Annotated in this window: 46 protein-coding genes and 1 tRNA gene (1 of these 47 running past the window's edge); 23 read left to right on the forward strand and 24 right to left on the reverse strand. The window is 43.4% G+C overall.

Annotated features, from left to right (window positions below; all coding sequences use genetic code 11):
* Positions 1-169: 169 nt before the first annotated feature.
* Together IQ457_RS05025 and IQ457_RS05030 are read left to right on the forward strand one after the other, a co-directional pair.
* Entirely contained in the window at positions 170-484 is a 315-nt protein-coding gene (locus IQ457_RS05025) for a helix-turn-helix transcriptional regulator (protein ID WP_200662339.1), read from the forward strand.
* Positions 453-1,412, forward strand: a complete 960-nt coding sequence (locus IQ457_RS05030; protein WP_200662340.1) for a reverse transcriptase family protein — start codon at positions 453-455, stop codon at positions 1,410-1,412. The genes IQ457_RS05025 and IQ457_RS05030 overlap by 32 nt, the downstream gene beginning before the upstream one ends.
* Before the next feature lie 185 nt (positions 1,413-1,597).
* Here the strand turns inward: IQ457_RS05030 and metH are convergent, their stop codons facing one another.
* Positions 1,598-5,422, reverse strand: coding sequence for a methionine synthase (gene metH / locus IQ457_RS05035; RefSeq protein ID WP_200662341.1), 3,825 nt, complete (start codon positions 5,420-5,422; stop codon positions 1,598-1,600).
* Between the two features lie 760 nt (positions 5,423-6,182).
* Here metH and IQ457_RS05040 point away from each other — a divergent pair.
* Together IQ457_RS05040 and IQ457_RS05045 are read left to right on the forward strand one after the other, a co-directional pair.
* Entirely contained in the window at positions 6,183-6,737 is a 555-nt protein-coding gene (locus tag IQ457_RS05040) for a fasciclin domain-containing protein (protein ID WP_200662342.1), read from the forward strand.
* A gap of 380 nt (positions 6,738-7,117) precedes the next feature.
* The gene (locus IQ457_RS05045; RefSeq protein WP_191691664.1) at positions 7,118-7,738 is read left to right on the forward strand and encodes a fasciclin domain-containing protein; all 621 of its coding nucleotides are present in this window, start codon (positions 7,118-7,120) and stop codon (positions 7,736-7,738) included.
* 364 nt (positions 7,739-8,102) lie between these two features.
* On the opposite strand, the gene IQ457_RS05050 is transcribed toward IQ457_RS05045, so the two are convergent.
* The gene (locus IQ457_RS05050; RefSeq protein WP_068408544.1) at positions 8,103-9,653 is read right to left on the reverse strand and encodes an alanine/glycine:cation symporter family protein; all 1,551 of its coding nucleotides are present in this window, start codon (positions 9,651-9,653) and stop codon (positions 8,103-8,105) included.
* Positions 9,654-10,627: 974 nt separating this feature from the next.
* On the opposite strand from IQ457_RS05050, the gene IQ457_RS05055 reads away from it, so the two are divergent.
* The 4 genes from IQ457_RS05055 to IQ457_RS05070 all read left to right on the forward strand — a co-directional run bounded on the left by IQ457_RS05055 (position 10,628) and on the right by IQ457_RS05070 (position 14,370).
* Entirely contained in the window at positions 10,628-11,260 is a 633-nt protein-coding gene (locus IQ457_RS05055) for a LemA family protein (protein ID WP_068408542.1), read from the forward strand.
* Positions 11,261-11,469: 209 nt separating this feature from the next.
* Positions 11,470-12,648 carry a TPM domain-containing protein gene (locus tag IQ457_RS05060; protein ID WP_200662343.1) on the forward strand — a complete coding sequence of 393 codons (1,179 nt, stop codon included), beginning with the start codon at positions 11,470-11,472 and terminating at the stop codon, positions 12,646-12,648.
* Between the two features lie 86 nt (positions 12,649-12,734).
* A complete protein-coding gene (locus tag IQ457_RS05065; protein WP_068408537.1) occupies positions 12,735-13,259 on the forward strand; it encodes a TPM domain-containing protein in 525 nt (174 codons plus the stop codon).
* Positions 13,260-13,371: 112 nt separating this feature from the next.
* Positions 13,372-14,370 (forward strand): adenosine deaminase, encoded by a 999-nt coding sequence (locus tag IQ457_RS05070; RefSeq protein WP_200662344.1) that lies wholly within the window; start codon positions 13,372-13,374, stop codon positions 14,368-14,370.
* A gap of 93 nt (positions 14,371-14,463) precedes the next feature.
* Here IQ457_RS05070 and IQ457_RS05075 read toward each other — a convergent pair whose 3' ends face one another.
* Complete coding sequence (locus IQ457_RS05075) at positions 14,464-15,264, reverse strand: SIR2 family NAD-dependent protein deacylase (RefSeq protein WP_200662345.1); 801 nt, start codon at positions 15,262-15,264, stop codon at positions 14,464-14,466.
* A 35-nt stretch (positions 15,265-15,299) separates the two neighbouring features.
* Here IQ457_RS05075 and IQ457_RS05080 point away from each other — a divergent pair, with 35 nt between their 5' ends.
* From IQ457_RS05080 to IQ457_RS05100, 5 genes are all read left to right on the forward strand, one after another.
* On the forward strand, positions 15,300-15,665 hold the full coding sequence (locus IQ457_RS05080; RefSeq protein ID WP_200662346.1) for a hypothetical protein: 366 nt from the start codon (positions 15,300-15,302) through the stop codon (positions 15,663-15,665).
* 676 nt (positions 15,666-16,341) lie between these two features.
* Entirely contained in the window at positions 16,342-17,196 is an 855-nt protein-coding gene (locus IQ457_RS05085; RefSeq protein ID WP_200662406.1) for a thermonuclease family protein, read from the forward strand.
* The gene (locus IQ457_RS05090) at positions 17,181-17,561 is read left to right on the forward strand and encodes a hypothetical protein (protein ID WP_242465362.1); all 381 of its coding nucleotides are present in this window, start codon (positions 17,181-17,183) and stop codon (positions 17,559-17,561) included. Before IQ457_RS05085 ends, IQ457_RS05090 begins: the two co-directional genes overlap by 16 nt.
* A 50-nt stretch (positions 17,562-17,611) precedes the next feature.
* Positions 17,612-18,595: a hypothetical protein gene (locus tag IQ457_RS05095; protein ID WP_200662348.1), complete on the forward strand. Its 984-nt coding sequence runs from the start codon at positions 17,612-17,614 to the stop codon at positions 18,593-18,595.
* Complete coding sequence (locus IQ457_RS05100) at positions 18,588-19,115, forward strand: hypothetical protein (protein WP_200662349.1); 528 nt, start codon at positions 18,588-18,590, stop codon at positions 19,113-19,115. The genes IQ457_RS05095 and IQ457_RS05100 overlap by 8 nt, the downstream gene beginning before the upstream one ends.
* A gap of 57 nt (positions 19,116-19,172) precedes the next feature.
* Here IQ457_RS05100 and IQ457_RS05105 read toward each other — a convergent pair whose 3' ends face one another.
* Both IQ457_RS05105 and IQ457_RS05110 read right to left on the reverse strand, forming a co-directional pair.
* The gene (locus IQ457_RS05105; RefSeq protein WP_200662350.1) at positions 19,173-19,349 is read right to left on the reverse strand and encodes a hypothetical protein; all 177 of its coding nucleotides are present in this window, start codon (positions 19,347-19,349) and stop codon (positions 19,173-19,175) included.
* 1,499 nt (positions 19,350-20,848) lie between these two features.
* A complete protein-coding gene (locus tag IQ457_RS05110) occupies positions 20,849-21,052 on the reverse strand; it encodes a hypothetical protein (protein ID WP_200662351.1) in 204 nt (67 codons plus the stop codon).
* A 630-nt stretch (positions 21,053-21,682) separates the two neighbouring features.
* On the opposite strand from IQ457_RS05110, the gene IQ457_RS05115 reads away from it, so the two are divergent.
* The gene (locus IQ457_RS05115; RefSeq protein ID WP_200662352.1) at positions 21,683-21,997 is read left to right on the forward strand and encodes a helix-turn-helix domain-containing protein; all 315 of its coding nucleotides are present in this window, start codon (positions 21,683-21,685) and stop codon (positions 21,995-21,997) included.
* A 557-nt stretch (positions 21,998-22,554) separates the two neighbouring features.
* On the opposite strand, the gene IQ457_RS05120 is transcribed toward IQ457_RS05115, so the two are convergent.
* The 3 genes from IQ457_RS05120 to IQ457_RS05130 form a co-directional block, all read right to left on the reverse strand.
* Positions 22,555-32,109, reverse strand: a complete 9,555-nt coding sequence (locus IQ457_RS05120; RefSeq protein ID WP_200662353.1) for a PLxRFG domain-containing protein — start codon at positions 32,107-32,109, stop codon at positions 22,555-22,557.
* Positions 32,110-32,114: 5 nt separating this feature from the next.
* Positions 32,115-33,611, reverse strand: a complete 1,497-nt coding sequence (locus tag IQ457_RS05125) for a hypothetical protein (RefSeq protein WP_200662354.1) — start codon at positions 33,609-33,611, stop codon at positions 32,115-32,117.
* A gap of 121 nt (positions 33,612-33,732) precedes the next feature.
* Entirely contained in the window at positions 33,733-34,437 is a 705-nt protein-coding gene (locus IQ457_RS05130; protein ID WP_200662355.1) for a hypothetical protein, read from the reverse strand.
* Between the two features lie 578 nt (positions 34,438-35,015).
* Here IQ457_RS05130 and IQ457_RS05135 point away from each other — a divergent pair.
* Positions 35,016-36,101, forward strand: coding sequence for a hypothetical protein (locus tag IQ457_RS05135; RefSeq protein ID WP_200662356.1), 1,086 nt, complete (start codon positions 35,016-35,018; stop codon positions 36,099-36,101).
* A gap of 197 nt (positions 36,102-36,298) precedes the next feature.
* On the opposite strand, the gene IQ457_RS05140 is transcribed toward IQ457_RS05135, so the two are convergent.
* The 14 genes from IQ457_RS05140 to IQ457_RS05205 all read right to left on the reverse strand — a co-directional run bounded on the left by IQ457_RS05140 (position 36,299) and on the right by IQ457_RS05205 (position 46,368).
* The gene (locus IQ457_RS05140; RefSeq protein ID WP_200662357.1) at positions 36,299-36,769 is read right to left on the reverse strand and encodes a hypothetical protein; all 471 of its coding nucleotides are present in this window, start codon (positions 36,767-36,769) and stop codon (positions 36,299-36,301) included.
* 180 nt (positions 36,770-36,949) lie between these two features.
* A complete protein-coding gene (locus IQ457_RS05145) occupies positions 36,950-38,317 on the reverse strand; it encodes a replicative DNA helicase (RefSeq protein WP_200662358.1) in 1,368 nt (455 codons plus the stop codon).
* The gene (locus tag IQ457_RS05150) at positions 38,314-39,162 is read right to left on the reverse strand and encodes an ATP-binding protein (RefSeq protein ID WP_200662359.1); all 849 of its coding nucleotides are present in this window, start codon (positions 39,160-39,162) and stop codon (positions 38,314-38,316) included. The genes IQ457_RS05145 and IQ457_RS05150 overlap by 4 nt, the downstream gene beginning before the upstream one ends.
* Positions 39,149-39,991 (reverse strand): YdaU family protein, encoded by an 843-nt coding sequence (locus IQ457_RS05155; protein WP_342343302.1) that lies wholly within the window; start codon positions 39,989-39,991, stop codon positions 39,149-39,151. The genes IQ457_RS05150 and IQ457_RS05155 overlap by 14 nt, the downstream gene beginning before the upstream one ends.
* A complete protein-coding gene (locus IQ457_RS05160; protein ID WP_200662361.1) occupies positions 39,955-40,206 on the reverse strand; it encodes a hypothetical protein in 252 nt (83 codons plus the stop codon). Before IQ457_RS05160 ends, IQ457_RS05155 begins: the two co-directional genes overlap by 37 nt.
* Positions 40,207-40,332: 126 nt before the next feature.
* Positions 40,333-40,563 carry a hypothetical protein gene (locus IQ457_RS05165; RefSeq protein ID WP_200662362.1) on the reverse strand — a complete coding sequence of 77 codons (231 nt, stop codon included), beginning with the start codon at positions 40,561-40,563 and terminating at the stop codon, positions 40,333-40,335.
* The gene (locus tag IQ457_RS05170) at positions 40,560-41,177 is read right to left on the reverse strand and encodes a hypothetical protein (protein WP_200662363.1); all 618 of its coding nucleotides are present in this window, start codon (positions 41,175-41,177) and stop codon (positions 40,560-40,562) included. Before IQ457_RS05170 ends, IQ457_RS05165 begins: the two co-directional genes overlap by 4 nt.
* A gap of 24 nt (positions 41,178-41,201) precedes the next feature.
* Entirely contained in the window at positions 41,202-41,747 is a 546-nt protein-coding gene (locus IQ457_RS05175; protein WP_200662364.1) for a hypothetical protein, read from the reverse strand.
* Positions 41,740-42,327, reverse strand: coding sequence for a hypothetical protein (locus IQ457_RS05180; protein ID WP_200662365.1), 588 nt, complete (start codon positions 42,325-42,327; stop codon positions 41,740-41,742). The genes IQ457_RS05175 and IQ457_RS05180 overlap by 8 nt, the downstream gene beginning before the upstream one ends.
* Entirely contained in the window at positions 42,320-42,553 is a 234-nt protein-coding gene (locus IQ457_RS05185; RefSeq protein WP_200662366.1) for a helix-turn-helix domain-containing protein, read from the reverse strand. The genes IQ457_RS05180 and IQ457_RS05185 overlap by 8 nt, the downstream gene beginning before the upstream one ends.
* A gap of 2 nt (positions 42,554-42,555) precedes the next feature.
* The gene (locus tag IQ457_RS05190) at positions 42,556-42,834 is read right to left on the reverse strand and encodes a helix-turn-helix transcriptional regulator (RefSeq protein WP_200662367.1); all 279 of its coding nucleotides are present in this window, start codon (positions 42,832-42,834) and stop codon (positions 42,556-42,558) included.
* A gap of 214 nt (positions 42,835-43,048) precedes the next feature.
* Positions 43,049-44,506 carry a hypothetical protein gene (locus IQ457_RS05195; protein ID WP_200662368.1) on the reverse strand — a complete coding sequence of 486 codons (1,458 nt, stop codon included), beginning with the start codon at positions 44,504-44,506 and terminating at the stop codon, positions 43,049-43,051.
* Positions 44,507-44,664: 158 nt separating this feature from the next.
* Positions 44,665-46,131, reverse strand: coding sequence for a tyrosine-type recombinase/integrase (locus IQ457_RS05200; protein ID WP_200662369.1), 1,467 nt, complete (start codon positions 46,129-46,131; stop codon positions 44,665-44,667).
* A gap of 160 nt (positions 46,132-46,291) precedes the next feature.
* Positions 46,292-46,368 (reverse strand) — tRNA-Arg (locus IQ457_RS05205).
* A gap of 371 nt (positions 46,369-46,739) precedes the next feature.
* On the opposite strand from IQ457_RS05205, the gene IQ457_RS05210 reads away from it, so the two are divergent.
* The 4 genes from IQ457_RS05210 to queF all read left to right on the forward strand — a co-directional run bounded on the left by IQ457_RS05210 (position 46,740) and on the right by queF (position 50,608).
* The gene (locus IQ457_RS05210; protein ID WP_200662370.1) at positions 46,740-47,420 is read left to right on the forward strand and encodes a c-type cytochrome; all 681 of its coding nucleotides are present in this window, start codon (positions 46,740-46,742) and stop codon (positions 47,418-47,420) included.
* A gap of 387 nt (positions 47,421-47,807) precedes the next feature.
* Positions 47,808-48,755 carry an ABC transporter ATP-binding protein gene (locus IQ457_RS05215; RefSeq protein WP_068408527.1) on the forward strand — a complete coding sequence of 316 codons (948 nt, stop codon included), beginning with the start codon at positions 47,808-47,810 and terminating at the stop codon, positions 48,753-48,755.
* Between the two features lie 131 nt (positions 48,756-48,886).
* Positions 48,887-49,660, forward strand: a complete 774-nt coding sequence (locus IQ457_RS05220) for an ABC transporter permease (protein ID WP_068408525.1) — start codon at positions 48,887-48,889, stop codon at positions 49,658-49,660.
* Between the two features lie 66 nt (positions 49,661-49,726).
* Entirely contained in the window at positions 49,727-50,608 is an 882-nt protein-coding gene (gene queF / locus IQ457_RS05225; RefSeq protein WP_200662371.1) for an NADPH-dependent 7-cyano-7-deazaguanine reductase QueF, read from the forward strand.
* 101 nt (positions 50,609-50,709) lie between these two features.
* Here the strand turns inward: queF and IQ457_RS05230 are convergent, their stop codons facing one another.
* Positions 50,710-52,428 (reverse strand): proline--tRNA ligase, encoded by a 1,719-nt coding sequence (locus tag IQ457_RS05230; RefSeq protein WP_200662372.1) that lies wholly within the window; start codon positions 52,426-52,428, stop codon positions 50,710-50,712.
* A gap of 661 nt (positions 52,429-53,089) precedes the next feature.
* Here IQ457_RS05230 and IQ457_RS05235 point away from each other — a divergent pair.
* Both IQ457_RS05235 and IQ457_RS05240 read left to right on the forward strand, forming a co-directional pair.
* Positions 53,090-53,830 (forward strand): DUF4230 domain-containing protein, encoded by a 741-nt coding sequence (locus IQ457_RS05235; RefSeq protein WP_198328660.1) that lies wholly within the window; start codon positions 53,090-53,092, stop codon positions 53,828-53,830.
* A gap of 163 nt (positions 53,831-53,993) precedes the next feature.
* Positions 53,994-54,242, forward strand: a complete 249-nt coding sequence (locus tag IQ457_RS05240) for a hypothetical protein (protein WP_200662373.1) — start codon at positions 53,994-53,996, stop codon at positions 54,240-54,242.
* 18 nt (positions 54,243-54,260) lie between these two features.
* On the opposite strand, the gene IQ457_RS05245 is transcribed toward IQ457_RS05240, so the two are convergent.
* The gene (locus tag IQ457_RS05245) at positions 54,261-55,928 is read right to left on the reverse strand and encodes a cryptochrome/photolyase family protein (protein ID WP_200662374.1); all 1,668 of its coding nucleotides are present in this window, start codon (positions 55,926-55,928) and stop codon (positions 54,261-54,263) included.
* A 225-nt stretch (positions 55,929-56,153) separates the two neighbouring features.
* Between IQ457_RS05245 and IQ457_RS05250 the strand changes: the two genes are divergently transcribed.
* Both IQ457_RS05250 and trpB read left to right on the forward strand, forming a co-directional pair.
* Positions 56,154-56,837: a phosphoribosylanthranilate isomerase gene (locus tag IQ457_RS05250; protein WP_200662375.1), complete on the forward strand. Its 684-nt coding sequence runs from the start codon at positions 56,154-56,156 to the stop codon at positions 56,835-56,837.
* A 99-nt stretch (positions 56,838-56,936) separates the two neighbouring features.
* A protein-coding gene (trpB, locus tag IQ457_RS05255) for a tryptophan synthase subunit beta (protein WP_207161699.1) crosses the window boundary here: on the forward strand, positions 56,937-57,671 show its 5' portion. The gene runs 540 nt beyond the window's last position; only the first 735 of its 1,275 coding nucleotides appear in the window; it begins with the start codon at positions 56,937-56,939; the stop codon falls past the right edge of the window.

Raw genomic sequence — 57,671 nt, forward strand, 5'->3', positions numbered from 1 at the left:
GTTTGATTTGGTGTTCTTTTACATCAATTATGGTTACGTCTGATGCCAGCATACTTTTTAGAACACCACCAAATTATTTATAGTTTGCTTAAGGTTTTTGACTTAATTAAGCAGTACTTTGATGATAGCCCTTAAGCGTTGTCCTCAACAGATTCTTATGGAGTCTTATATGATTAACAATGCCTTGAAAAAAATGCGCTTGTTTCATAACTTGAAGCAAAATGAGCTCTCACAAGAGCTACACATATCTAATTCTTATCTTTGTGAAATTGAGAACGGTAAAAAATCTCCAAGTCTCGAGCTTTTACAGAGTTATTCAAAATATTTCGATGTACCTCTCTCTTCTCTACTGTACTTTTCAGAACAGCTCGAAAATGAAGGAAAAATATCTAAGAGTTTTCGGATAAAATCTGCAAGTTTTATTCTTAAGATTCTAGATTGGAGTATCGAAAATGAGCAAAAAAAAATTAAAGATAAAATCTAGTAAAAAATATTCTATAAATCAGTGTAGATTATACAAAGTTACTAGCTTAAAAAAACTCTGTGAGATTCTTGGTATAAACAATAGAGAACTTAAGCTAATAATTGATAAATCTAAAAATCGCGAATTCTATAATTGCTATATCAATCAAAAAGGACGATTAATCCAAGAACCTATCAATCTAATGTATCGTGTTCATAATCGAATTGCTAATTTATTAGCTAGAGTTGAAACCCCCTCATATATACATTATTCGAAAAGAGGCTATTCCCATATTAGTAATGCAAAAGCTCATTTAGATTCAAAACAGCTAATCACTTTTGATATTAAATCGTACTATCAAAGCATAGACTATGAAACACTGCGTAGATTTTTTCGAGAAAAATTAAAATGTGAACAAGATGTAGCTTATATTTTATCAATGATATGCTCCTTTGAAGGCTCATTACCTACTGGTAGTCAAATCAGCGTATATCTTTGTAACTTAACTAATTTGGATATGTTTGATGAAATGTATCTACAATCTAATAGAGTTGATCAGAAGTTTACGGTTTATGCAGATGATATAACTATATCTGGTCGAACTGTTAATAATAGTCATTATAATGTTATGAAAAAGATTATAGAACGGTATGGATATATTATTAAGGAGCAAAAAACTAAGAGATACACTTCAAATCAGATACCAATTGTTACAGGTGTAGCTCTTAGAAATACGGTAGATGTCAAGAATGAATATTATAAGGGTTTAAGAAAGCTGTGTGAAGGTGTGAATTTTAATATAGATAATGAGCCATACGCTCAACTTAAAGATAGGTATCTATCTTTAAAGGGTAAAACTCAATATATCAAGCAATTAAATAAAGAAGTTCCTTATTTTATTCTACAAACACAAATGTTGTTAGAGAAGAAACTAGAAGGACAGCTTTAAAGTATTTAAAGAGTTTCATCTTAAATACTTTAAATGTAAGTTTTAATCTTGAAAGAAAATGGTAAGACCGTAGTTTTATCGTTAGCTTTGTTCTAATTAATATATGAATAAATAGCAGGATCAGCTGCCTAACTAACCAATCCCACATAAAGTATTTCTCCAAAAAGTTCTAACCAAAATAAATCCTACAAATTAGGATTTAACCACTTCTCAGCCGTTTTCATATCCCAACCTTTACGCTCCGCATAGCTCTCTAACTGATCGGTACTGATTTTACCGACGTTAAAGTACTCACTGTTAGGATGCGAGTAGTAGAAACCACTGACCGATGACGCAGGCCACATCGCATAGCTTTCGGTGAGCTTAGTACCGATAGCTTCGCTCGTACCAATCCACTCAAACAATTTGCCTTTTTCGGTATGCTCAGGGCAGGCAGGGTAGCCAGGCGCAGGGCGGATACCGACATATTTTTCTTTAATCATCTCATCATTGGTTAGATTTTCGTCAGCTTGATAACCCCAGTACTCTTTACGTATGAGCTCATGCAAATGCTCGGCAAAGGCTTCCGCTAAGCGGTCAGATAAGGCTTGAGTCATGATAGCGTTATAGTCATCACCAGCCGCTTTATACTTTTCAGCGAGCGCTTCTGTACCGACGATGGAAACCGTAAAGCCGCCAAGATAATCCGTATGCGCATCTGATGGCGAGATAAAGTCTGCCAAGCTAAAGTTTGGCTTACCACTGGCTTTGTCGCTTTGTTGACGCAGATGCTCAAACTGATATTCTGCCGTGCCGCCCTCAGTCGGTGCTTTATCATAGACAGTAACGGTATCCGCGCCAGTGCGGCGAGCGGGCATGAGTTTAAACACGCCTTTGGCAACGATTAATTTTTCATCAATCATCTTTTGCATCAACTCATTGGCATTATCAAACAAATCACGCGCGGCTTCACCAACCACATCATCTTGCAAGATTTTTGGATATTTACCCGCGAGTCCCCAAGAGATAAAGAACGGCGTCCAGTCGATATAAGGCAATATATTGGTAATCGGGTAATCATCGAGTATAACTTGACCAAGTTTATTTGGCACTGGCGGTACGTAGTTGTCCCAATCATACTGAAAACCAAGCTCAATCGACTCAGCATAAGATATCTTCGCCGCTTTTGGCTGACGTTTAGCAAGACGTTCACGTACTTTGATGTACTCTTCGCGCGTCTCATCGATGAGACCTTGACGGTGTTCTTTTGACAGCAGCTTGGTCACCACGCCTACTGAGCGTGAAGCGTCTGATACATAAATAACCGCATCGTTTTGGTATTGAGGCTCTACTTTAACCGCCGTATGCGCTTTAGAAGTCGTTGCACCACCAATCATCAAGGGTAGGGTCATGCCGCGTTCTTGCATTTGCTTGGCGACGTAGACCATCTCATCAAGACTTGGGGTAATCAGACCTGACAAACCGATGATATCGACTTCTTCTGCCAGTGCGGTATCGAGGATTTTTTCACAAGGTACCATCACGCCAAGATCGAGGATTTCATAACCGTTACAGCCGAGCACCACGCCGACGATGTTTTTACCGATATCATGGACATCACCTTTGACCGTCGCCATGAGGATCTTACCTTTCTTTTCACCCTCGACTTTTTCCGCTTCGATGTATGGGTTCAGCCAAGCGACCGACTGTTTCATCACGCGGGCAGATTTTACCACTTGCGGTAAGAACATTTTACCGGCGCCAAATAAGTCGCCGACGATATTCATCCCGTCCATCAAGGGCCCTTCGATGACTTCTAGCGGCTTAGGATATTTCTCCCACGCCTCTTTGGTATCGGCATCGATAAAGGTAGTAATACCTTTGACTAAAGCATGGGCAATGCGCTCTTCGACCGTGCCTTCGCGCCATGACATATCGACGGTGCTGTCTTTTTTCTTACCGCCGTCTTGATAGCTTTCAGCGATGGTCATCAAACGTTCGGTCGCCTCTTGACCACTCTCGCCTTGATTGCGGTTGAGCATTACATCTTCGATGGCGTCGCGAGCTTCCTTGGGAATGTCATCATAAACCTCCAGCATAGCTGGATTTACGATACCCATGGTTAAGCCGTTTTGAATTGCATGGTATAGAAAGACTGAATTGATGGCTTCACGAATCGGATTGCCACGGAAACTAAACGACACGTTCGATACACCGCCCGATACCATCGCATTTGGCAGGTTATCGGTTATCCATTTGGTGGCATTGATAAAGTCAGCGCCGTAATTATTATGCTCGGTAATACCGGTCGCAACCGCAAAGATATTCGGGTCAAAGATGATATCCTCGCTAGGGAAGCCGACTTCATTGACCAAGACATCATAACTGCGCTGACAAATCTCGATTTTGCGCTCATAGGTATCGGCCTGACCGTCCTCATCAAACGCCATGACGATGACCGCTGCGCCATAGCGCATACAAAGCTTGGCGCGTTCGACGAACTCAGCATGGCCTTCTTTTAACGAGATAGAGTTGACGACGGATTTACCTTGAATGCGTTTAAGTCCTTCTTCGATAATGTCCCATTTTGATGAGTCAATCATCAAGGGCACGCGGCTGATATCCGGCTCACCAGAGACCAAATTGACGAAGTGAATCATCGCTTGCTTGGAGTCGAGCATGCCCTCGTCCATATTGATATCGACGATTTGTGCGCCGCCCTCAACTTGGTCACGCGCGACATCGAGTGCTTCGGTATAGGCCTCGGTTTTGATTAAACGTAGGAATTTCTTTGAGCCCGTCACGTTGGTACGCTCACCGACGTTAACGAATAAGCTTTCGGGGGTAATGGTAAATGGCTCAAGTCCCGATAAGCGGCAAGCAGGAGGGATTTCAGGTATCACGCGCGGTGGGTAATTGGCGACCATCTCCGCAATCAGGCGAATGTGCTCAGGCGTAGTACCGCAGCAACCGCCGACGATATTTAGAATGCCAGCTTTGGCAAAACCTTCAAGCAGGGCAGCCGTTTGCTCCGGTGTTTCATCGTACTCACCAAATTCATTGGGCAAACCTGCGTTTGGATGGGCGGAGACATAAGTATCGGCGATATTTGATAGGGTTTGAATATGCGGACGCAGTGCATCAGCACCAAGCGCACAGTTAAAGCCAACAGATAGCGGCTTGGCATGGCGAATCGAGTTATAAAACGCTTCTGCCGTTTGACCTGAAAGCGTCCGACCTGAGGCATCGGTAATTGTCCCAGAAATCATAATCGGTAATTCAAAACCGATATCATCAAACACGCCAGTGACCGCAAAAATTGCTGCCTTAGCATTTAGCGTATCAAAAATGGTCTCGATTAATAGAATATCGACGCCGCCTTCTATCAAGGCCAGCGTCGCCTCACGGTAATTAAGCACCAACTCATCAAAGGTAATGTTACGAAAGGCTGGGTCATTGACGTCAGGAGATAACGAACAAGTACGCGACGTCGGCCCAATAACGCCTGCCACAAAGCGCGGCTTTTCTGGGGTCTTAGCGGTGTATTCATCAGCAGCTTCGCGCGCAATTTTCGCAGCGGTTTTATTGAGCTCAGGCACGAGGTGCTGCATATCGTAGTCGGCCATTGATAAGCGCGTACCGTTAAAGCTGTTGGTTTCAATGATATCCGCGCCTGCTTTTAGGTGCGCGCTATGAATCTCCTTAATCATCTGCGGCTGAGTCAGTACCAACAAATCGTTATTACCGCGTACATCTTGCTCAATATCGGCAAAACGCTCGCCGCGATAATCTGCTTCCTCTAACTTAAAGGTCTGAATATGGGTGCCCATCGCGCCATCGAGCATTATAATTCGCGCCGCCATTTGCTCGGTGAGGCGTGCGCGCGCGGTTAACTGCTGCTCTTTATAAGGAAACACCTCAGGCGGTGTCAAAATAAAGTCGCTAGCCGTGCTTGATACATTGGCTGCATTGGTATTGATGACACCAGTATGATTATGAGAACAGGTCGGTGGGGTGGTGGTTTGAGTCATAGGAGCGCTGCTTATTAGAGTCAAGATAAGAAAAGGAAGAAGATAAAGTGTTCAAAGTTTTTAGGGCGAGCTTACTAAGTTAGCTACTTATAAAATAGGGTGTATAAAACAACAGTAATAATAAAAAGTTGGCTTAAAAATCGATAAGCAAATCTGGATTATTCTAGCACGAAACGGCTATTACTCGCGGGATTGTGCTTATTCCGCTTATTCCATTTCGGCACTATCACTGACGCCATCGTATTTAAAAATAACAAAAACTGATTACTATGACCAATTATCGTTGCACCAAATGAGCATGGTATTAAAAGTTAGCACATTATTAAAAGTACCAAATTAAAAATACAGTTATAACAAATTCTATTGCATAACGCCGCTTGGAACAAATGAATATCATTTCAGTAGACGATTACCTAAAGCTTTGATTTGTATTTATAAAGCAGCTATTTATACGAGGTTTTATTAAACTGCTTTGGTTTACACGTAAGCTACAAAAATTAGCCTAAACGCAAGTTTATAATGCTTTGTGATATGTTAATTTAATTTCAGAAGGATTGACGTTTCATAAGCAATGCTTATTAGTAACTGTTAATGGTTTTTATTTGAGAGTGGTTAGCAATTAAGAATTAAAAACGGAATAGGCAAGGATTTTAAGGAAAGACAATCTGACCGTAAGACCGTAATAAAAATCAATAAATTGTAATCAGTAAACTATTCATTTATTAAACCATGCAGTCATTCAATCATTAAGGACAATGTTATGAAACTGATCAAAATCGCCACTCTTGGCACCTTAGCCCTTTCAATTGCAGGCCTTAGCGCTTGTAATAATATGATGCCAACCAAAAGCCCTGCCACAACAGCGCCCATGCACAGCCAACCAACTGCCAATATGAACGTGGTACAGATTGCACAAAGCAACGCTGATTTCTCACTACTAGTAGAAGCCTTGCAAGCAGCAGGTTTGGCAGGCGCGCTGACCGATACCAGTGCTAGCTACACGATACTGGCTCCGACCAATGCCGCTTTTGTGCAAGCGTTACAAGAAACCGGCATGACCAAAGCTGAGCTGTTTTCCAACAAGCCGTTGTTGACTAAAATCTTGACCTATCATGTGCTTAAAGGTAATACGCCTGTTTATCAAAAACACGTCAGACCGGGTAATTACACCATGCTTAGTAATGACACGCTGGTGATTACGCCACAAGGCCGATTAATGGATGAAAATGGTCGTACTACCAAGATTTTAAAAACAGATATCGCGGCGAGTAATGGCGTGATACATGTGATTGATAGAGTGTTGCTGCCTAAATAACCCACTGCCTAAATAATCTTGTTGCTTAAATAAGCAGTAAAAGAGCGACAAATTATTTGCTTAGGTAGTAGGCAGATTCAAATGCTATATAACTATTGCTAGGTTATAAATTAATATTCTTTTTTAGCCTAGCAATGGGACGCTATACGTGATCGATACAGTGTTGCTACCTAAGTCAGCAGTAAGCAAAAAATAATCAGCTAAGATAGTAGGCATCGAGTGATATTACTTAACTTATCACTTATTTACCGACATTTTCATCTAGAAACTTTTATTTATCCTTGTTTATATCAGTATCTAAATTTAAAAGTTCCAAAACTAAAACCGTTCTAAAATCAAAAAACACCATCCATAAACCCGTTATTTCAAAGGAATGACCTATGTTAAAAAAGAATTTATTATCTATCGCCGTCGTTACCGCTGCCATGTCACTGGCGGCCTGTAACGATAAAGAGGCCGTTACTGAGCCAGTTGAGCCAGCCGCAACTACTGACGTAGCCGTTGAGCCAGAAACCACCACAGATATGCCAGCTGAAGCAGTGGCTGAGTCTAATGATGCGATGCCTGTAGATGCGGCAGCGACACAAAGTATCGGTGAAATGGCGGCTGGCAATGAGAATCTAACCATCCTAACCGAAGCGCTGCAAGCGGCTGAGCTTGATGACATGATGATGGCAGAAGGTCAGTACACGGTATTCGCCCCAACCGATGATGCTTTTGCTGCTTTGTTGACCAAACTGAACGTCACTAAAGAGGAATTGCTCGGTAATAAAGAGTTGCTAACTAGCGTATTGACGTATCATGTCGTACCGATGGTGGTTAAAGCTGCTGACATCCCTTATGGTACCGCTATCGACACGGCAAACGGTCAAACCATCTCTATCAGTGATGCTAACGTGATTACCGATGCCAGTGGTAACACCGCTAATATCGTTGGCACCGATATGATGGCAACCAACGGTGTGGTCCATGTAATTGATACGGTTTTATTGCCTAAATAAGGCTTAATAATTCGCACCAATCTTACTTTAAAATGCCAAAAGCCTAGCTATCTCGCTGGGCTTTTTTATGTCTGCTTACTGATGAAAAATTTATCCCAGTCACCCTGTATAGTCAAGATATTCTAAAAACGCTACGGTATTACTGATATCAATTTTTTGTAGCCTCTGTCTGCGTAGGCACAGCAAGCAAGAAAAATTAATATCAGCAGTGCGTGATGTATCGATATCGCTTTTCACTCAATATAACGGTCTTAAGGTAAACTTACTATATAAAAGAAGCCTGAGACCATTGCCTCAGGCTTTTTGTTTTATCGATGCTTGTAGTGTCATCAATACTGCTTAGATAACATTATAGCTCAGTAAGCTATAGACGTTCTTTATGTAGTGGGTCTTGAGCTGCCATTCTTTGTTGCTGCTTTAGATGACGCTCTTCCCAATACGGTGCATTTTTGATACCGAATTTTGCTGGATCAAAGGTATAGTGCTTCACGCCTGCTTTACGCTGTGCTTCATAATCTCTAAGCATAGTAAGCGTTGGACGCGCGACAATAAAGATAACCAAAATACCAACGATATTTAACCAAGCCATTAGACCTACGCCAATATCACCGATATCCCAAATGTAGCCTGCAGAGTTAAGACCACCGTAGGCAACCATCACCATGATTAAGATTTTAACTAAGAATAGACCAGTTCTATTAGCGCCGCGACTGATAAAGCGTGTCAAGTAAGCGACGTTTACTTCAGCGATATAGTAGTACGCCAAGATGGTGGTAAAGGCAAAGAAGAAGACCGCGACGGCAATAAAGATATTACCAAATTGACCGTACATGGTTTCCATTGCCATCTGCGTAAAGGCAGGCGAGTTGATCTCGACACCAGCCGCGACGTTTTGTACGATAAATTGACCGTCAGGTAGTGTACCTTGGATGTTATAAGTACCCATGGTGATGATCATAAATGCAGTCGCAGAACAGACTAGTAAGGTATCAACATACACTGAGAATGCTTGTACCAAACCTTGCTGTGATGGATGCTCAACTTCCGCAGCCGCCGCAGCGTGAGGACCTGTACCTTGACCCGCTTCGTTAGAGTAAATACCACGTTTGACACCCCAACCGATAGCGGCACCAAAGCCTGCTTGCGCGGTAAACGCATCACTGATAATCAAGCCGAAAACTTCTGGAATCATCTGATAATTGGTAAACATAATGACGAGTGCAAGGCCAATATAACCGAGTGCCATAAAAGGAACAGCATACTCGGTAAAGGTTGCGATACGTTTGATACCACCAAAGATAATAGTACCTAAGATGACCAAAATGATAGCAAGACCGACCAAGCGCATAGAGCCAACTTCTAAGCCCATGATATTCATCGGCGTGCCTTCACCCATGACTTGAGCAAACGCGCTAATAACGCCGTTTGCTTGTACGCCCGGTAAGAACATACCGCAAGCTAAGATAGACGCGACGGCAAAAAGAATGCCATACCAGCGTTGACCAAGGGCGCGCTCAAAATAGTAAGCTGGACCGCCGCGGTATTCGCCAGTGATGACGTCTTTTTCTTTATAAATCTGTGCAAGGGTTGCTTCGACATAAGCAGTAGATGCGCCTAAGAAAGCCACAACCCACATCCAAAATACCGCACCAGGACCACCGAAACCAATAGCGGCAGCGACCCCAGCGATGTTACCCATACCCACACGTCCCGCTAGGGATACGGCGAGTGCCTGAAATGATGAAATACCCTGTGCACTTGATTTACCGGTAAAAAGTAAGGTAATCATTTCCCCGAATAAACGTACTTGTACGAAGCGCGTCATGATGGAATAAAATAAACCTGCGCCCAAGCAGAGATAAACCAATGCTGGGCTCCAGATAATTCCGTTTACTAAATCGACTAAACCTTCCATATGTATATTCCTAGTACTGTCTCAAAGTGGCTATATATGATGATGCTAAGAGTAGACCAGCTTTAATATCCTTATTAAAACCAACCACTCAAATAATCTGCATGCACTTAACTGCGGTGGAAATTCTCCTTACAGATTAAGTTTCATACGCGCTTAGCCACTAAGGATGGACTGTAGTTGTCTGCTGTTATCCGTCTGGTTTATGAACAATAATGAGCGTATGCAACCGCTTATCAGCGTTGATAGTTTATTAAGGCTGCTTATGAATAAAGCGCTTAAAATAAACCAGTGGATAAAACAGGCGGTTATAATATAAATAACCATCATCTCAGTAAACGAGAGGATGGCACTTAACTTTTTATGAGTCGTATCAGCTGGCTACACTTACATGGTAGAGTAGGATAATAGAGCAGTCTTTAATCGCTTATCAATCCTTTTTGATGCAACATTGACGAGCTGCTAGTACCAAAATTCTTATAAGTCCACTACCAAATGTATTCAAACCGTACGGCTACGTAACTGCAATTTGCCATATTTTTTAGGCAATTACTAGAATTTTCTTTATAAGGGCGTTCATTTATAAATGGTTTTCTTTGCTCGATTGCCTATCCAAGGTCAAAAAATCTTCTATTTATTTTGTATTGGCCAATATTTTTTAATTAACCGTTAATGGGGGCTTAAAAGACAGTCGCGTTAACAGTAGTGCTAAATGCCTAAAATGCGCCACAGCCCTACGATAAACGCTGCTTTGCGGTTGTGTTTTGGTAACGATGAATTGTAAAAGTGACGGTATAGCGCCATTATTAGCACAATATATTGCTGCTGCGATATTCACGCCATGAAACGGTTAGCTGCGAAACTGTCGGTTATAAAATCCAGTAGGCAATAAACTATAAGTGCATATTAAGTGGTTAACATTAAAAAAAGCGATTAAAAAACGTTTTGTTTGTTATTTATCATTAGGAGAGTCAACGATGACGCGTAAATCTTTTTTAAAACCTATGTTGCTATCAGCAGTATTAGCGACCTCTACTGTCGGTTTGAGCGGTTGTGGCTATAACAATTTGCAGGCGCAAGATGAGCAGGTCACCGCGGCTTGGTCAGAAGTGGTCAACCAATATCAGCGTCGTTCGGACTTGGTGCCAAACCTGGTCAAAGTCGTGCAGCAATACGCCAAGCAAGAGCAAGAAGTATTTACTCAAGTCGCAGCGGCGCGCTCACAAGCGGGTGGTATTACGGTCACGCCAGAGCTGCTTAATGACCCTGAAGCGATGGAGCGCTATGCGGCTGCCCAAGACCAGATGACCGGCGCGCTATCGCGTTTGATGGCGGTTTCTGAGCGCTATCCTGAGCTAAAATCTGATGCTTTGTTCCAAGATTTGCAGGCGCAGCTGGAAGGTACAGAAAACCGTATTACGGTGGCGCGTAACCGTTATATCCAAGAAGTTCAAGGCTATAACACTACCGTGCGTCAGTTCCCAACCAATATTACAGCCAAAGTATTTGGTATGGACGCCAAACCAAACTTTAGCGTTGCCAATGAAAAAGAAATATCGACTGCACCAAGTGTCAACTTCGGCGACGATAATGCTCAGACGACGCAGTAAAGCCAAGTTTTTAGTTTAGGCGTTCTATCTACCATCATGGCCTATAAATGCTACTGTTTATGTGACAGTGCAATTATTTGACAGTCGGTTTATTGGCTGAAAAATGATAGAACGCCTTAATCGTCAGTCGTTTTTTTTGTTGTCGTTTATAGCAGTTGGTTTTGTCGTCATTTATTAGTACAGATGTTATTTGAGGTGGTATAGATTAGATGAAGCATTCAACAGCACTCTTATCCGCATTATTATTTACTCTAAGCATTGGAAGTGGCTCGCTGCTGCATGCAGCACCCGATGCTAATAATAATACGGCGGTCGCTAGCGATAGCACCTCAGATATGCAAAACCGTAGTGTCGAGGAACTGGTAGCGATTGCAAAAGCTGCCGAATCTAATGAAGCCATCAACGATGCGGTCTTAGGTAACGAAGCAATTAATGAAGCTATTCTTGGCAATGATGCTATTAATCCTAATGCTGTTAATTCCGATAGTAATACGACCACCTCAACAACTTCTAATCGTCCGCCTGTACAATCAAGTGCTCAGGGCGTCGATGCTGATAAACTCATCTTAAACTCGCCAGTTATCGATCAAGCCAATATCTTAAACCCGCAAGAAAAGCAGCGTTTAGAGACGCAGCTAAGAGGCATTTATCAGCAAGGTTTGGCGCAAGCTGCGGTGGTCATTGTACCGACCACCAATGGCATGCCAATCTTTGATTATGCGCTACAAGTTGCCGAAAAATGGCAGCTGGGTAATAAAGATATTGACGATGGCCTGCTAATGGTCGTTGCCGTTAATGACCGCAATATCTATATTTTAACGGGTTACGGACTAGAAGGGGTGTTGCCAGATTCGGCGGTCAACCGTATTATTCGCGAAGACATCACACCGCTATTTAAGCAAAATGACTATGGCGCTGGGATATTGGCGGGCGTTGGCGCGCTGCAAACACGCCTGACCGCTGATCCTGAAGTATTGGCGCGTGCCGATGCGCAAGCGGCTGAACGCGGTCAAAATCAAAATGACATTGGTGATAACCCATCGCCGGTGTTTTTATTTGTCATGGCAATGATATTTGGTAGCTTTATTACCAGTATCTTTGGACGTATTTTTGGTTCTATCCTGACCGCTGGCGGCTTCTTTGTAGGCTCGCTGGCCTTGGGCGGCGGTTTCTTTATGACGTTAATTATGGCGATATTTATCTGGCTGTTTTTAATTTCGCGCGGCTCAGGCGGTGGTCGTGGAGGACGCGGCGGCGGTGGCGGTATAGTATTCCTGCCCGGTATGGGCGGTGGTAGTGGCGGTTTCGGCGGCGGAGGTTTTGGTGGTGGCGGCTTCGGAGGTGGTGGCGGCGGCTTTGGCGGCGGCGGGGCAGGTGGCTCTTGGTAGAGGCGATTTCTATAAGAGTAAGAAGGGTAAATTAGGCTCAGACATTAGAAGATTGCCAGCAATGGCGTACTTGAGGATATAATATAATGGTAAAAAGCAATTCGTCGCAGGCAAGTTTTGCTCGTTGGTGGCGTCAAGTACTGTTTGTCCCTATGTTGCATAGCAAGTGGCTCACGCCCGCGGCGAAGGCTCGGCTGACAGAGCAGGTGACGCTGGCTGAGCGCGGACATCGCGGCGAGGTGTTTTTGATTATCGAAAATCATTTACCTATCCAAGATGCTTATCATCTTGACTGCCGCGATCGGGCGATTGATTTATTTAGCGAGTATCGCGTGTGGGATACCGAAGAAAACACCGGCGTTTTGATTTATGTCAATATTTGCGAGCACAAGCTAGAAATCGTCGCTGACCGCGGTATCAGCACGCATGTCAGTCCAACCGTGTGGAGCGCCATGTGCGAAAAGGCGGTCTCAGGTATCGCCAATCAAAAAACCGAAGAAAGTCTGATGGAGTTGTTGGACGAGGTAGGTCAGTTATTGCGTCAGTATTATCATCTTGAACATGACCCTGCGGGTAATGAGCTGTCCGATACCGTGGTATTTTTAAAATAGCATTTTTCAAAATAGCAGTTTCTTTAATAACAATTTTTCAAACTAACAGCATTTTTAAAATAACGCTTAAAGAAATAACAAGTAAATTTAGATAAAGGACCATGCCAATACCATGATTGAGCTGATAAAAAAATTGCCAAAAGCAGAGCTGCATTTACATATCGAAGGCTCATTAGAACCGGAGCTGATGTTTAGACTGGCGAAAAAGAATAATATCGCTATCCCTTATAACGATATCGAAGACGTCCGCCGCGCCTATAATTTTACCAATCTACAAACTTTTTTAGATATCTATTATGCGGGCGCCAACGTTCTGATTACCAAAAACGATTTTTATGATTTAACGTGGGAATATATTTTAAAGTGTGTCGAAGATAACGTCGTCCATACGGAGATATTTTTTGATCCGCAAACCCATACTGCAAGAGGGGTTGAGTTTGCGACAGTCATTACTGGTATCAAAGAAGCGCTTGCCGATGCCAAAGAAAAATACGGCATCACCTCTTGTATTATCATGTGTTTTTTACGCCATTTATCGCAAGAAGAGGCGTTTGAGACTTTAGAGCAAGCATTAGCATTTAAAGACGATATTATCGGCGTCGGTCTGGATTCTTCAGAATTGGGCAACCCTCCCGCCAAGTTTAAAGAAGTGTTTAAAAAGGCGAAAGAAGCGGGCTTTAAGCTGGTCGCCCATGCTGGCGAAGAAGCAGATTTTTCTTATATTTATGAAGCGTTAGATGTATTGCAAATCAATCGCATTGATCATGGCGTACAATCGATAAAAAGCGCGGCGCTGATGCAACGCCTAAAAGACGAGCAAATGCCGCTGACAGTTTGCCCTAATTCTAATATTGAGCTCAAGGTATTTGAGGATTACAAACAGCACAATATTAAAGAGCTGCTAGACTATGGCTTGAATGTCAGCGTCAACTCTGATGACCCTGCTTATTTCAAAGGGTATATGAATCAAAACTTTATCAATATATGCAACCATCTACCGCTGACAGAAAATGATATTATTACTTTGGTAAAAAACTCTTTTAGATCTTCATTTATAAATAATGAATTAAAAGAGAAATACCTAGCGCAAGTGGATTTTGCTCTGCAATAGAGTGAGTAAAGTTATTTTCAATAGTTAAGACTTAATGGTTGTATAAATCATTAAGTCTTTTCTTTTTCGCTAGGCACTTTTCAACGTAATTGATTACATAGCCGTAATTTTTTGGATTAATAACGGCATAATAATCCCAGCCTTTTCTGCTAGAGTAATATCAACGATGGTATTTGGCGTTGGATGTGGGTTTATCTCGATGATTTTAGCGCCGTTATCTTTTGCCAATTGTGCGAGACCTGCCGCAGGATAAACGAGACTTGAGGTGCCAATACTCATAAACACTTCACAATTGGCCGCCCCGTCCTCCGCTGTCTGCCAGGCTTGTACAGGCAACGCCTCGCCAAACCAGACGATATCAGGGCGTATATAACCATCGCAATGCGAGCAAGTAATCAAAGTGTCACTATAATCTAGGGTATCGGCACTATTATATGAGCCTCTAGATTGCTCTTGGTAGGGCGCATCGCATTGACTGCAGCGATTTTGCCAAAGATTGCCATGTAAATGGGTGACACTACTACCTGCCTGTTCATGCAAATCGTCGACATTTTGGGTAATAAGCGTCAATTGCTGATCGGTAGATTGGCTATGATATTGCCACTGCGCTAAAGCTTCATGGGCAGGGTTTGGTTTTTTCTCAGCGACCAATTGCCTGCGCCACTGATACCATGACCACACCAGTTTTGGGTCGCGATCAAAAGCCTCAGGCGTTGCCAAGTCCTCAGCCACATAGTTTTCCCAAAGGCCTGTTTGCTTATCTCGAAACGTTGGAATGCCGCTTTCTGCTGAAATCCCAGCGCCCGTTAAAATACAGATGCGCTGTTTTGAGCACAGCAATTTGGCAGCGCGCTCGACTTCGGCTATTAACGCAGGTGATAATTCTGTTAACATGAGCCATCCCTTTTTAAGATTGGATATAGACTTTTATGATAGATGGTATTTGGTGGCTTGTCATATTGCTCGCGGTTGTCATCGGACTATGGTTATTGGCAAAATCGCGCGCGCCTAAAACTGCCGATAAGCACAACCTAAAGTCCCAGCGCGCAAAAACACCACTCAATGATGCGCTACAAAAAACTGCAGAATTGGTTAAGCAGTATTTTCCTGACTACCGTGTCAACCGTAAAGCCAATCATTTACTGATTAGCAAGCAAGATAAAAAAGTGGCTATGATTACCATTGATAAAAAGCTTGCCGCGGGTCAGCGCCGTTTGGGAGACGTACCCGTGATTAATTATCACCGTATCCCCAGCCGTGCTCAGCTAATGGCGAATTTGCAAGATGCAGAGTAGGTTTTTATAAATTAAATAGATTTAACAACTTTATATACAACATTTTAACGTTGTTAGAGCACAATGATAGGCCGAAGTTAACAGCGCAAAGCGTTGCCGTTAAAGTGTTATGAGGTAATAGGTAAGACTAGAAAAGGGTAAAACACGACTGATTATGATGATTGGTGCGCTCGGCGGGAATCAATCATATCGACGTAAACCTTGTTATATAAAGGTTATAGGTTTTCGATAAAATATTTTAACAACAATTTTAACAACATATGAGCGATGCTATTTTTTATATAGGTATTTACATGCATAAATGAGCAAAAGGCTCAGTAGCTGTAACCAATGAGCCTTTCTATTTGGGCCCCTAAGCGCAATTTAGGGGAACAACGTAGGCGAATTTTAACATGCATTTGAATGGATTCATACTGTGTGCTTACCGTTCACCATCATGGTGAAGGGATGATATTAGAAGGTGGCCATAAGTTCAATTGGCTTAATCATTGGAAAAGATTGAGCAACTGCTGGCAAGTATTTTCTTTTTCTTGGAATTCAAATCTAGCCAAGTTTTTGTTATACGCTTATCTAGCGTTATCTGGTATGTGCAAAAACCTTAAATATCAACTGTAAACAGTTGCCCAATAGTTACCAATCGTTTACAGTTAGGTAAATATTACCTTGGTGATTGGTCATGAGACACTTAGCGATTATTGGTTTAGTTCTGGCTGTTGTTGGATGTGGCGGTGGCTATGATGATATTGATGCCATGAGAGATGCTACTACAGGCTCTACTGGCGTCGTTGGTGGGACCAATGGCTCTAACAGTGGTAATACAACCAAATGCTATGAACCTAATGTGCTGAATGCTACTGGGACACGTGTTATCGATGGTGATACGGTGGAGGTTACTCAAGCATCAGGACAAAGCGAACGTGTACGTTTACTAGGCATTGATGCACCAGAATCGGCGCAAGAGTACGGAACAGAAAGCACTACTGCCTTATCTCAGTGTGTAAGTAATGCGATCGTTACTATCGAGTGGACTGAAAGAGATAGATACGATCGCCTGCTTGGTAAGGTTATTGCCAATAGTATTGACTGCAACTTGAACCAATTGCAAAAAGGTGCTGCTTGGCATTACAAAGAGTATCAAAGTAGTCAGACACCTTATGATCGCATTGAGTATGCCAACGCTGAGATTGTGGCGCGTTCAAATGGTAGGGGTTTGTGGGCAAATCGATACCCTATAAAGCCGTCAGATTATCGAAGCGGTAAAAACAGCTCTAACCTCAACTTTAATAATAATCGCTTGACATCAAAAGGTGCTAGCAAGTGCTATAGCAAACCTAGTGCAGGTACGTCTAATGGTTCTGGCACTATTATTCCATTACCACCTAGTGGTGCTATATGCAGTAACTTCATTAAGAAAACCTGTGGTCAGATAACAACATGCGTAGAAGCACAGCAGCAACTTGCCTGCGGTAATACGCAAATTGATGGTGATGAGGACGGTGTGCCATGCGAATCAATTTGTCCTGGTGGTTAATTAGCGCCATAGTACTGTTCTCCGTAACTGCCTGCACTCCCTCCCAAGATGACAGCTACGCTAGTAAGTTCGTTTCTGGTAATACTGTGGTACATGAAGTGTTTTGGGGCATTGATCATAAGACGCCTTACCCTTTCACCACATCAGGCGAGATATTGTGTGTCTATTACCCTGATTTTGGCATTGAAGTGTATTTTGAACCTGCAGGCTACAGTAAAGATTCATCTATCGGTACGCCACTTAATAAGGCCGCTGCTAAGGCTCTGAAGCGCGATGGTATGAAGCCTAATGTGCCATATAGTATTAAGGAAGGTGCTGACTTGAATGAGGCTGTAGAGGTGGGGCTGAGCTTGTGTGATGAGTAGGTATTTTTGGAATTTGTAATAATAACTGATCATTTATTGGAGAAGTAAGGATGAAGGAAAGCATAACTAAACATAAGACAATACGTTATAAAAAAGTTGATCTGAAAGGTGAAAAAACACTCTATGATTATATTAAAGAAGTCGTTATAGACGATTCCTCAAATTATCATAAGGTTAAAAACAGAAAGCAATCAGTATCGAACGAATCTGATGATTTTATTTTCATAAATCATGTCAGTGAATATAAAAATATGGTTTATGGAGAGCTTGTTATTGTTGAGATTGACAAATCACAGCAATACATAGATCTAGATGATGAAGCTAGTGAGTATAAAATCAGCTCTCTATCCACGTCTCAAATAGCATCAATAAATAATGAGAATGCAGAAGATTTCAAAAAAGAATTCGTTGATTCAGTTTTGTATTTTGGTGTTATTAAAAACCATATGGCGATTATTCAATCCAGAGCCTTAACAGCTAGAACACTTGAATCCTACCTAGACTGGTTATTGGGAGAGGTGTCAGAAGCTATGGCAGACGATTACGCTGTAATCCTAAAAGACACTCCGAATCTGGAAATAGAGCAAAAACTCACCTCTACACCAGCAAAAACTTTAGTCATGAGCACGGATATTGATTCTGAAATAAATCAAGATAGCACTGAAAAAGCTTCTTCAAGCTACACACTCTCAGATAAAGTAGTACAAGTTTTCAAGGCAATGTTAAATGATGACCTATCAACAATGCGATTGGAAGATGATTTAGAAGACGCTAATTTAAAAATGAAAATCGAAATGACTTATGATAGAAAAACGTCAGCAAGCGGACAACGGGTTATCGACAGTGTCGCAGCGTCGCTTAGACATTCTGACGATTATAAGATATATCTGACTGATGGTTCCTTAATTACTGCCGACCAAATGAAACTATCTGGTACAATAAGTATGCAAATTATCAAAGGAAACGTGTATCAAGCTGGGTTAAAATCACAAATACACACATGGTTAATAGATAATGTTGATTTCAGTGAATAGCAAGAATAAAGACTTAAAAGAGTTTAAGATAAATAACTCTCCCAAACTGACAGTGCTTGTATTGTCGGTACTGTCACTTGCATCTTTAATTATAGCAATGAAAGTTAACGTTAGCTTCGATGCGCCAGTTTATTTCTTATTGGCAGTGATGTTGTTCCCCATGTCACACCTGTTTAGCTCTTATGATGCGATATTGAAAGTTAGAGCAATCGATGGATTAAAGTCAAATGAGATTAAACGATTGAACCATACTGTTCGAACCAGGTCTAATAGTATCGTTAAAATTATGATGATTTATATCGCTGTTATATCAATGGTAGTCACACTAGGTGTCACAGGACTTTTATCTGCTACACAGTCATTGTTTTTAAGCCTATCAATCATAGCTTCTTCTTTGTTTGATACTAAACTTGCATGGAACACACTTGCCGAAATTAGAGATTTTGAGCAGCAAGTTTTATTAAGACATAAAAAAGCATCTGCCCATGCAGATGTTTTGAAAGAGGCGAACGGTAAGTAACTTCAGTAATAACCCACCTTGCAGTGGGTTTTTTAATGCCTTTCAACCAATCAAAACCTAACCAGTACAAGTCTTTTTAGACTGACTAATCTTGCCATTCTTACAAACGAACTTACCATCTTTGCAGTGCGATACACCGCCCATGCTTTTAGAGCAAGGATAGTTCTGAGCATTCGCCTGTACGACTGGTGCCATCATAAAAATAGAGATAAGAAGTGCTGACCAAGTTTTCATGCGTGACCGCCTTAATAATTGAATAATATAAATTTGAACCATAGCACTGCAAATCACCTCTATCAACAATAATTTAACTTATGTTTAGCAGGTTGGTCTGTTATAACTAAATTGTTGGCAAGAATACCGCTCGACGTTATGTCGAACCCTACTATCCAAAAATGAGCAGTGCTATCAACTTGCCAGCCTTGCTCAGATTTGAGCAGGGCATTCCCCATTGATTCCTGACGCCCTCAATTTGAGGATGTGCAAGGAATGCTACCTAAAGTTGATATATGTTATCGACTCGCCAGCCTCCCCAAAGCTGGGGAAGGGTGGCATTCTAAATGCGACCCCTGCTATGCATCCCAACCTCAAGCTGAAGGTGGATAATCACACTGCCCAAAACTGGGCAATGGTAGTAACCCTCCATAATTATCCAATCCTCAGCAGGGAATGTATCTAATCAAGATACATCCAAAATTGGATCTATCTATTTACCTATATCCCGCGTTCCCACTACTAGTGGGAATAACTTCTGAATCATAACTGTTCTAAACGACTGATTTTGTTTAACTTCCCCCATTGGGGGAAGTGTTATAATCGCCCGTGACAGTTAGAGCGACTCATTCAGAACTTCAAATACTGAATTGTTAAGGGTATGCTGATTTTTAGCACACCTTATCAATAAAGGTGCTAAATAAGCTCACCCTAATGGCGCGGACGTTTGCTTATAGGTAAGTGTCGTAATATCTACGACACCTCTATGATTTTAATCATCAGCGATGTGCCCAAATTAGAGCATACCTTGCCAGCCTTATTCATAGCATAACTGCCAGTGGCGAACATGGTAGTTATAGATGTAGGTGTCCTAAATTTGAGGACACCCTGTAGTGCCCAGTCACCAATGGTGATTGGACTTATTCACTTGATGTTTGAAACGCGCAATAGCACGCTGGCAAGTTGATATTGGATAACAGGCTTTTAATGACCATGCCCAAAGTTGGGCATGGGTCTCCACACCTTAAAGAAGTCATAGACAATGATTCTATTGCCAACGCAAAATTGCGTTGGCTATGCAAAGATAACTCCTCAATTCTGGGAAGTGGTAAGTTTTCTACAATCAAGGGCGATAACACGATAATGAATGAGTAGTTAGATGCCGCTTTGAGTATTCAACCTAGGGTTGTAAACCCCGTCATCCATACCTTCTCTGCTAAGTCATTTTTCAGCATGCGTATATAAGGTAATTCAATAACGGCGTTTGTTGAGGTCTGCCTAATGTACACCGTCACAACCTTTTTTATGGAATCTTAGAACCCTTATTGCGGGGATAGATATAAGCAAAGTTGAGGGGATTTACTATAAGTGCAAAAGACACTCTTGTTATTCGCCTTGTTTAAGATGTTCTCTAATGGAATAGCATGACATCCACAATCTGTAGAAGTCCTATAGCACGGTCATTTGTCTGTGTTTCAATAGTGCGTTTGACACTATGTCAGGTTTGGATATTTTCATAATTACTGTGTTAGCTCGGCTATCGCTTTTGTATTTGTATCAATACCAACAATAGCGTCAATTTTGACCTTAAGCCATTTATTTGGCCGACCATAAATATCAGGCTCAGGTAAAAAGCCAGACTTTCGACGCTGGGTGATGGTATCGTCAGACTTCCAACCAAAAATGGTTTTAATATCCGCTGTTGTATAGTAAGCGCCTGTCACAATTTTAATTCCTTATTCAGATTGTTTGTAATATGCTCAGTGTTATCGATATAGGGTTTTATGAGGTCCTGCGTCTGAAGCTTGCTGAGGTAGTAAGCTTCATGTGCAGCGGTGAAGTACAACCCCAAGTCTAGATATTATATCCACTAAGTTTTATTAAATCGGTCTGCCACCTTGGGTATTCACCATTGAGGTGTAAACCCCGTAGTCCGTGCCTTATCTGGCATGCTGGTTTTGTGGATGTAGAAATTTGAGCCGTTGGCGGTAATTCAATGATACTGAATACTGAGAGCACTTTGATTGCTTTTTTCAGAACGCCCACCGTTGGTGGCGATGCTATTATGTATGACTTAGGTATTAGACATCAAGTCGTAAACCTCGTGGCCCGTGCTTTCTGATGGTATCGTCCACATAGGCGAGAAAGTGGGTGAGACAGTTTTGCATCATAAGCAATACTAAGCGCTGATTAGTATTGAGAAAATAGGTAAATCATTTTTGAATTATCATTAGTATCAAGCGTTTAGATGGTAGGGTGTTAACTTCTTTACACCCTAATAGGCTCAGATTTGAGCGTATCTATTTAATATGATTTTAGCTTGTCAGGTAGACTGAAGCTTGAATTATAGTTAGATGAGTACGAATAGATCATTATTAACAAGGAGGGCGATGATGGCTAAGAGGCTATGGAAGAACGTCACTGAAGATGAAAAAATGAAGATGAAGCAGTTTGTTATTGACAACCCACCGGACACGCCATTGACGCCTGAGTATGCTGCGAGCTACTTAGGTGTATCGACAGCGACATTGCAAAAAATGCGCTGCGAGGACACCAACGGCATACCATTTATTAAACCGGGTCCAAGATGCGTGGTTTACTACAAGCGCGATTTAGACGAATATCTAACAAGCCGGCCAGCTTATCGTTGCACTTCGGAATATAAATAGCCGCCTGTTAGTAAATAATCGTTGGCTGGCAAGCAAGCTTAGTGGTGCAATCCAACAGTCAGTATTATTCAGTTAAGCAAGGGTAATGATCTCCATATTAGTGAGGTGACAAAGTGATTGAATGGTTAACGTTGAAGCAGGTATCTAATGAATGCGGGTTTAAAGACTCACGTACTTTCCTCAACAATTATATGGAAAAGTACCCGCCTGATAGAACCAATAAACAACTTAAATGGTGGAAGCGCACGACAGTTGATTTCATTATAAAAACCGAGTTTCCAGATAGGTACAAAGAGGAGAAATAACCAATGCCGGTGCTGCTATCTTGATATGCTTTAATTCCCACCATTGGTGGGAATTCAGCTTCTACACAATGTGTAAGTTGATAAGTCTCTTGAAGCTAGTCGCTAGAAAGTAGGCTATATGGGGTTTACAACCCTGAGTTGAATACCCAAGGTGGCCGACCCATCAATGAATATCTGCTATCAGGTGAGTGGTAATAAAAAGCCCACCCCTCAGGGTGAGCTTTGAGTTATTAGAGTTTTTGAACAACTGATTTATATACCGTCACGCACACTATTTAACTCTCGCGCCAATGTCCCACGTCCTGTTTTCGGTGCGTTCTTGATAACACGATCAACCTTGTCCATCTTCATCTCACGGACGCGCCTTGCGATATCGTTTGGCTTAATAATGATTTTTTGGTCAGGGTTTTTCTTATTCCAGTCTTTGACTGCGGCACGTGCATCAGCGACCTTGGATTGATTGCCTTCGACCACGCCAGCCGCCCATAGTGCGCGGATGTTTGAGGCGCGTAAGTTATAGTAAGACGTTGACGACTGCCCAAGATAGTTAGCCTCTTGGATTTTAGATATATCGCGTGGCTGGAAGCCAAAAAACTTAAAGGCAGCATCGACCGGCGTTACGTCAGCGACTTTATAACCCTTCGTGTCTTTATAAATGCCAGACGTTGCCATGCTGGTACCCTTGACGGCGTTTCTTACAGCTGTAGGTGCAAACTCTAGAACGCCTTTCTTAAGGCTGGTACTATCAAGATTAGCGACGCCTTTGGCGATATCTCTTGTGCCGGTAGCAACACGACCCACAAAGTCACCAGCAGGACCGACAATCTCAAGTACGTCACGCGAGTTACTGGTGCGCTCTTTAAATATGCCGGTGCCTGGTATTAGATTACCAAGACCTAAGCGGCCTGATACGTCAGTCGGTGAACCTGATACGCTTGAAATACCGCCATCGATAAAGTCGCCGCCCATCTCGCCTAACCATTCATCTAGGTATGCTTGACGTACTTTTTTTGATGAGAAGTTATAACCCATGATTTGACCAATACCATCAATCAGATCTTCGGCATCTTCCATGAATGGTAGTCCACCAGCACCGCCTAATAGAAACAGTGTGCCAAGCATAATGCCAACAGCCTTACGACCTTCGTTACGCTCGACAGAACCTTTCTCGCCCTGTGTCCATAATCTGTGCATCAGCTCAATATAAGATACGGTGTACGTTTTAAAGGTCATGAGCGTACCACCCACAGCGCCACGTCCCCAATTCATGCGACTGGCTTTGTTGTAAACAAACTGCGTTTCTTTGATTGATTTGGTAGCAAAGTCTGCTGGGTCAGTCATGCCTTGCTCTTTCGCCATACGGTAGGCGGCTACAAATGTCACGCGGCGGTTGAACTGCTCTGCCAAACTAAATAGCGAACCCCACGCTAGACTGACGCGAGACAGCGTGTTACCTGCCAGCGCTTTTGCATCGCCAATTTTTGTACCATCGCCTGCGCGAAGTGGGTTTTTGCCGCTGGCTTGTTTGAGAAGGTTATGCACTTCTTGCGGGCTAAGTGTTCCGTCCGCCTCTGCTCGCTCAATCGCTTCACGTAAATCCGCTTCAAAATGGTCATTGTTTTTGTTCTTCAGCGATTTACCCCAATCAATCGATGATTTATTTAACTGAGCAGCAGCTTTCACCGCGCCACCAAATTGACTGAGGTAGGGGAACGATACGGCAATGGGCTGCGTGATGTTGACCACGGCCGAGGCCACAGAGCCGCCTAAGTATTGCGCGAACATCCAGCCACGTATTAACTGACCTTCTTCTTGAGGGTTCTTAATGTACTGTGCCAGCTTGACCGCGGCATCCTTTAACTGACCTTCACCTTTTGGAATCTCACTAATACTACGGTCAAGATTGCTCATATTTAGGGCGGCAGAGGTATGACGCGCATTCGAGTAGATAAAGCTCGCCAGCACACGGCCAACGTCTTCACTGTAGCCCTTGATGCCTTTACGGTGCATGAGGCGCTTCATGGTGCTGCGGTTGTTCTTGGTGCGACGTAGGTACTCCTGGAACGCTTCGTCTGCCGCCTTGTCACCAGTGGCATCTAGTCCTAGCATCTCGCCAAACAATTCAGCCGTTTCAGGCGTCACGCCAGCGAACAGTTTAAATTCTTCCTTGGATAACGCGCCTTGGGTGACAGTGTAGTTGTTGTCATTACCGTACAAGGCGTCCATCTCTGCCTTCATCTTGCGAGCTTCATAGGCGGATTCAAACATACCAAAGTATTCACGGTTGCCATCAGCGTCTACCACGTCGACCGTGTATTGACCAAAGCGAGACAGTGGCGCATAACCATCATCCATTAGTTTGTTGGTGCGGAACTGCGACTCTTTGATATCTTTGAGCGTCTGCTTTAATGCCTTCTCTTTTCTTGGGTTGGCTTGTATCAAGCTATTGATATGCTGCTCGATATTAAAGACCGCTTCGCGTAACGTGCCAGCCTCCATGACTGCTGCTTCGATATCGTTGGCATCTTTACCCAAGCGGCGTAGCATGTCTGAGCGCGTCAAGCTATCAAGGCTTTTATCGGTTGCGGATCTGAACTCGCGGTACAGCTCGATTTGCTCATCTGATAAATCAAACTTGCTGCGTAGCTCGCTGTCTTTCCAGACAAGTCCAGCGTTGACTTCCTCGTCAATAATGCCATTAATAAAGCGATTGGCTTGGATGTTGTTCAAGGTCGCAAGCTGTTGCAACTGTGCTGGCGTGATGCGGTTGGCATCCTTTAGCATCTGTAAGCGGTCTTGCTTTGAGGTTGCCATTACCTTTTTGCGCCAGTCCTCAATAAGTACCGCCTTACCGTCAAGGTCGCGGCCCCATAGCAGCGTACCCTCAAAAATTGGCTTGCTTAGCGCTTCATTATCCTTGGCACCGATAGCGGACTTTGTGATATCGCGTAGTGAATCAAGCTGCGGCAATAGTCTTGGTGCAAGCTCTGAGGCTTTGGCTGCATAGAACGACACATCATTGATAAACTTCTCAGTGTTTTCAAAGACAGGTTTAAAGTATGGGTTGCGCTGAGCTAGGTTATACATCGTACCAATGGTCTTATGCCACCATGACAGCTTGCCTGGCGGTGCAGATGACGCCCAGTCGTAAAGTCGTGTCGCCGTTTCTTTAGCGATATTGCGTGGGTCGAACTGGTCATTCATGCCAGCGGCGCGACTAAACTTCATGCCGTCAGCACCTTGGCTATAGCGGATATCGTTATTATTACTATCAAACGTGCCAGCGTTATCGGTGGCGGATTTAATTTGGTTGGAATCAAAAGCTACTATTTCAACAAATTCATTAAAGTCGTTTTTTCTTATAGCGCCATCAAAACCATTGCTTAACAAATCCTCTTTGTTAGAGTTTATAAAATTATCAGCGTCAGTAAATATGTCTGGATTTCTTATGTTTGCATAACCATTAATAATATAACCATTTTCGTTATCAAAATAACCTTTGTTCATAGATGCAGAGTGAGCGTATGATTCAGCAACTGAAATTTTAGGGCTAAGAAAAAAACCATCTATTTGGTTGCCATCTGTAACCCTATCTGATTTTTCAAAAGTATTGAATTTTTCTGATGTACCGTGATGCAATATTAACGGCTCGCCATTGTCATCGACTATCTTAGACGCATTTTTAGGGTCGTTCTCCCAATCACCGAACCATTTTTTAAAGGCTGGCGTGCGAACTTGTAACCATTGTTGTTCGTTCAGATTAGTATCTTCACCATTAGGCGCTTTCATCCACTCGTCTGTGCCCTCGTACTTATCGCGCACGTCCTGCATCTGCTTATCAGGAATATTTGGGTCGCTAAACTGTGGCGCTGCATTAGCCACATTGTCTAGCGAGCCTTGCTTCTCAACCTCATTTACCATGCGTTCAGCGAGTGACAAGATATCTTGCGAGTTAATGGCAATCGGTACGCCAAGCGTATTTTTAAGCCATGAGCGTATCGCCATCACCATGCGATTAATCATGCCAGCCACCTTGCCTTGCTTGGCTTGCTGGCGTGCCGCGAGCGTGAGTAGGTACGGAAGATACTCATCGAGCGCGTCTTGCTCATTGCGAGCGACCTTATCTGCCATTGCTTTAGCTTGTACGGCTAATGGGTCGCCTGATTTCACTAGATCGTCAAAGTCTTTCATCAGGGCGTCGTAGGCTTTCTTGTCCATCAAGCCTTGCATCCCGCCATGACCGCCAAGCTCGTGAAGGAAGGTCGGAATAATCATATCGTCAGATAGATTATCAGCAATCAAGGTGGCCTTGCCGTTGTGGTATAGGCCATCCACGTCACTAGGAATGGTTAGCTTTCCATCGACTACATAATCAGACAATACTTTGATATCAAGCTTGCCATCAGCCATGAGCTTACTAATAGTCTCTTTGCCAAACTTATCGTTTAGTTTGCCAATGACTTGCTGGCGGGTGGTCTGCGTACTGCCTTTTGCTTTATTGCCAGCGTTGGGGTTAGCGCGCTCAGATTCAGGTTTGCTAAACATGAGCTTCGTTTGCTGTGCAATGATACGGTTTTTATCACCTTCTATCTTTTGATCGTAACGCTTTATCTTCACGCCAGCATCACGCAGCACTTTTACCGCTTCGGGATTAGCGTCTTTTGGTACGATAGCGGTATCAAATTCATTAAACTGCACAGCACGTTGAGCCTTGGCCTCAAAGTATTCGGTCGGTAGGTTTGATAAGTAGTATGTTAAGTCGTCGATTATCTTCTTGGCTGCTTTATTAGTACCAAAAGCCTCTTTGATACTCGCAGCACCATCAGCAATAGCGTTGGCTGCATCACTGGTGTAGTTCCAACTATCCGCGTCAAACTTGTAATATGGTCTGAGGTTCTCGATAGCGTCAGAAAAAACCTGATTGGATTCTTCTTTTATTTTTTCAAAGTCTTCTTTAGGTATAATTTTTTCTCTGCGAGCCTGAATATCTTTGAGTGTTTTTAGCTCGTTAGCGTAAACCGAACGAACACTGCCAGCGCCATAGGAGAAGTTTTCACCATTGTTTAACTTGCCTGTCATCTCTTTAACGACGTTTTCAAGATTGTAAGGCGCGTACTTACGATTGCCGCCAGGCGTAAAGCCTTTGAATAAAACCTTACCGTCCACAAGACTATTGAATTTGTCGGTCGCCCATTTCTCAAAACGTCTTTGTATAAGAGGGCTACGCATTTTTTCAGTCAAGTCTTTACTGAGCTGAGCATAATCTTTGCCGTCGCTTTGTTTGTATCGATTAACTTTATCAAGAAAACGGTCAAGCTGGTTTCTATCCAAACTACCGTCTTCACCAAAGTAAATGCTTTTAACAAACTCAATATCTGCATCGGATGTCTGGTCTTCGCCTTTAAACTTCGCTCGTGCCGCCATAGTTTCCATGGTTTCTTGCATCTGAGATTCAAAGTAACTGGTAGCTACTGCCAAGAATTTAGGGTTGTCAGCGGCGGCCTGCCTACCTAAGTCTATCTTGGCGGCTGCTTTGATAGCTGGTTCTATTTTTGCGTTTTTAAGCTTTGGCTCTTTACCGATAGACTTTAGGAACTCATATTGCACAGCCTCGGAGCGTAGTAGCCTATCAGCACCTTCCGCTAAGTCACTTGTAGTAGGTGCTCGTAGCTTGTACTGACTGCCAGATAATGAATTTTCAAAATCTCTAAATTTCTTTTCATTGATATCAAATATAGGGCGCGGCTGGCGAGGTGAATAAATATCTGCATCATAGGTTGGCATATCCTTACCCGTGATAAACAACGGATCTGCCACTAAGGTAATTTCTCCATAGCCGGAAAAATCAGATACTTCAGAACGAATGACAGCAATCGATGGTGCTGCTAAGCCGCCAAGTTCGGTTGCCGCAAGCACGCCTTCACTGGTAATGTTGTGCACAACAAGCAAGTCTTTTAGCTCTGCCGTCTCGGATAAGCCAGCGGCGCGACTGAATTTTGGTTCGCTTGGTTTTGGTGCGATGGTTTTTTCTGCTAACTGCGCCTCCATACGCTCACGAACACGGCCTTCCATTGCGTCAAATTGGGCGTCAGTGATATCGTATTCACCATCTTCATTGGCGGTGATGCCCATCTCGTTAGCGACTTCCGACTGGACTTGTGAATAGCTCTTGCTTGGCTGCATTGCCTTGCTTGGCTCAGTGCGTTTCTTGCGGCGTTCTTCCGCCTCTTTTTCTCTACGCATTACCTTGTCGTTATAGCTTTCATTAAACGTGGTTGGTGTTGTGCCGTCTTCCACCAGATTAGCGTAAGCCTCTGCTTGTTCAGCGATAGGTAGGTTCTCGAAACTGGCATTCTTTTTAAGACCAGCTTTCTTATACAAGGCATCTGATAGACCGCGCTTTGCCAAATCCTCTTGCACTTCAACTGAACGTAGTTTGTAATCTGATACCGCTTGTTTTTTTACCGAGCTTTCACTAACTGCCTTCTTAGGTTTTGGTGCATCAGCCTTTTGCTTTGCAAGATTTCTATCGATAGCATTATTCATGCCATCTACCCACTCACCTATTGGCACATCACGTACTGGCGGCTCGGTAGACTCAACCTTCGGTCTAGTTTGCTTAGGCGATGGAATATTAACCGTAGGGTTTTCATCGGTTAGCTGCGTGGCTGGCTCATTATTGAGCACATTAGGCGCATCAGTTTCCATATCGTCATCGAAAGATAGACCGCCCTGTTTCGGGTTGCCGCGACCAGTAATAGCATTGATACGTGCTTGAATGTTATCGCCTATGGCTTTGGCTGAACGTCGATTGTCAGAGTACATTTTAAGCATCTCAGTCGCGCCAGCGCTTAATCCTTCACCAAACATGTCGTCTTGATTTAGATAAGTTTCTACGTCTTGACCGCTTTTAACGATATCTATATAAGCCTGTGCTGCATCGCCCAAGTCTGTAGCTAATGTATTGGTGAAAGCGTCACCACTTTTCACATTGCTATTAATTTGGCTTATTTGTGGTGCTTTACTGGTCAACGTTTTAAGAATGTTTTGCGAGCCTTCCCCCAGCGTCTCAGATATAGCAGTAACTAAGTTTGGCGCATTGTATGCATCTTGAATGATGGCAGATTCAACACGTCGTTTACCTTCTTGTGATAACGCGCCAGCATCATCCATCATGGCTGATTGCTCGGTAGCAGGGAGGCCAGATATAAAGTTCTTAACGTAGCTGCTGCTTTGATATAAATTCATATTGCCATCGGCACCAAAAGCTAATTGGCTGGCGTCAGGTAACCGCTTAGCGTCGACCACTGCTTGTTCTGTTGAGCTCATGCGAGCAACCGCCGGCTGATTCGCTACTGCTGCAAACTCATTTCTATCCATATCGGACATATTACGACGTACCAGTACCGGCGCTTGCATATTATTAACAGCGTTTGTATCAAGGCCATACTTGCCAGCGCTCTCACTGACAAACTGACGGTATGCCTGCGCTTTCTCACCACCTTGTTGATAGGCGCGTCTGATTGCCATTGTTCGGCCATTGCCTGAGTCGACTACATTATCGTTGGCACCAATGAAGGGGGAGCCGGTCGATATGTCAGAGCTTGCACCCAACATATTTGGCTGTAGTTTATTAGCCATGTCATTGACTTGTTTTTGACTGCCGGCACGTGTACGGTCGCGTGGCTGCCGCTCAGAAGGGAAGTCTGGGTTTGGGCTAAAGGTATCGGTATTGCTAGTGATAAGCTGGCTTGCATCGATTACATCCCACTGTGATTGTATTTCATCACCTTTAGGTGTGTATGCGACTGTCTTAGCCTTTGCTTCATCAACGACGCGCGCTTTTGGGTCAACCTGTTTTGATTGTACTTCCATTTGTGGCATTAATGAGGCTTCACGCAGCATCTTATTTTTAACTGGAATAGATTTGGGCTCATCAATAATGGCTTGTAATAAGCGTGCATATTCTGGGCTTGATTGGTCGGCACCCTGCAAGCGTGCGCTCATAGATTGCTGCCACTTGGTTTGTGTGGGCAAATTCTGAGCTTCAGTAATTCCACTATTTTCTGATACTGGGTTTATTCCCAAGGTTTGGGTGAGGGTATTGTTTGAAGCTGACTGTTCATAAGAATTAGGCGTCACATTTCTAGCGCTTGCCTGCTCAAAGTTGGCAGCGACCGAACTGGCGCCACTATCCACGGCAATAGCAGCAGCTGCACTTAAGCCGCCCTTATTGGGGTCGAGCCCCATGCGTTCAGATAGCTTACGATTGTCAGTGGCTTCAAGGTTGCCAAACCCTAATGCATCTTTTGGTACTGGCGTATTGTCTTGCAACTCACCACGTAGTCGCCTTGCAAGTCTTTCGACGTTAGCAGCTCGCACGCTCTGGATGTTTTCATTCACATCATTGGCAGTTTGTGCGGTGCCGTCAGCTGTGACTTCAAAATCACTGCGAGGTGCTGGCAAGCGTGGGTCGCTACCGAACTGCTCATAACCTTCAGGAACAGGTGTAATATCATTTATGTTAGGCATGCCAGCGTCGCGCGCGCTTCTTGCTTGCTCTTGCTGCTGCGCTAAGTAGTTATTGTATTCAGCCTCACTAAAGACTGTGCCGTCTTGTGTGGCGCTGAATTGACCACCAAGCTCGCTATTGTATGGTAGCTCAGGATCAGGATTCAGGTTGCGCATACCATTGGCATCTGGACCTTGACCACGATTAAAGTAATCCGGGTTAGCGTTCTCAATCCCATTAGGATTATTGGGGTCGCTTATTCCACCCTGATAGCCAAGTTGATTACCGCCACCTGGTCTATCAGGACTGGGAGCCCCAAGTCTAGGTACTTCTTGGCCCATATCTTCTGTTGGCGTAATGTCGCTGGCTGGTTTATTGTTGCGAGTAATGCCACCAGCAAACCCACCCATCGCCGCACCTGATAAAAGACCAAGTACGGCAGCAGCATCGACGCCTTCTTCTACTGGTTTGTCTAGAGCGATATTTTGCAGTACTGTCTCTGATACAGACTGCGGTAGCTCCTCTAATAAACCTTCGGTGACCGCACCTTCCAAGGCACGTCTAACAATGTTCTTTTGCTTGACTGCACCTTCTGCACCCTCGTTAGCAGCACGCCCACTTGCTGTGCGTGTGCCACCAGCTAGCATAGTGTCGATATCACCGATACCAAGTTTCTGTGCAACTTTACCGCCAGCAAAACCAAATCCTGCAGTAGTGGCGCCGGTAGCGGCAGCAAGTCCCGTTTGCTTGCCAGTCAATAGACCGTCATCAGTTTCTTGACGTATCTGTTCAGCTGACATGCCAGCACCAACTAAGCCTTCTCCTATGGCACCCCTTACGATTGGCGATAGACCTTTAGCCGCAAGACCTATGCCTTTAGAGTATGCGCCGCCAAGCCCCATTGATGGCAGGGACTCAAGGACCGTGTTAGTAACCAACGACGGATTACTGATAGCCTTACCAAATTTAGCGCCAATACCGTCGGCATCCTGAAATTCTTTTTTCTGCTCTTTATACTTGTCGGTTTTCAAATCACCGATAAATTCATGAGCTGCTTTCGCATCGTAGCCTAATGTATCTTTAAGAGTTTTTCCCGCAAGACCACCAGTAGGTATGTTGGCAAGACCAACCACTGCTTCACCGACACCTAAAGCGCCGTCAGCAAGGAAGGATAAGCTTGCATCGCGTACGTGTCCTAGCACACCCTTGTCTCTGGCTGGCGCGTCTTGCATGAAAGCTGAAATAGCATCGTTACGGTTGTATGGCTTTTGCTCTTTATCTTTATTGTTATCCATGTCGACTACCTCAACGCTTCAAGTTGTTTACGACGTTCTTCAGTGCTCAGACTGGTATTGTTTTTTATTGCTATAGCGCGTGGGTCATTGGCGTAGTCAATAGGCTCTAGAGGAATGGATCGAGTTTCACCAGTATTTCTGTTAAGTAGCACGTCAGGGTTTTTAGTGGACGTCAAACCATCTTCAGATAAGGTTTCGCCACCGCCGATACTGGTCCAATACTCTTTGTCTGAATCGGCATTAGAGCCTTTGAGCATTTGAATTTGTGCAGCAACCGCTGACTTCTGCTCTTCGGTTTCAGCGGCAGCATATTTGTCGTAGAGAGCGTTTAATTGCTTTGGCATGTGATTGGCAACATCATCGTTGGCTTGCTGCATATCTAAGCGTCGGGTATTAAAATCGTTTTCTTGCTGGGCCTGTGCCGCCGTCTGTCGGAACTTATCTGCATCAAAACCGAGCTGTTGGCTGGCACGGCTATTCGCACCACGCTCATTCAGCTCAGCGCGTGAGTTTTCGCCACTCTGTGACATAGCTTCTTGCGCCAATTTCTGCGCAGCGTTCATCTGTGTGGCGTACTGCTCGTTGGCATACTTCTGATCATCACCATTTAGGATTGAGTTTTTAAGGGCAATTTGACCGGTGGTCAGTCCAGCACCATTTTTGTGTGGCTTAATATCCATTGCTAGTACTTGCCTGCGACTGTCTTCACCATAAGCTTTACGAGGTGGCGGCATTACAGTAAATCCAAATCCATTATTGACGCCACCCATTGTTGGTGCAATCGGCTGTGCTACGGGTGCATTGTTATCTACAGACACGCCAAACTTTTTATTGTCAGGATTGCCGCGTGTCACGCCTTCCGCATAAACGGGGTTTAACACGCTGGCATCATCATCAATACCTTGCTTGGCTCGCGCTTCCTTGGCTATGGTTCCGTCATCTACATTGACCGACTTAGCAGCGTTGGGGTTGTTCATCACTCCAAGGTTAGGGGAAGGCTTAGGCGTAGGACGGTTCATTATTCCAAGATTAGATGAAGGCTTTGCTACCACTGGATTTGTCGAAAGTCCGGCTTGCTCTTGCCCTTGTGCTTTCATTTGTTGTACTGCTTGCGGTTGCTCTCTAACTGGCAACTGAACCACTTTGCGCGCTTCTGCCAATGTAGCGGCTTGAGTCTTGGCTTGATCCTGCTTATTTGTTTCTATTTGCGCCAAAGCTTGATTTCTAGTTTGTCGGCCCGCCTGAACTGATGCTTGCATTTGAGCCTGGGCGGGAGTGGGTGCTAGGACTGACCCAACTCCTAGCTGTGCCTGTTGCCCTAACTTGCCAGCACCAAGCAGACCACCTTGGCTTGCATTGGCTCCAAAACCTAGTTTCTCTCTATTACTGTTGAATTGCTCACGACGTTTCTTTCTCTCTTCATCTGACACAAAACCAAAAGACATGATATTTCTCTCTAACTGAATGATTATGAGTACAGTATGAGCAATATTGCGCGACATCTAAAACCTTATAGCGGTGCTGATGAAATACCTTAAACGGAATTGTCCTGAAGGTTTTACAAAACTCAATTTTGAGCTTTGCTTTAAAGTCAATCACTTGCAGGCCAGTCTTTCTTATTGATTAATAAACATCAGCTTTAACGCCTATCGTATTACTTGCCACGTTATCTACCTCACCCTCATAGGCAGGATCATCTTTAACCACACTAAAGGCATTGCCGTTATTGTTCGCAATGCTGTGTAGCAAGCTGGTTAGCGCGTCGATTGGCGAGCTATCAACATCATCAAGTCCGTATGCCTGGCGCTCAAGCGTGACAAGTTTGGTCATGGTGTCTGCCAAGTCTTTCATCACTCGGACGTGATTAGATAAAGACGTGACGCGCTCATACGCTTCAAGCGCGGACTCGTCAATCGCATTAGCTTTTAACGCTGCAATAAACAAGTCTTCTAAGCGCTTGCGGTTATCTGCGCCAATCTGTGCCCTCAAGTCATCGAATAGCATCATGGACAGCTGGCGAGCTGTGCCAATATCTTTTCGGTGAGATATGCGAATACTAGCGGTAAGCTTGGCATTCTCCTCTACAGTAGTGTTATCCATATTCTCTAAGCGTCCAACTTCACGCTTAACAGCATTGGCATTAACAATCTTATCCGCTTCTAATCTAATACGCTTACCAAGGTCACGTGACCAACCATTACGTTTGGCTCTTGACCGTAGCGTACTGTCTTTAAGACCAAATTCTTTTGCTATTTGAGCGACTGTCTTAACGTTTGCACGATACGCAAGCTCAACGCTCTCCCAATTTACCTTCACTCTATCACTCATCACATACTCCAATGCCTTTGTATGTATGCATTTGACTACATTGAAGTGCGCTAAGTCGAACCTTATGGGGGTGGGTTTGCGCGATTATATGACTATATTCTGTCATGCATAATCGTTCTAACATCACTCAAAAGGCTTTCTGTTGATGATAGTTAATCGATATAACTCGGTTATGAGTGAAGCGATAATTGAATCAGAATGGTCAAAGTTGCTGCTAGTAACTTTATAAATTTTGGAGTACTTTTAATGTTAAATGAGACGAGGGGAGGTTTAGCCATGCGGAAGGTATTTATTGCTGCGGGTTATATGTTAATAGCTTTGAAACTAATATGCACACCAGCACAGGCTAACTCTGATGGAGATTATAGGGAGTCAGTACAAATGCAACAGTATGAAGAGGAGGAGGATCTTAGTGTTTTTGAGCTGATACTAATAATAGCGTGTGTCGTGGGAGTTTCGCATTGGCTCAGGTTTAAGTAAGATTAATAAAATATAACTATTGTCTATAATTGTTAGACATGTGACGAGTATGGCGGATATACTTCCTGTATTAAAACAGTACTGGAATAGGACTAGTCATGGATAGCATCATAATTTTTGGCCTTTGCTTAGCAGCGTTAGTTGTTATCGTTGCATCGTTCTGGTATTTATTCCAAACCGTTCGAATTATGTGGGGTTACAGCTCTATATTAGCGATTGCCGCGGTACTTTTCAGTCCGCTCGTTCACATTGTTTTTTATTTTATTCCTAAAGATGATTTTGATCAGTATGAAAGAAGTCTATTCAAAAAGTACTTTTTATCTATTGCTGCCCTAGCTATATTAGGGGTCGTTGTGTCTATCGTCATACCTTCTATCATCGGACAAGACCAAGCTGGCGAGATGACGGGTGAGGTTGATACTAGCCAGCCTTGGGATTGGGACATACGTGCGGAGAATCAAGAAGAGGTACTAGCATTAGCGGCCGTTGACACTAACGATGAGAATGCTGAAAGACTACATTACGAAGCTATTTATCAAGCTCATCCTGATGTTGAAAGTGTTATGGAGAGCCCTGAATTTGAGTCATGGCTGCAAGGTAAGCCGGCAGCAGAGCAAGATGATGTTTCGAGAATTTTAAATGAAGGTACAGCAGCAGAAGTAATATATGTTTTTAGTACTTTCAAAAAAGACTTAAAGAATTATAGAGATTATGAATATCAAGCTAAACGTGATAATGCACAGGCTTTGGCTCAAAGGGATTATCAAGAAAAACAAAGTCGTGAACTAGAAGCTATTAAAGCTCATAATCAAAGAAGTCAGCAAGCACAGTATCAGCAGTCGCAACAACAGCTATCCGCCCAAGCATCACTACCAGCCCAAGGAGCTAGCACTGAACGTCAGTTAAGCTACGATGAAAAGCTTGAACGCGAAAGAATAAAAGCTTTAATCAGCCAACCCATTAAAGGGTCTAAAGGCCTCACAGCATCACAAACAGAACAGTTAGTAGCTTTAGAACAAGCTCCGGCGCCAACTGTGAGACGTGGTTACAACGAGCGATTAGAGTATGAGAGAGAAAAAGCTAGGATAAGGGAGCCTGCTAAAGGGTCGAATGGAGAGTTAACACGTGCTCAAAGAGATGCATTAGTTGCGCTGGAAACAGGCCAGCCTATACCATCACGCTAATCAATATTGAATAATGTGTTTAAGCACCCTATACCAATAAAAAAGCCCTACATTATTATGTGGGGCTTTTATTTATGGCTGGCTAGTATAAATACTTTATCTCTATACGCACCAGCAGAGATATCTTAAAGCCATGGTTATCACACGTTCACCCTCATGGGGAACGTGTGATATTGATAAATAGAATAGATGTAGCGTTACGCGTGAACATTACTTGCTAGCGCTTCCTGTAATTCTCTAACCTGTCTACGCAATGCCTTCATTTGACGCTTACTTTCTGCTATTGCGGCAGTTGTTATATGACCTGCTTGGATATTGCTCATCTGGATGGCTTCATACATAAAATACTCACCAATCTTTCTTGCCTCGCAGGGCGTGAGTTTTATAACAATATCACCAGCCTTGTCAGCTATCTCTAAGCTAACAGTGCCGTCATTTAGCGTGGTCTTACTAATGATACGTGATGCTGGATGCTGAATCACTGGCACATAAACACCACTCACTACTCTATCGAGCAAGCCTTCTTCTTCGAGTATCGATAAGCTCTCTGTTATACTGATTCTTTTTAAGTTAAGCACTGCCTCCAAGGTTATGCGTGACACGACCTGCCGCTGATTATGCAAATCAATAGCGGCCTCTAATACCATCTGTTTATTCGTCATCTGCATGTGATTCATCCTCAAATTAATATATAATTAATATGCGATAACATTGCCTTGTTACTTGCCAGCCAAAGCACTCATGCGACCAACATGAGTGCTTTTTATTATTCTAATCAGTAGGCTTCATAGTGAGAGCTACTATAATATTAATACTCATAACTGCTCATAACTGCTCATAACTGCTCATTAACTCCCGTAATCCGGTATCTCGTCCAAGTCGCCCATCATTGGTATGTAATTGGTGAAGCGCGCGTATTGCCCTTCAAAACCTAACCTGACGGTGCCAGTTGGTCCGTTTCTGCTTTTGGCCAAGATGATCTCAGCTGAACCATCAAGCTTGGCACTACCGCCTTTCTCTTTTTGCTCGTAGTAATCGTTACGGTAAATGAAAGTGATAAGGTCAGCGTCTTGCTCAATCGTTCCTGAATCACGCAAGTCGGACATGATAGGCCGCTTATTAGGGCGCTTTTCAACGTCACGGCTTAACTGTGATAGCAAAAATACGGGGCAACCAAACTCATGACCCAATGCTTTTAGCGTGCGAGTGACTCTGCCAATATTATCAATCTTGTATTGCCCATCAAGCCCGCCCATTATCTGCAGGTAATCGATACCAATGGCTGATAACTTTCCACCACCTTCACGCTTAATGCGGTTCAAGTGAGTGCGTATCTTCGCAATGGTGATATCTTTTTCATCCACGATGGTTAGCGGCATACTTTCCTGGTCTGATATAAAGCGCTGCATTCGGGCCCATTCATCGGTGCTCAACTGACCTTTTCTGATAGAGGTAAGCTCAACCTGAGCCTCAGCGCTTGCCAGCCTGTCCATGACCTGCTCAGATGGCATCTCTACGCTAAAGAATACAGCTTCACCTTCTCGGTACTTGGCGATATAGGTAAGCCAATTCATAACCAATGCAGTCTTACCCATTGAAGGGCGAGCGGCGACCACAACTAGGTTACCAGCATCAATCATCATCAAGTTATCAAGCTCAGGGAACCCAGTAGAAATGAAGTTATTAACACCATCTTTTGCCGCTGCAATACGCTCAATCATTCCACCCATGAGGTCGCCTACTCGAGCACAGCTGTTGTCGGTATCACCCACTTCAAGATTGGCAATGGCGCTCATAACCTCGTTATTAATCTCAATCGTCTGATTGTCACCTTCCTCAAGCTTCTGTATGCCATACATCATCTGGGCAATGGACTGGCGGCGAATGGAGCGGCTTTTGACCAACTGGGCATGGTTGCGCAAACTACTGGATGTAATATTTGGCACCAAACTCATTTGGGCAAAGTAACCAGGCGGGCAGCAATCCTCATTGAGCTGATTGCGCTCTTCAAGCAAGTCCATCACCATGACCTGATCGTAAGGCTTGCCGCTCATGGCTAAGTCACTGACTGCCTGATAGATAGCGCGATGCCTTTCAGCCTCGAAGTCCTCAGCAATAATAACGTCGCTGACCATATCGAATGCACCATCTCTGCCCAGCAGCTGATTAAGTACGCATTGCTCAACCTGAATAAATCTCTTTTGGTCCTCAATCATTGGGCAGCTCCTGCAATCTGAATGTCTGACATTTTGGTTCTGTAGCTACCCCAATCGCAATGCGTCACCAATAGGTTTTGCTGTAAGCGGTCCCATGCTCTATCGCCCAAATATTCACGCAAGGCCCTGATGTCCATATTGGTTGTTATGACGGTTGGTGCTCGGTTGTAGCGCAAGGCGATTATCTGAGCAATACGCGCACGGTCTTTGTCGTGGCCGTCACCGGCGCCCAAGTCGTCGATGATTAGTAGCTCATTGGACACAAGCTCCTGAAGGTAATCATATTCACTAACCTGATAATTTCCCCAATGACCTCTTGCCTGCGCACCAATGTCAAAAGACGTTATCAGCTCGCAAGTGTGATCATAAAAATCTTGTTGGTTGTAGCTCTTAAACTCGCTTGGCAATGACCGCTCTTTGACCAAGTAATGATTAACCGCAATAGCATTGGCCAACATTGTTTTCCCCGTGCCGGTAGGACCAAGGATAACGACATTACGTGAACGACTATCGATGGTTTTGCTGTACTGCTGTAGCTGTGCGATTTTGGCGCGCTGGTCTTCGCCTTTCGCTGGGTCGTACTCCCAATCGCTAAAACGTCCCATATTCGCGCTCACGCCCTTGGCTTTCATTTTGGCTAGCATTAGCGCTCTCATGATGCCGCGGTCAGTCTTTAGGCGCTCTTCGTTGGCAAGTACGCGCTTTTCTTCACTACACTGACAGCAATCAACTTGACCTCTTATATCCCTGTGCTTTGTCTGACCATGGATAGTGCAATCAGCCAATATCTCACGGATAACCATAGCCCCTAACTCAATCCGCGATAATTCTTTAATAATTTCCATAAGGCGCTCCTGTTCCGCTAGATAGTCCATCCAAAGGGTCATAATTCGGATCTTCATACTTTGCATTTACATTCATGCTACTGTAAGAAGGTTTCGACTGTTGATTGGTACCTGGTTCATCAACAATGATGTCGTCTAGCCAGCCCTTATTATTCAAATAAGTGTATGGGTCTTTGCGAAACTTCTTCACTGGTGTTGAAGCAACGTATGCCGGCAAGTGCTGCATAATCTCTTCACGTACCTTGTCACTAAGAGACTTCCACTTGGCCTCGCATTTATCTTTAGCTACTGACTTGGCATAGGTCTTCCAAAAAACATCAAAAGGAATATTTAGGACTTTTTCACCATCGTCATTAGAGTTAGTTAATGGTTTATGGTTAATAGTTATTGGTTTATGGTTAGCATTGCCTTCGCTATGCGTTCGCATTGCGTTCGAATCATTATCGCTTGAAGCCTTGTCTTTACTAGCTTTTGAGTCTTTTTTCTTCCATCTGGCATTAGCAGATTTACGCGCTTTTTCTGATTTTTCTTGATATTTGGCTATTTCTTGCTCAGCTCTGTCGTTGATATAACCATCTTCTGTGAGTTCGAAGAAGTAACGCAAAACCACCGCAATGCTGTCGCTATGCGTTCGCATATTGATAAGCATAGCAATCTCATCTATGTCAGCCGGAAGAGGTGACTCATTGAGGTATTGATAATCAAGCATACGCCTGTAAGCCAAATCTTGCAGAGGCTCCAAAAAATTGGTCTTGCTCATATAGTCTTTTGGGTGAAATGTGTAGTAGTGCATTACATACCCCCTGCTTGGCTGAGCGTCAAAAACCATGCTGACGTAGATTTATCAGCTCGGACAGGTGCAATCTTGCAGACAGTTATGCTATTATCATTCTCGTGGTGTTTAACCACTGATCTGAATGGTGTTTGCTTGCCTGCTAGTCCTTGCCGTGGAATTAGCACGAAAGTATTTATCAGTACCAAGAAGCCTGAGCTTATCGCTCGGGCTTTTTTATAGGCGTTCGTTTTATGCAGTAGGGTAGTCATCGCTCCCTCCCTGCCGGTTTATTTGTTTAAGATATTGCTTGGAAGGCTGACGAGTAGCGCGATACTTCTTGTAGTAACTTTTACGCTTTGCATGACGGCGGCTTTGCTTGGATGGGTAGCTATTTTTCATAATGCCACCTCCGGCTCTTTCTTAAGACCAGCCAAATCATCTTCTGAATAATGATGGAAGTCTTGCGCTAGATATTGTCCGAGGTCGGCAAGTTTTTGAGCTTTGTATGTATCACCACTTTCAAGGTCATTCTTGATAGTAGTGAATAAAGCGTCAAACCATGAAAGGCGCTGCATTTCAACTTCTTTGGCGTTTATCAAGTCGTTAGCTAGTTTATTAATACTCATGCTGACACCTCAGTACCAAAGGTGGTTTGAGCCAATGATTTATTGATGGTGTTCAATCTACTACTAAGTAAGTCGGCCCATGTGTCAGTAGAATCATGCGACAAGCGTGCCATTGATGCTGCTTGGCTTGGCGTCATCTTCTCTTGATATATCATCCATAACAGCATGCCAACATCATTCAATAAGCCAATAGCGCCGCCGATATCACAAGCAGTGTCCGATAGCTCGACTGAAGATATTAAAATAACCTCATCGTCATCAGCTTCGGTAATATCGATTACTTTGCGTTGGCTTGATTGGGTGGTAGAGGCGTTGCTATATAGAGTAGCAATCGCTTGGCGGTTAGATGGTGTGTCGTGAAATAGGTTTGGCCTATAGTCACCTGTTTCTGTGTCAGACGCTGGGACAAAATAGCCTTGTTCGTCGTAATAGAAATAGCTGCCATCGTGAGTAAGTGATAATAAATCACGTTGGCCATATTGGTCAGCTATGAGAGTAAACGGCTCGCTACTTAATGACGGGCACAGAACAACATCACCAATAGCAAAGATAGCTTGTTTGGTAGCTAGTGTAGGGGTGGTAGTTTTTGAGGTCGTGCGAATTGAATTACCCATGATGGATAGCTCCTGAACAATTAGTTAGTTTGTTGCCACCCAAAAAAAGGGTGACAGGTTATTAACTACCGTGTTCAGACGGCGGGGCTTATTTCCCACAAGGGGTCTTTTATTCGGCCCACTTAACCCGTCATAGATGTTCGCACCGATGGTATCGGTACTATATTTATGACTTGTCTGCAGTGCAGAAATATTCGTATTTATGTCATTGGTAAATCGCTGATAGTTAGTCAGACAAATTTTGGACATAAAAATAGCCAGGGAATGACGGTTTGGCTTTACCGCTGAACAATTAGTAGTAGGGCTATAGTAACGCTTGTCATCATGACTTGTAAAGCCCTGTTTTTCACTATTGCTAAAATCAAATAAATGGGTAATGACCGGTGTTACAACAGAAAATGAAATGCTCAAACTTGCATGCTCTTTAACAGAGCGCTTCACCTGAGCGACTGAACTCGAAACATTAGCAATTAAACTCAAATTATTACTATTAAGACTCGAATTTGAGTATTTACAGTCGTAATTTGAGCCATGATAAGGTCTTAGGTTGGTTTTGATGTTATTAGTCATGAGCAAGCAACTCCCCTATGCTTTTGCCTATTTCAGTAAGTTGCACTGATTCTGCCCTGACGCCTCTATGCATGTAGGTGTTAGTAAGCTGCGCTATTATCGCTATCGTGCCTACGACGTTAGCATTGCCATCGATAGACTGCTTTAGGTGCTTAAGGTAACGTCGATCCAGCCATGTACCGCCAATACAAGAGTTATTGGAGTTGGTTGTTGCTAGCGTTAAGCTCATGGCGATATACGTAACATCCGTTGAGCAATCATTCATCTTGTCCGCATTTTTGCTATCCGGGTGTTTTACATGATACGCCAGTGTTTCCAGCACTTTGGATCTGATGGTTAGGGCCCTCGATAGGTTATCAACAAAATCGTGTGTTACCCATACGCCATCATCTGCATTTACGGCCGCTAAAGCATCATGCTTGGCACGATGCTCCTTTGTTGCTTCGTTTATGCTGGCTAGAATGCCGTCATCTTTGTTGGTGGTACTACAACCCGTTCCGTGAGTATCGGCAGGCTTATTGACCTGACCACTCACGTACCGGGTACGCTCTTCCTTGTTGATATTGTTAAATTTAGACACGGTCCTTCTCCTCGATCCAATAGAGCTCAAAGCGCTTACCATTTTTAGTGACAGACTTACCTTGTATTTTCACGCCTGCCCTCCGTAATTCATGGACACGCTGAGCAAGGCATGTAATTTGATAGAGCTCGTAAGAATCCCACTTTGATATGGGTGCGCCAGTCATGAGATGGGCTTTGATAGTGTCTGTTTGGGTCGCTGTTACTGCCTGCCGTGGAGTAATCATAGTTATGCCTCGCTACTGGCAGCTTGGCTATGACTATCTAACCATTCGTTTATTTCAGATAAGCGCCAAACGCTGGCATGACCAATCTTTATTGGAGCCGGGAACTGGTCGTTTTTAATTAGATGATAGATGTGTTTAATAGAGAAGCCGGTAATGCCGCGTGTAGCAGGCTTAGCGGTGACGGTGCGCCGTTGGCCTGATCGGGTGATATAAGTCTTGGCTTTGCGCTCGGGTTGATTGGCAAGGTCTGCCATTCTTAGGTATTGATCGACTAACGTCATGGTAGTTCACCTCTTCGCATTTAAAGTAATGGGCGGTAACGCCCTGCTGTGAGGTGAATGTTAAGTGATGGCATCGGCTATCATGCAAGTGCTATTGATATGATGTTATGGCAATAATATTGCTGTCAGGGCTAATACTATTGCTGTGAGGGCATTAAAAAACCCTTGATACACAAGGGTTCATTGACCTTATAGCAATAGATTAAAAATTTAACTACCTTTTAAATTTTCCACCACTTCGTGCATCGCTATGACGGCAAACTTTATCAATATTTAATGCTAAAGCGTATGATATACCATCAAAGTTATCTGTTATCCATTCAGTAATAGTGCTTTGTTTAGGTGCTGGCTGTTCAGAATCGTAATTAATCCAAAACTCTTTTATAACAGCATCCATTACTTCTATACCTGGGGTAGTGTATAGACGTTTATTAGTTTTAGCTTGTTCTAGCTTATTTTTAAGGTCTTCAACTTTATTGTTAGCGGTCGCCAGCTCCTCAACAATCTGATCATAGGTTTTAATGACGTGTCCTACTGCTGGTAATCCTACCTTGTCATCATCATTCGATATTTTGTCATTAAAGCCTCTGTAAATAAAGTTGTGGTTAGCTAGCCATCTTTTAACTTGTTCAGCTGGAATTCGGTCGGTGTCATCAGGAACCAAGGAGCCGGCATCAATGGCATTGCAAACCATACGATGATGTCTTAGATAGTTAGCGTCGTTATTAATGTAGGCAGGGTTCTCGTCAATAATCAAGCAAGTCATATCTTCTGCAGTGAAGAACGCATAGGTTATTAACAGCCTTTGATTTTCACCTAAGTCATCAGTTCGACTATTACCGTCTAAAGGCTTCGAATAATGACTGGGTAGCTGCCTTTTACTGCTATCTATCTGTTCTGGTACAGCCGTATTATCGTCTGAATTACGTATGTCTGGCAGTTTCGAAAACTCAAAATAAAAGTATTTAAAGGGTTTAAGAACTGTGTCTGAGAAATTTATACCTGATTGACTATCATCTAGGGCATGGTAAATACCTTTTAATACATCAATGGAGGTTGTATAGTCTAAGTCATCGTTTCGTGAGACCAAGAAGTATTTTTTCTTATTATCGTCATATAAGTAAAGTTTAACTTCGTCGAACGAAACATTTTCAAATAGATACTCAAGATTTAACTTTAAAGGTTTTTTTGAGCCAATACCTTTACCTAAATCATTTACATATTTAAGTGCGGAAATATATTGTCGGTTAATTTTTTCAAGCCACGTATCAATTGGATTATCGTCATAATCAAAGTCCAAAAGTAACTCATGGCTATCAGGATTTAAATCAATGCCCTTCATAAAACTAGCATTGAAAACTTCATCTTTCAGAAAATAGGATGCTAGGAACTTATCATTTTTCTCTAGCTCGCTCATGGTATGAAAACGAAAATTATCTACTTCGTCACGTTTAGATATTAAATATGTTATAAAAAATTCGGATGAATACCAATTACCAGAATTTTTGATATAAACCTTAACATTGTCATGACGATCAGATAAACAAAATTTGCCTAAATACTCAATGACCAAGTCATCACTATCTTTAGTATGATTAGAAACTAACTTAATGAATGTTCTAACACTTATATATTTATCGTCTTCTTTTTTTATTAGATCTACTAAGCTCACAGTACACACCCTTACACCCTTAATCATAATAGGAGCAAGGCAGTGACAGTTTAAGGGTGTGAATATCTGTCGTTCGGGAGCAACCCCTAGCCTTGCAATCGGTATCGATAGCGATTGGCGCTATCAAGTTCAGTTTGTCAGTCCAATACTGACGGTATTTATTGAAGCTGTTCTGCAAGTTTCATTAAAACTTCTTTTGATATCCCTTGTGCTTTCAAGCTCTTTATCAGAGCTTCCTTGTCATGCACTGCTATATCAGTCGCTTGTTTATTCCTAATCTGTATTTCTTCTGCTACCTCATCAGGCGTCAATAAATCAAAATTAATAGCCTTGCCATCACGTAAGTCGTCCAAATAGTCAGCCCATTGGTTCATCATTACCTGTCTTTCGAGTAGATGGGCCGATAAGTCATATCGCTTTTTGACGCTTGACTGCTCAAGATGGGCAAGCTGTATTTCTATGATGTTCTCCGGGAACTGCAACTCATATAACCCTGTGCTGGCAAGCTGCCTAAAACCGTGGCCAGTCATCTTGGGGTAGGGGTCACCTGTATAGCCCATTCGTTTTAATGCCTGATTGAACCAACCCTCGCTATATGGCTTGCCGCTTTCAAAGTTGTAGAACACGTAACCTGTTCGTTCTGTCAGTGGTCGCATACGCTCGATAATAGCTACTGCTTGCGGTGACAATGGGATGATATGTTCTTGTCGCATTTTCATCTTGTGTGCCGGTACGCGCCAGACGCTTTTATGATAGTCAATTTCTGACCATTCAAAGAACCTCAGCTCTTTAGTTCTCACGAAACATAGTGTCATGAGCTGCAAGCCAGCCACTGTCTGCTGGTGCCCGTTTGGGTGCTTCTTTATATAGTTATCTATGTTACGTAGTAGTTCGGGGAATTGGTGCTGCTCAACGGCTTTCATGCGCTTAGCTTTGTGAGGTCTTAAGGCTTTATTACGTCCGCTGGCGAGGTTGATAATGTCATAGCCTAGAGTATTGATAGCATGCTCAAAGATGGAGCTGATAAGTCCCATACACTTATGAGCAGTCTCTGACGTGTATTTCCCTTGTTTCTCAAAATCTGCTTGAATATCTAGCCCAGTTTTAATCACATCTTGCGCGGTGATAGCGCCAATAGGGTATGAACCCAAACGTTTTAGAATATGGTTATCTAAAAATCCTTGCAGCTTTTGTACGTTCTTTGATGTGGTTTCTGATTTTTCGTCTAAATAGCTTTTCGCTATGGTTTTAAACAAATCTCTTTGTTCATAGTTATTTTTTAAGTGGTTCTTATGTTCAGTGGGTTCGATACCATCAGCAAGCAATGCTTTGGCTTTATCACGTGCCAGCCGCGCTTGTTTTAATGATATTTCAGGCTTGAACGCTGCATCAGCGTTTTGTTTGCAGGATTTATAAACACCGATTTGATAGGTTCTCTGTTTTGGCTTTATATCTTTATCAGATTGATAACGATAGGTCATTTGCCAAAATAATGTGCCATTGGTGTGTTGGATTAGGTATAGGTTATTACCATCGCCATGACGAGTGATTTTATCTGGCACCGGTTGTTTGGCGATTGCTTTCACGCCAGCGTCGGTTAGCTGATAATCTTTTCTTTTGATCATGACATCACCATGAAGTGTTAAATGTTTTTTAACAACTATTTTAACAACATTGTAGTGGTGCTGCTAGGTAATAGCAAGTAATCTTGTAAGACAGAAAGCTTTGAGACTAAAGGGATAGGAGCTTAGAAGGTAATGTGAGGTTATGTGTAAACATGGGGATTGGTGCGCTCGGCGGGAATCGAACCCACGACCCTCGGCTTCGGAAACCGATACTCTATCCAACTGAGCTACGAGCGCATAATTGATCGACTAAAATCCAATAAACTGATGACGTGTATAACTAAGGGTAATTAGCCGTTATTAGAACGATAAGTGGTCTAAAAATTAAGACCGCTTAGTCTAACAAATAAAAGTCATAAAGCCAATGAATGAAGGCCGCTATTGGCGTTTTTTAAGAAAAAACACCATAGTCGGCAAACAGGCATGGCAATCTACCTGCCTTTTCCCTTATAATGTCAGGGAGAATTCATATTTATAATCACCGATTACAAGCGCGCCCGTATGCGGGATGGCTGTTTGCTATTGATAACTGCTTGGTTATCAAAGGAGGACAAACAGAAGGTCCAAGTCGTGTCGGCCCTTGTATACGCAATAAGAGAACGTGACGAATGAGAAAAGTAGTTATGTTATCGGCAGCTGCCATTCTAGGAATCGCTAGTATTGCTGTGAGCCAAGCCGAAAGTGTTGTAGACACGCCTGTAACCGTATCTGATGTCGCAGAAGGGCAAGAGGTTGTCGATAACTTGCCTGAAAAATTGGGTGACGATACCAAAGCTGCTGCTGATACTACCGATGGCGCTGCAGCTACCGATGAAGCTGCGCAAGCAGACGCGACCGATGCAGATGCACCTGCTGAAGAAGCAACAGCCGCTGCCGCACCTGCCGCTGAAGAAGAGCCTATTCCGCAAGATACGCCACAAGTACAAAAGCTCATCGCTTTGTATCCTAACTTGATTGCTCGTATTCAGCCGGTTGCTAAAATATGCTTCGAAGACGATGAGGTTTGTGATGTTACTGCTCGCTCTGCTGGACCAGCAGCGGGTGATGGCCCTCGTGATGGTAAAGCCGTTTATAACGCCGTATGTCACACTTGTCACGCATCAGGACTACTTGGTTCGCCTATGTTAGGTGATGCTGGTGCTTGGGGTCCACGTATCGCCAAAGGTAAAGATACCTTGTACACGCACGCTATCAATGGCTTTAACGCTATGCCTGCTAAAGGCGGCGCTGATATTCCTGATGAAGAAGTACAAAGCGCAGTGGATTATATGGTTGATGAAGCAAGCTAATTGCCTGTGCCATATGTAAAAAAGCAATAGAAAAAAGTAGGAGACGGTAAAGTAGCTATCGTCTCCTACTTTGCTTTTTTATCATTATTCTCCTTTAACATATAAATATATTGAGAGCACTTTACAGTATTGGGAATAACAGCAGTCATATCTAGAAGCTTATAAAGCGCCTATTTCATTTAATGAGGTAGGCGTTTTTTTGTGGTCGTCGATTGATATTATTAATATCGTGGTTATATCATCCTAACGTTGAAATCTGCGACCGCGAGCCTCACATCTAGACACTAGACTCGTCGTAAGAGACGAGAGCAAATATGAGAGAAACTAACTTTTCCCGAATCGTCTTCTATATTCCTTTATAGATACATCATTATTAAAGAGGTATTCATGTCTGAGGTGCCAGCGCTATCTATTCAGAACCTATCTAAAACCTATGGCAACGGGTTTTCGGCATTAAAAGATGTCAGCTTGACAGTGCCACAAGGTGGATTTTTTGCGCTCCTTGGGCCAAATGGTGCGGGCAAATCAACGATGATTGGTATCATTAGCTCCCTGTTTAAGCCAACGGCGGGTAGTGTGCATATCTTTGGTACTGACTTATTGGCTGAACCTTCAAAAGCCAAACAGTTTTTGGGCGTGGTACCGCAAGAATTTAACTTTAATCAGTTTGAAAAAGTTGAAGATATTTTGATTACTCAAGCCGGCTATTTTGGTATTGCTGCCAAAGAGTCTAAGCCGCGAGCAGAAAAACTGCTCAAAGCATTAGGCTTATGGGATAAGCGCGATAATAAAGCGCGCGAGCTATCGGGCGGTATGAAGCGCCGATTGATGATTGCGCGCGCCTTGATTCATAAACCAAAGCTATTGATACTCGACGAACCAACGGCTGGGGTTGATATCGAGCTGCGCCGCTCGATGTGGGAATTTATGCAGCAGATTAACGTTGAAGAAAATACCACGATTATTTTGACCACCCATTATTTGGAAGAAGCAGAGCAGCTTTGTAAGCGTATCGCTATCTTAGATCACGGTGAGATTCGTATTAATACGGAAATGAAGGATTTACTTGCGCAGTTATCGGTCGAAACTTTTGTCTTTGATTTAGCAACGCCATTGACCAAACAAATTGCTTTAACAGGGGTCACTGACACGCTACAACCCGATGATTTAACGCTTGAAGTGACCCTGACAGAAGGGGAGTCGCTAAACGGTGTCTTTGAGCAGTTGTCTAAGCAAGGCGTTTTGGTCGCCAGTATGCGTAATAAAGCCAACCGTTTAGAAGAGTTGTTTATGCGCTTGGTCGATAAAAGCTTGCATGAACCTTTAAGCTCGTAGGCTGTTTTATTCATAATTTCTCGATTTACCCACATAAATAGACCACTATAAATATAGCAACCATATAGGCAATCTGCGGGCCGTGATAGCGTTTTGATATTAGCCTGTAGACTGCTTAGGAGAGATAACGCATGAACTTCGCACAACGCTGGATTGCTTTTCGCACCCTGCTGATTAAAGAGATTCGCCGCATATTACGCATTTGGCCGCAGACATTATTGCCGCCAGTTATTACGATGAGCCTGTATTTTGTCATCTTTGGTAAAATGATCGGTTCGCGCGTGGGCGAGATGGGCGGTGTGCCATATATGCAGTTTATCGTGCCCGGTTTGATTATGATGGCAATTATCACTAATAGTTACTCGAACGTGGTCTCGAGCTTTTTTAGTGCCAAGTTTCACTCAAGCATTGAGGAGCTGTTGGTATCGCCAATCTCTAAGCACGCTATTTTGACAGGTTATATCAGTGGCGGTATTTTCCGCGGACTGGCGGTTGGGGTCATCGTCTTTATTGTGGCGTTATTTTTTACCAAGCTGGGTATTGAGCACTTATTTATCACCCTATTTACGGTGATTGGCACCTCGGTTTTATTCTCGCTTGGCGGCTTTATCAACGCCGTATTTGCGCGCTCATTTGATGATATTTCTATTATTCCAAGCTTTGTCTTGACGCCGCTGACCTATCTTGGCGGAGTGTTTTATTCGATGGAAAATTTATCACCATTTTGGCAAAATATTTCGCTGTTAAACCCAATCGTTTATATGGTGAACTCTTTCCGCTACGGTATCCTTGGCTATTCTGATGTCAATGTGTGGTATTCGATGGCGGCTATCTTTGCTTTTTGCGTCATTTTTTATATCATCTCTTATCGACTATTAAGTGATGGTTCGCGTATTCGTTTATAAATTGCTGTGAGTATTTATAATCTCTAACATTTTAAATATCATCAGTTTTACTATTAGGAAGTAGCCATGAGTATTCACGGTATTTTGGGCGAACAAACCACTGATTATCCGACTGAGTATAGTCCCGAGACACTCTATCCAATAGCGCGCAATCTAGGGCGCGATGTGATTGGCTGGCAAGATGATAATCTAGCAGTGGGCGTCGATTGGTGGCACGCCTTTGAGCTGTCTTGGTTAAATGCACAAGGTGTTTCGCAAGTGGCTATTGCGCGCTTGGGTATCCCGGCAAGCTCGCCATTTATCGTCGAATCAAAGTCATTAAAACTATATTTAAATAGTATTAACTTTACCGAGTTCGCTAGTTGGGATGAAGTACAAGCGCTGATTGCTAAAGATTTATCGTCATGCGTTCAGGCAAAGGTAACTGTTGAGTTATTTGGCCTAAATGATGACTTGGAAGATGGTTTACATAATGACGTCTCAGACTTGTTGATTGCTCAACCTGAAGGCGTTTGTATTGATGAGGCACTTGCCAATAGCAGCGAGAAAGTCGCGCTAACGGAACATCCTGACGCGTCATTATTAGCAAGTGGTTCAGTAGGTTCTGAAAAAGAAGCTGGTAAAATGCTTAGCTTTTATTCTAACTTGCTGCGGAGTAATTGTCCGGTGACCAATCAGCCAGATTGGGGGACGTTAGCGGTTTCAATTACCAGTGATAAAGCATTTGATGAAGCAAGTATGTTACGTTATATTTTAAGTTTCCGTCAGCATAATGGCTTTCATGAGCAGTGTGTCGAGCAAATATTTGCTGATTTAAGCAAACATTATGAGCCAAGCGAGCTGATGGTGCGCGCGTGGTATACACGTCGCGGCGGTATCGATATCAATCCTTGCCGCGTCAGTGATATAAAGTTATTACCGCAGCCAAGTCGCTTGATTCGCCAGTAAGGTAATAGTCTTATTTAAATTGATTTTGCAGCGTTTGGTTTAAAAAAAGCGCCTATCTGATTCAGATAGGCGCTTTTTTATTGAGCAAGTTTTAGTAAAAACTATTTGCCGCTTACTTTTGCCATCACTTCTTCGCGGCTCAGCATTTGCTTTTCTGTTTCGCGGCGATTGACGTATTCGTATTTGCCTTCAGCCAAGTTACGGTCTGAAACCACGATACGATGCGGAATACCAATCAGTTCAAGGTCAGCAAACTTCACGCCCGGGCGCTCATTACGGTCATCAAGTAGGACGTTAACCCCTTGAGCTTTTAGCTCTTCATACAGCGCGGTCGCCGTCTGCATGACGGTGTCTTCTTTTGACTTCATCGGTATGATAGCGACTTCAAACGGCGCAATTGAATCTTCAATGCTTGGCGTTTGTGGCCACATAATGCCGTTTTCATCGTTGTTCTGCTCGATAGCAGCTGCGATGATACGACTAACGCCAATACCGTAGCAACCCATCATCATGGTCACAGGCTTGCCATCTTCGCCAGAGACAGTCGCATTCATCGCTTGCGAGTATTTATCACCCAACTGGAAGATATGACCGACTTCGATACCGCGTTTGATTTTTAGGCTGCCTTTACCGTCAGGAGAAGGATCGCCTTCTTGTACATTGCGCACATCAACGACGCGGGTAATACTGGCGTCACGCGCCCAGTTCATACCGATGGTATGTTTATTAACTTCATTGGCGCCCGAGACAAAATCTGACAAAGACGCTGCCGAGCGATCGACAAATACGGGCATATCCAAATCAACGCCGATATAACCTTTATGCAAACCAGCGGCTTTAAGCTCTTCATCGGAGGCCATCGTTAGCGGTACATTGGCTTCTTCGATTTTTTCAGCTTTAATGGTATTTAGCTGATGGTCACCGCGTAAGACAATCGCGATTAATTGCGCCTCACCGTCCTCTGTATGACCGTGGACGATTAAGGTTTTTACCGTGGTTTCTAAGGGTACGCCTAGATGCTCAGCAACCATTTTACAGCTGGTCATGTCTTCCGTTAAAACATCTTCTCGCGCCATTTTTGGTGGCTGACGCTCAGCGGTGCTGACCGATTCGGCAAGCTCAACGTTGGCTGCATAATCAGAAATGTCAGAGAAAGCGATATCATCTTCACCGCTGTCTGCCAACACATGAAACTCATGCGACGCAAAACCGCCGATAGAACCGGTATCCGCTTGCACGGCACGGAAATCTAAACCCAAACGGGTAAAGATGCGCGTATAAGCGTCGTACATCTCATGGTAAGTCTTTGCTAAAGATGCTTGGTCAGCGTGGAACGAGTAAGCGTCTTTCATGGTAAATTCACGCGCACGCATCACACCGAAACGCGGACGAATCTCATCACGGAACTTACCTTGGATTTGGAAAAAGGTAATCGGCAACTGCTTATAACTGCGTAGCTCACCTTGAGCAAGGTTGGTGATGACTTCTTCGTGTGTCGGACCCAAGACAAAATCGCGGTCATGACGGTCTTTAAAGCGTAACAGCTCAGGACCATAGTCATTAAAACGCCCGGTCGTTTGCCAAAGCTCGGCAGGCTGGGTCATTGGCATCAGCACCTCTTGAGCGCCGACGTTTTGCATCTCTTCGCGAACGATGCGTTCGACTTTTTGCAACACGCGCAAACCCATCGGCAGCCAGATATACAATCCAGAAGCGATTTTACGAATAAGACCTGCTCTTACCATGAGTTGGCTTGAGGCGATATCAGCGTCGCTGGGCGTTTCTTTTAGCGTGGCAAACAAAAATTGACTGGCTTTCATAAATAAAGCGGAACCTTATCAACGATAAAATAAATAAGAAATAGGAGGATATTTAGCGTGTGCTTTGATGACCGACGCAAGCTTACCTTTTATCACTTGGTAATAGTCTAGGACCTGCCTAGCTAAAAAGTACTGCAACAAGCAGCACGTTATTAGAAAGTGCGTTTATAAAACGCCTTACAAAAAGGGTGAAACTTTTATTTTTGTATGAATACATCCATATCGACAGCGTCATATTTTTGGTAAAAAAGCCAGAAAAATGGGTACATGCCAACATTTTGCTTATACAATCTGACTATGTTAGGTAAAGTTCGCCTAAGACGCAATGACTTTTTGTTGTTTCAGCTTAAACAGTGGCTAAACTCAATAATAATGCTAAAAACAAGCTGATTTTTTAACTCAAAATCTGCCAGTTTTTGAGACTCAAAGATAAAAATCTGGCTAGCTGATAAAGCAGCACGATTTATAGATTTTGGACATAAAAGAATAAAGGGATAAATAGTGAAGCAAAAGCTAGTTTTTAAAGTGGCATCAAGCTCATTAATTATGTAGAAGAATGGTAGTAACTGCTTGAAATGATTATAAACAACTAGCATTAAAGGTTTGGTATTTAGCAATTTTATGCTGATAAGAATTAATATAAAACCTTGAGGTAGTTTACATGGTCAACCCTGATAATCACTCTCCCGCGGCTAATAATAATGACAAGCACCCGCAAGCGAAAAAACCCATCTCCATGCTATCGTGGCTGGTATTGCTTATCGGTCTTGCCGCGCTCGCTTTTGCGATATACAGCGCGCAAAACCTCAGCAAAGAAGAACCGATAGAAACCATTACCCGTGAAGGGGTGGTGATGCAAATTCAAAAATTAAATCGTTTGGAGACGGTGGCGTTTAGTGTCGATACCGTTATCACTAGCCAAAAACCAGGCAGTTGGATGAAGCTGTGGCAAGATGAGCAAAAGGGTTTGTTTATTGCACGCGGGCGCGTAGAAGCAGGGATTGATTTGAGTGCGTTAACGCCAGAGATGGTACAGGTGGTGCAGCCAGAGATTGATGTTGAACAGCTGCAGGAAGCTGATGCTAATACGCCTGTCTCAATGATGCCGCAAATCAATATCACCTTGCCGCCGTCAGAAATATTTTCTGTTTATTTAGACGATATCGAAATCTATGATTGGCAAACGGGCGCTTTTGGTATGATGCAGGTCGATCCAAAGATCTTGCAACAAGCGCAAAGTATGGCGAAAAAAGAAGTGCTTGAGCGTGCTTGCCGCGGTGATGTGATGAATCTGGCATTAGAAAATGCGCAAACCCAATTGCAGCAGTTGTTTTCATTGACCGGTGCTGTGGTAACGGTAACCACGCAGGGCGCAGGCGCGTGTCAAATGCCAACGGCTTAATACTTAAAATGGTTTAACGAACCACTACGCCACTTAACAGATGTTGCTTGAATTTATTGGTAATAGGGTTACTATATTATATAGCAGGACTTATTTATCATTAACGACAGCCTTATAAATACTGTCGTTGAAATAAGCTTATATGATATAAGAGGTGGCGTATATGACAACTTCCAATAATCAGCCCTCCGTTCATGAGAAACGCGAATTAATCAAGCAGCCTAAAGCAAAAGAATCGCTACCTTTTGCGACGTGGGTGCTGCTCATCATAAGCTTTACTTGTCTTGCGTATGCTATTTATACCATTCAGACACGAATAGTAAAGCCAACTATCGATATCGATAGTGCAGCACAAAGCAGTTTGGTGCAAACTGGCAGTGTGCCACAAGAGGTAGCTCAAGTAGAAAACTAGCGCTTTTTACTAAAAATGTCAGCGTTGTTTTTTAAATTCAGCAATCGCCAGTTGTCGTGCTGCCTTATGCTCAACCATCGGCACAGGATAAGCAGTATCAGCAAACTGACCGCCCTTTGTGAGCGCTTTACGCATTTTATCTTCACTATGCAAAATACTGCTTGGCACGTCTTTTAATTCTGGCAGCCAAGTCTTAATAAATAATGCATCAGCATCATGACTCTTAGCTTGGCTAAAAGGGTTCATAATACGGAAGTAAGGTGCGGAGTCTGTGCCTGTCGACGCGCTCCATTGCCAGCCGCCATTATTGGACGCAAAATCACCGTCTATTAGCTGCTTCATAAAATAGCGCTCACCTAAGCGCCAGTCAATCAGTAAGTCCTTGGTCAAAAACATCGCCGTCACCATCCGCAAGCGATTGTGCATAAATCCGGTCGCATTGAGACAGCGCATGGCCGCATCGACCAATGGCACGCCTGTCATGCCTGTGCACCATGCCTTAAAATCATCCTGATTATATGACCAATGAATTTTATTATCTGTCTCTTCTTTATAAGCTTTATGGCGAATAAGCTCGGGCTTATCATCTAAAACATGACGATAAAAGTCACGCCACGCCAGCTCACTTATCCAGCGGTTAATGTCATTGTTATCGGACTTATCGGGCTTATCAAAGCTATCGAAATTGTCGTTATCATTACCCTGTAATCTCTCTAAGGCTTTTGTGGCTTGCAGATAACAAAGTCTTGGGCTTATTGCGCCAATAGTGAGATAGGCTGAGAGTTGGCTGGTCGCTTGCAAATTTGGCACATCGCGGCTGATGTCATAGTTATCAATGTCGTCAGCGATGAAATCCTCTAAACGTTGGCACGCAACCACTTCACCCGCTGGATAAGCCGTTCTAGCGTGCTCAAGCTGAGCGCCAAAATCAATGTGCTGATACGCTAGGGCAGTCTCTAACCGTTTTTGATAATCTTCGACGGCTTTTTTACTGAGTTGTTCTATGTCTTTAACAGTATTGGCGCTGTCTTTTGCAGTTTTTAGGGTAGTTTTTGACTGGCTGATTTTTGACTGATAGTTTACCGCCATGGCATGGTGCATTTGTAAATTGCTAACGTCCAAGGTATGCCGCCATTTGTTATAAAATGGGGTAAAGACCTGATACATGCTATCGTCACTGGTGGTAATGGTTTTTGGTGGCAAGATGCACTGGTCGTGCCAGCGGATAAATTCGATATCTGATTTGGCAAGTTGTTTGGTTAGTTCTTGGTCGCGGTCAATCTCATTACCTTCGTACTCATGATTTGCCATGACAAGGCTGATATCATTGACCTCACACAAGGTGCTTAGCGTCTCAACACAGTCAGAAAAGCTGGCACAGAGCTGGACGGTTAAGTTGATATTTAAGTGTTTTTGCAAAGAGGTTGCTAAGAGTGGCAAGGTGCGGGCGATATGATCGAGCTGGGTGAGTGACATATCATGTGCATGCCATTGTTCAGGCGTCATAAAAAAAATAGCGCTGACTCGCGCATTATCCGCATTTGCACGTTCACAAAGCGCTGCCAATGCCGTATTGTCATGAACTCGCAGGTCACGACGAAACCACATTAAATAATGTGCAGGGTTTGCACTCGTCGTATTATTGCTAGCAATGTGCTGAGACATTGCCGCCACCGTTTTAGACATTCTACCTTTCCTATATCAATCAATCGCAATCATAAACAAAACTGTGAATAAAAGTATGCTAGGATAAGTTTTTGGATGCAATGGATTTGCCATTCAATTAACAAATCATCATATTTGCTTTTTAGCGTTGGCAATCAATATTTATCGTCATCTATGTATTCGAGCCAATCTATCAACGTTATATTTAGTGTCATGTCTATTTTATGTTATATCTAAGGTCACATTATGCAGGTGAAGTTTTGTGGTTTTACCCAGCCTAGTGATATTAAAATGGCTGCTCAGTTGGGTGTCGATGCCGTCGGCTTGGTGTTTTATCCACCAAGTCCGCGCGCTGTTACTATTGAGCAGGCGCAATTGCTAAGTGCTTCTTTGCCCGCTTTTATAAGTGTCGTGGCCTTGGTGGTCAATATGCCGCGAGCAGAACTTATTGAACTGGCAAACCATGTCCCTTTTGATATCATTCAATTTCACGGTGATGAAACGCCCGAACAGTGTCAGCAGCTGGCAAGCGCGGTCAATAAACGCTGGATAAAAGCCTTACGTATTAATACCGAGCAGCACACCACTGCTGGCGTAAGCGCTCAAATTGATGAGTTTGCTGCTGCTGGCGCGAACAGTATTTTGCTCGATGCTTACCATCCTCATAAATATGGCGGCACAGGTGCACGTTTTGACTGGAGTTTGCTACCGCAAGACAGCTCGCTGCCTATTATTTTAGCGGGCGGGCTTGATGCCGACAATGTCGCTGCTACTTTAGAGCTGCCGATTTATGCCGTCGATGTCAGTGGCGGTATTGAGTCGGGCAAAGGTAAAAAAGACGCTGCCAAAATGCGTGCCTTTATGAAAGCAGTTAAACGCGACCGATGGCAAAACGAGACGCCGAGCGAACCTTCGAATAACAGTAATTAGCTTTTTAACGGTGGATTTCTATTTGTTAAATAGCTCATTACCTAAAACCCTTCCCTTTATTTATTCTAAAAAATACCACTTATTATAGTAGGAATTATCATGAGTCATGTCGCAAACAAAGATGTATCTGCTACTGCTAAAGCTATCAATACCTTTACCAATCCAGAAAACGTACAAGACTTTAACCAATATCCTGATGCGCGCGGACATTTCGGTGTGCATGGCGGTCGTTTTGTGTCTGAAACCCTGATGGCAGCGCTTGAAGAGCTTGAAACCTTATATACCAAAGTAAAAGCCGATCCGGCGTTTTGGGAAGAGTATCATAACGATTTGGTTAATTATGTCGGTCGTCCAACCCCGCTTTATCATGCCAAGCGCTTGAGTAATGAGATTGGTGGCGCGCAAATTTACTTTAAGCGTGAAGACTTAAATCATACGGGCGCGCATAAGGTGAATAACACCATCGGGCAGGCGCTACTTGCCAAGATGTGTGGTAAAAAACGTATCATCGCCGAAACTGGGGCGGGACAGCATGGCGTTGCGACGGCAACGATTGCTGCGCGCCTAGGGTTAGAGTGTATCGTTTATATGGGTGCCGATGATGTCGAGCGCCAAAAGATGAATGTCTACCGTATGCGTTTGCTCGGTGCGACGGTGGTGCCAGTGACTTCAGGGTCGCGGACGCTGAAAGACGCCATGAACGAGGCCATGCGCGATTGGGTGACCAATGTCGATACGACTTATTATATTATTGGCACCGTTGCAGGGCCGCACCCTTATCCACTACTGGTACGTGATTTCCAAGCGATTATCGGTAAAGAAGCGCGTATTCAA

The sequence above is a fragment of the Psychrobacter sp. M9-54-1 genome (genome assembly GCF_016613355.1).
In the GTDB taxonomy this organism is placed as follows: Bacteria; Pseudomonadota; Gammaproteobacteria; order Pseudomonadales; family Moraxellaceae; genus Psychrobacter; species Psychrobacter faecalis.

Coding starts and splice junctions, on each gene's coding strand:
- IQ457_RS05040 (WP_200662342.1), top strand. CDS start 6,183: ATGAAACTGATCAAAATCGCCACTCTTGGCACCTTAGCCCTTTCAATT.
- IQ457_RS05150 (WP_200662359.1), bottom strand. CDS start 39,162: ATGGAAATTATTAAAGAATTATCGCGGATTGAGTTAGGGGCTATGGTT.
- IQ457_RS05170 (WP_200662363.1), bottom strand. CDS start 41,177: ATGGGTAATTCAATTCGCACGACCTCAAAAACTACCACCCCTACACTA.
- IQ457_RS05245 (WP_200662374.1), bottom strand. CDS start 55,928: ATGTCTAAAACGGTGGCGGCAATGTCTCAGCACATTGCTAGCAATAAT.
- IQ457_RS05145 (WP_200662358.1), bottom strand. CDS start 38,317: ATGATTGAGGACCAAAAGAGATTTATTCAGGTTGAGCAATGCGTACTT.
- IQ457_RS05045 (WP_191691664.1), top strand. CDS start 7,118: ATGTTAAAAAAGAATTTATTATCTATCGCCGTCGTTACCGCTGCCATG.
- IQ457_RS05050 (WP_068408544.1), bottom strand. CDS start 9,653: ATGGAAGGTTTAGTCGATTTAGTAAACGGAATTATCTGGAGCCCAGCA.
- IQ457_RS05220 (WP_068408525.1), top strand. CDS start 48,887: ATGAACTTCGCACAACGCTGGATTGCTTTTCGCACCCTGCTGATTAAA.
- IQ457_RS05125 (WP_200662354.1), bottom strand. CDS start 33,611: ATGTCGCGCAATATTGCTCATACTGTACTCATAATCATTCAGTTAGAG.
- IQ457_RS05075 (WP_200662345.1), bottom strand. CDS start 15,264: ATGTTAACAGAATTATCACCTGCGTTAATAGCCGAAGTCGAGCGCGCT.
- IQ457_RS05120 (WP_200662353.1), bottom strand. CDS start 32,109: ATGGATAACAATAAAGATAAAGAGCAAAAGCCATACAACCGTAACGAT.
- IQ457_RS05235 (WP_198328660.1), top strand. CDS start 53,090: ATGGTCAACCCTGATAATCACTCTCCCGCGGCTAATAATAATGACAAG.
- IQ457_RS05175 (WP_200662364.1), bottom strand. CDS start 41,747: ATGACTAATAACATCAAAACCAACCTAAGACCTTATCATGGCTCAAAT.
- IQ457_RS05250 (WP_200662375.1), top strand. CDS start 56,154: ATGCAGGTGAAGTTTTGTGGTTTTACCCAGCCTAGTGATATTAAAATG.
- IQ457_RS05115 (WP_200662352.1), top strand. CDS start 21,683: ATGAGTACGAATAGATCATTATTAACAAGGAGGGCGATGATGGCTAAG.
- IQ457_RS05105 (WP_200662350.1), bottom strand. CDS start 19,349: ATGAAAACTTGGTCAGCACTTCTTATCTCTATTTTTATGATGGCACCA.
- IQ457_RS05240 (WP_200662373.1), top strand. CDS start 53,994: ATGACAACTTCCAATAATCAGCCCTCCGTTCATGAGAAACGCGAATTA.
- IQ457_RS05200 (WP_200662369.1), bottom strand. CDS start 46,131: ATGATCAAAAGAAAAGATTATCAGCTAACCGACGCTGGCGTGAAAGCA.
- IQ457_RS05130 (WP_200662355.1), bottom strand. CDS start 34,437: ATGAGTGATAGAGTGAAGGTAAATTGGGAGAGCGTTGAGCTTGCGTAT.
- IQ457_RS05140 (WP_200662357.1), bottom strand. CDS start 36,769: ATGCAGATGACGAATAAACAGATGGTATTAGAGGCCGCTATTGATTTG.
- IQ457_RS05230 (WP_200662372.1), bottom strand. CDS start 52,428: ATGAAAGCCAGTCAATTTTTGTTTGCCACGCTAAAAGAAACGCCCAGC.
- IQ457_RS05060 (WP_200662343.1), top strand. CDS start 11,470: ATGAAGCATTCAACAGCACTCTTATCCGCATTATTATTTACTCTAAGC.
- IQ457_RS05085 (WP_200662406.1), top strand. CDS start 16,342: ATGAGACACTTAGCGATTATTGGTTTAGTTCTGGCTGTTGTTGGATGT.
- IQ457_RS05030 (WP_200662340.1), top strand. CDS start 453: ATGAGCAAAAAAAAATTAAAGATAAAATCTAGTAAAAAATATTCTATA.
- IQ457_RS05080 (WP_200662346.1), top strand. CDS start 15,300: ATGATAGATGGTATTTGGTGGCTTGTCATATTGCTCGCGGTTGTCATC.
- IQ457_RS05215 (WP_068408527.1), top strand. CDS start 47,808: ATGTCTGAGGTGCCAGCGCTATCTATTCAGAACCTATCTAAAACCTAT.
- IQ457_RS05065 (WP_068408537.1), top strand. CDS start 12,735: ATGGTAAAAAGCAATTCGTCGCAGGCAAGTTTTGCTCGTTGGTGGCGT.
- IQ457_RS05165 (WP_200662362.1), bottom strand. CDS start 40,563: ATGAGTATTAATAAACTAGCTAACGACTTGATAAACGCCAAAGAAGTT.
- queF (WP_200662371.1), top strand. CDS start 49,727: ATGAGTATTCACGGTATTTTGGGCGAACAAACCACTGATTATCCGACT.
- IQ457_RS05070 (WP_200662344.1), top strand. CDS start 13,372: ATGATTGAGCTGATAAAAAAATTGCCAAAAGCAGAGCTGCATTTACAT.
- IQ457_RS05185 (WP_200662366.1), bottom strand. CDS start 42,553: ATGATTACTCCACGGCAGGCAGTAACAGCGACCCAAACAGACACTATC.
- IQ457_RS05055 (WP_068408542.1), top strand. CDS start 10,628: ATGACGCGTAAATCTTTTTTAAAACCTATGTTGCTATCAGCAGTATTA.
- IQ457_RS05155 (WP_342343302.1), bottom strand. CDS start 39,991: ATGGTTTTTGACGCTCAGCCAAGCAGGGGGTATGTAATGCACTACTAC.
- IQ457_RS05190 (WP_200662367.1), bottom strand. CDS start 42,834: ATGACGTTAGTCGATCAATACCTAAGAATGGCAGACCTTGCCAATCAA.
- IQ457_RS05025 (WP_200662339.1), top strand. CDS start 170: ATGATTAACAATGCCTTGAAAAAAATGCGCTTGTTTCATAACTTGAAG.
- IQ457_RS05135 (WP_200662356.1), top strand. CDS start 35,016: ATGGATAGCATCATAATTTTTGGCCTTTGCTTAGCAGCGTTAGTTGTT.
- IQ457_RS05210 (WP_200662370.1), top strand. CDS start 46,740: ATGAGAAAAGTAGTTATGTTATCGGCAGCTGCCATTCTAGGAATCGCT.
- IQ457_RS05160 (WP_200662361.1), bottom strand. CDS start 40,206: ATGACTACCCTACTGCATAAAACGAACGCCTATAAAAAAGCCCGAGCG.
- metH (WP_200662341.1), bottom strand. CDS start 5,422: ATGACTCAAACCACCACCCCACCGACCTGTTCTCATAATCATACTGGT.
- IQ457_RS05095 (WP_200662348.1), top strand. CDS start 17,612: ATGAAGGAAAGCATAACTAAACATAAGACAATACGTTATAAAAAAGTT.